General features: G+C 52.6%; 49 protein-coding genes and 1 tRNA gene (1 of these 50 only partly in view). 21 read left to right on the forward strand and 29 right to left on the reverse strand.

Annotation, left to right across the window (positions count from 1 at the left end):
• The 7 genes from OGY33_RS11725 to yejF form a co-directional block, all read left to right on the forward strand.
• On the forward strand, positions 1-149 hold the 3' portion of the coding sequence (locus OGY33_RS11725) for a phosphatase PAP2 family protein (protein ID WP_032944023.1). 565 nt of this gene lie to the left of the window's left edge; 149 of the gene's 714 nt are visible here — the last part of the coding sequence; the start codon falls outside the window, past its left edge; the stop codon is at positions 147-149.
• Positions 150-562: 413 nt separating this feature from the next.
• The gene (gene mepS / locus OGY33_RS11730) at positions 563-1132 is read left to right on the forward strand and encodes a bifunctional murein DD-endopeptidase/murein LD-carboxypeptidase (protein ID WP_003834567.1); all 570 of its coding nucleotides are present in this window, start codon (positions 563-565) and stop codon (positions 1130-1132) included.
• Positions 1133-1299: 167 nt separating this feature from the next.
• Positions 1300-2859 carry a cyclic di-GMP phosphodiesterase gene (locus tag OGY33_RS11735; protein ID WP_008785287.1) on the forward strand — a complete coding sequence of 520 codons (1560 nt, stop codon included), beginning with the start codon at positions 1300-1302 and terminating at the stop codon, positions 2857-2859.
• A gap of 100 nt (positions 2860-2959) precedes the next feature.
• Positions 2960-4774 (forward strand): extracellular solute-binding protein, encoded by a 1815-nt coding sequence (locus OGY33_RS11740; RefSeq protein ID WP_191238284.1) that lies wholly within the window; start codon positions 2960-2962, stop codon positions 4772-4774.
• On the forward strand, positions 4775-5869 hold the full coding sequence (locus OGY33_RS11745; RefSeq protein ID WP_191238283.1) for a microcin C ABC transporter permease YejB: 1095 nt from the start codon (positions 4775-4777) through the stop codon (positions 5867-5869).
• Positions 5869-6894 (forward strand): ABC transporter permease, encoded by a 1026-nt coding sequence (locus tag OGY33_RS11750; protein WP_003834577.1) that lies wholly within the window; start codon positions 5869-5871, stop codon positions 6892-6894. The genes OGY33_RS11745 and OGY33_RS11750 overlap by 1 nt, the downstream gene beginning before the upstream one ends.
• Position 6895: 1 nt before the next feature.
• A complete protein-coding gene (gene yejF, locus OGY33_RS11755) occupies positions 6896-8485 on the forward strand; it encodes a microcin C ABC transporter ATP-binding protein YejF (protein ID WP_191238282.1) in 1590 nt (529 codons plus the stop codon).
• A 3-nt stretch (positions 8486-8488) separates the two neighbouring features.
• Here the strand turns inward: yejF and OGY33_RS11760 are convergent, their stop codons facing one another.
• From OGY33_RS11760 to rsuA, 3 genes are all read right to left on the reverse strand, one after another.
• Positions 8489-8833: a YejG family protein gene (locus tag OGY33_RS11760; RefSeq protein ID WP_085951589.1), complete on the reverse strand. Its 345-nt coding sequence runs from the start codon at positions 8831-8833 to the stop codon at positions 8489-8491.
• 333 nt (positions 8834-9166) lie between these two features.
• Positions 9167-10357: a Bcr/CflA family multidrug efflux MFS transporter gene (locus tag OGY33_RS11765; RefSeq protein ID WP_003834584.1), complete on the reverse strand. Its 1191-nt coding sequence runs from the start codon at positions 10355-10357 to the stop codon at positions 9167-9169.
• A gap of 15 nt (positions 10358-10372) precedes the next feature.
• Positions 10373-11080 carry a 16S rRNA pseudouridine(516) synthase RsuA gene (gene rsuA, locus OGY33_RS11770; RefSeq protein WP_008785291.1) on the reverse strand — a complete coding sequence of 236 codons (708 nt, stop codon included), beginning with the start codon at positions 11078-11080 and terminating at the stop codon, positions 10373-10375.
• 151 nt (positions 11081-11231) lie between these two features.
• Between rsuA and radD the strand changes: the two genes are divergently transcribed.
• Together radD and rplY are read left to right on the forward strand one after the other, a co-directional pair.
• Complete coding sequence (gene radD / locus OGY33_RS11775) at positions 11232-12992, forward strand: DNA repair helicase RadD (protein WP_191238281.1); 1761 nt, start codon at positions 11232-11234, stop codon at positions 12990-12992.
• Between the two features lie 124 nt (positions 12993-13116).
• On the forward strand, positions 13117-13401 hold the full coding sequence (gene rplY / locus OGY33_RS11780) for a 50S ribosomal protein L25 (RefSeq protein WP_003027502.1): 285 nt from the start codon (positions 13117-13119) through the stop codon (positions 13399-13401).
• Positions 13402-13521: 120 nt separating this feature from the next.
• Here rplY and yejK read toward each other — a convergent pair whose 3' ends face one another.
• A complete protein-coding gene (gene yejK, locus OGY33_RS11785; RefSeq protein ID WP_048234884.1) occupies positions 13522-14529 on the reverse strand; it encodes a nucleoid-associated protein YejK in 1008 nt (335 codons plus the stop codon).
• 134 nt (positions 14530-14663) lie between these two features.
• On the opposite strand from yejK, the gene OGY33_RS11790 reads away from it, so the two are divergent.
• The 4 genes from OGY33_RS11790 to narP all read left to right on the forward strand — a co-directional run bounded on the left by OGY33_RS11790 (position 14664) and on the right by narP (position 17690).
• Entirely contained in the window at positions 14664-14891 is a 228-nt protein-coding gene (locus OGY33_RS11790; RefSeq protein ID WP_003027506.1) for a YejL family protein, read from the forward strand.
• A 31-nt stretch (positions 14892-14922) separates the two neighbouring features.
• Positions 14923-16683 carry an LPS biosynthesis-modulating metalloenzyme YejM gene (gene yejM / locus OGY33_RS11795; protein ID WP_191238280.1) on the forward strand — a complete coding sequence of 587 codons (1761 nt, stop codon included), beginning with the start codon at positions 14923-14925 and terminating at the stop codon, positions 16681-16683.
• A 74-nt stretch (positions 16684-16757) separates the two neighbouring features.
• Positions 16758-16834 (forward strand) — tRNA-Pro (locus OGY33_RS11800).
• Positions 16835-17042: 208 nt separating this feature from the next.
• Positions 17043-17690, forward strand: coding sequence for a nitrate/nitrite response regulator protein NarP (narP, locus tag OGY33_RS11805; protein ID WP_003834605.1), 648 nt, complete (start codon positions 17043-17045; stop codon positions 17688-17690).
• A gap of 96 nt (positions 17691-17786) precedes the next feature.
• On the opposite strand, the gene OGY33_RS11810 is transcribed toward narP, so the two are convergent.
• From OGY33_RS11810 to napF, 15 genes are all read right to left on the reverse strand, one after another.
• Complete coding sequence (locus OGY33_RS11810; protein WP_048215894.1) at positions 17787-18836, reverse strand: cytochrome c-type biogenesis protein CcmH; 1050 nt, start codon at positions 18834-18836, stop codon at positions 17787-17789.
• Entirely contained in the window at positions 18833-19390 is a 558-nt protein-coding gene (gene dsbE, locus OGY33_RS11815; RefSeq protein WP_003834613.1) for a thiol:disulfide interchange protein DsbE, read from the reverse strand. The genes OGY33_RS11810 and dsbE overlap by 4 nt, the downstream gene beginning before the upstream one ends.
• Positions 19387-21342 carry a heme lyase CcmF/NrfE family subunit gene (locus tag OGY33_RS11820; protein WP_103014193.1) on the reverse strand — a complete coding sequence of 652 codons (1956 nt, stop codon included), beginning with the start codon at positions 21340-21342 and terminating at the stop codon, positions 19387-19389. Before OGY33_RS11820 ends, dsbE begins: the two co-directional genes overlap by 4 nt.
• Entirely contained in the window at positions 21339-21818 is a 480-nt protein-coding gene (ccmE, locus tag OGY33_RS11825) for a cytochrome c maturation protein CcmE (RefSeq protein WP_016150677.1), read from the reverse strand. Before ccmE ends, OGY33_RS11820 begins: the two co-directional genes overlap by 4 nt.
• Complete coding sequence (ccmD, locus tag OGY33_RS11830; RefSeq protein ID WP_048215892.1) at positions 21815-22027, reverse strand: heme exporter protein CcmD; 213 nt, start codon at positions 22025-22027, stop codon at positions 21815-21817. Before ccmD ends, ccmE begins: the two co-directional genes overlap by 4 nt.
• Positions 22024-22761 carry a heme ABC transporter permease gene (locus OGY33_RS11835; RefSeq protein WP_003027538.1) on the reverse strand — a complete coding sequence of 246 codons (738 nt, stop codon included), beginning with the start codon at positions 22759-22761 and terminating at the stop codon, positions 22024-22026. Before OGY33_RS11835 ends, ccmD begins: the two co-directional genes overlap by 4 nt.
• Positions 22762-22837: 76 nt before the next feature.
• Entirely contained in the window at positions 22838-23497 is a 660-nt protein-coding gene (gene ccmB, locus OGY33_RS11840; RefSeq protein WP_048215891.1) for a heme exporter protein CcmB, read from the reverse strand.
• Complete coding sequence (ccmA, locus tag OGY33_RS11845; protein WP_191238279.1) at positions 23494-24114, reverse strand: cytochrome c biogenesis heme-transporting ATPase CcmA; 621 nt, start codon at positions 24112-24114, stop codon at positions 23494-23496. The genes ccmB and ccmA overlap by 4 nt, the downstream gene beginning before the upstream one ends.
• 20 nt (positions 24115-24134) lie before the next feature.
• Positions 24135-24737 (reverse strand): cytochrome c-type protein NapC, encoded by a 603-nt coding sequence (gene napC / locus OGY33_RS11850; protein ID WP_003027548.1) that lies wholly within the window; start codon positions 24735-24737, stop codon positions 24135-24137.
• 9 nt (positions 24738-24746) lie between these two features.
• A complete protein-coding gene (napB, locus tag OGY33_RS11855) occupies positions 24747-25196 on the reverse strand; it encodes a nitrate reductase cytochrome c-type subunit (RefSeq protein WP_048215889.1) in 450 nt (149 codons plus the stop codon).
• A complete protein-coding gene (gene napH, locus OGY33_RS11860; protein ID WP_003027552.1) occupies positions 25193-26056 on the reverse strand; it encodes a quinol dehydrogenase ferredoxin subunit NapH in 864 nt (287 codons plus the stop codon). Before napH ends, napB begins: the two co-directional genes overlap by 4 nt.
• Positions 26043-26738 carry a ferredoxin-type protein NapG gene (gene napG / locus OGY33_RS11865; RefSeq protein WP_003834629.1) on the reverse strand — a complete coding sequence of 232 codons (696 nt, stop codon included), beginning with the start codon at positions 26736-26738 and terminating at the stop codon, positions 26043-26045. Before napG ends, napH begins: the two co-directional genes overlap by 14 nt.
• A gap of 6 nt (positions 26739-26744) precedes the next feature.
• Positions 26745-29231, reverse strand: a complete 2487-nt coding sequence (napA, locus tag OGY33_RS11870) for a nitrate reductase catalytic subunit NapA (protein ID WP_008785300.1) — start codon at positions 29229-29231, stop codon at positions 26745-26747.
• The gene (gene napD, locus OGY33_RS11875) at positions 29228-29491 is read right to left on the reverse strand and encodes a chaperone NapD (protein ID WP_003027560.1); all 264 of its coding nucleotides are present in this window, start codon (positions 29489-29491) and stop codon (positions 29228-29230) included. The genes napA and napD overlap by 4 nt, the downstream gene beginning before the upstream one ends.
• Positions 29481-29972 carry a ferredoxin-type protein NapF gene (napF, locus tag OGY33_RS11880; protein WP_191238278.1) on the reverse strand — a complete coding sequence of 164 codons (492 nt, stop codon included), beginning with the start codon at positions 29970-29972 and terminating at the stop codon, positions 29481-29483. The genes napD and napF overlap by 11 nt, the downstream gene beginning before the upstream one ends.
• A 413-nt stretch (positions 29973-30385) precedes the next feature.
• Between napF and eco the strand changes: the two genes are divergently transcribed.
• Entirely contained in the window at positions 30386-30883 is a 498-nt protein-coding gene (gene eco, locus OGY33_RS11885) for a serine protease inhibitor ecotin (RefSeq protein WP_048216405.1), read from the forward strand.
• Positions 30884-30979: 96 nt separating this feature from the next.
• Here the strand turns inward: eco and mqo are convergent, their stop codons facing one another.
• Positions 30980-32641 (reverse strand): malate dehydrogenase (quinone), encoded by a 1662-nt coding sequence (gene mqo, locus OGY33_RS11890; protein WP_003834639.1) that lies wholly within the window; start codon positions 32639-32641, stop codon positions 30980-30982.
• Positions 32642-32919: 278 nt separating this feature from the next.
• Between mqo and OGY33_RS11895 the strand changes: the two genes are divergently transcribed.
• Positions 32920-34167 (forward strand): SulP family inorganic anion transporter, encoded by a 1248-nt coding sequence (locus OGY33_RS11895; protein WP_191238277.1) that lies wholly within the window; start codon positions 32920-32922, stop codon positions 34165-34167.
• On the opposite strand, the gene mgtE is transcribed toward OGY33_RS11895, so the two are convergent.
• The 6 genes from mgtE to OGY33_RS11925 all read right to left on the reverse strand — a co-directional run bounded on the left by mgtE (position 34130) and on the right by OGY33_RS11925 (position 41467).
• Positions 34130-35566: a magnesium transporter gene (gene mgtE / locus OGY33_RS11900; RefSeq protein ID WP_008785304.1), complete on the reverse strand. Its 1437-nt coding sequence runs from the start codon at positions 35564-35566 to the stop codon at positions 34130-34132. The two genes, OGY33_RS11895 and mgtE, sit on opposite strands and share 38 nt — an antisense overlap.
• A gap of 105 nt (positions 35567-35671) precedes the next feature.
• A complete protein-coding gene (locus OGY33_RS11905; RefSeq protein WP_191238276.1) occupies positions 35672-37315 on the reverse strand; it encodes a multidrug ABC transporter permease/ATP-binding protein in 1644 nt (547 codons plus the stop codon).
• 75 nt (positions 37316-37390) lie between these two features.
• Complete coding sequence (gene alkB, locus OGY33_RS11910) at positions 37391-38041, reverse strand: DNA oxidative demethylase AlkB (protein WP_048224665.1); 651 nt, start codon at positions 38039-38041, stop codon at positions 37391-37393.
• Positions 38041-39105, reverse strand: a complete 1065-nt coding sequence (gene ada / locus OGY33_RS11915; protein ID WP_103014191.1) for a bifunctional DNA-binding transcriptional regulator/O6-methylguanine-DNA methyltransferase Ada — start codon at positions 39103-39105, stop codon at positions 38041-38043. Before ada ends, alkB begins: the two co-directional genes overlap by 1 nt.
• A gap of 79 nt (positions 39106-39184) precedes the next feature.
• Positions 39185-40237, reverse strand: a complete 1053-nt coding sequence (gene apbE, locus OGY33_RS11920; protein ID WP_048224669.1) for an FAD:protein FMN transferase ApbE — start codon at positions 40235-40237, stop codon at positions 39185-39187.
• 114 nt (positions 40238-40351) lie between these two features.
• Positions 40352-41467 (reverse strand): porin OmpC, encoded by a 1116-nt coding sequence (locus OGY33_RS11925; protein ID WP_048215883.1) that lies wholly within the window; start codon positions 41465-41467, stop codon positions 40352-40354.
• A gap of 739 nt (positions 41468-42206) precedes the next feature.
• Here OGY33_RS11925 and rcsD point away from each other — a divergent pair.
• A complete protein-coding gene (gene rcsD / locus OGY33_RS11930) occupies positions 42207-44876 on the forward strand; it encodes a phosphotransferase RcsD (protein WP_048215882.1) in 2670 nt (889 codons plus the stop codon).
• 16 nt (positions 44877-44892) lie between these two features.
• Positions 44893-45543, forward strand: coding sequence for a response regulator transcription factor RcsB (gene rcsB, locus OGY33_RS11935; protein WP_003027592.1), 651 nt, complete (start codon positions 44893-44895; stop codon positions 45541-45543).
• A 118-nt stretch (positions 45544-45661) separates the two neighbouring features.
• On the opposite strand, the gene rcsC is transcribed toward rcsB, so the two are convergent.
• Together rcsC and gyrA are read right to left on the reverse strand one after the other, a co-directional pair.
• Positions 45662-48508: a two-component system sensor histidine kinase RcsC gene (rcsC, locus tag OGY33_RS11940; RefSeq protein WP_008785313.1), complete on the reverse strand. Its 2847-nt coding sequence runs from the start codon at positions 48506-48508 to the stop codon at positions 45662-45664.
• Between the two features lie 121 nt (positions 48509-48629).
• Positions 48630-51266, reverse strand: coding sequence for a DNA topoisomerase (ATP-hydrolyzing) subunit A (gene gyrA, locus OGY33_RS11945; protein ID WP_195994857.1), 2637 nt, complete (start codon positions 51264-51266; stop codon positions 48630-48632).
• 158 nt (positions 51267-51424) lie between these two features.
• Between gyrA and ubiG the strand changes: the two genes are divergently transcribed.
• The 4 genes from ubiG (at position 51425) to yfaE (ending at position 56353) form a co-directional block, all read left to right on the forward strand.
• Complete coding sequence (gene ubiG / locus OGY33_RS11950) at positions 51425-52153, forward strand: bifunctional 2-polyprenyl-6-hydroxyphenol methylase/3-demethylubiquinol 3-O-methyltransferase UbiG (protein WP_008785314.1); 729 nt, start codon at positions 51425-51427, stop codon at positions 52151-52153.
• A 419-nt stretch (positions 52154-52572) separates the two neighbouring features.
• Positions 52573-54858 (forward strand): class 1a ribonucleoside-diphosphate reductase subunit alpha, encoded by a 2286-nt coding sequence (gene nrdA, locus OGY33_RS11955; protein ID WP_048215880.1) that lies wholly within the window; start codon positions 52573-52575, stop codon positions 54856-54858.
• Between the two features lie 110 nt (positions 54859-54968).
• Positions 54969-56099: a class Ia ribonucleoside-diphosphate reductase subunit beta gene (nrdB, locus tag OGY33_RS11960; RefSeq protein WP_003834668.1), complete on the forward strand. Its 1131-nt coding sequence runs from the start codon at positions 54969-54971 to the stop codon at positions 56097-56099.
• A complete protein-coding gene (yfaE, locus tag OGY33_RS11965) occupies positions 56099-56353 on the forward strand; it encodes a ferredoxin-like diferric-tyrosyl radical cofactor maintenance protein YfaE (RefSeq protein ID WP_003027609.1) in 255 nt (84 codons plus the stop codon). The genes nrdB and yfaE overlap by 1 nt, the downstream gene beginning before the upstream one ends.
• A gap of 3 nt (positions 56354-56356) precedes the next feature.
• On the opposite strand, the gene OGY33_RS11970 is transcribed toward yfaE, so the two are convergent.
• Positions 56357-57547 (reverse strand): MFS transporter, encoded by a 1191-nt coding sequence (locus OGY33_RS11970; protein ID WP_032944048.1) that lies wholly within the window; start codon positions 57545-57547, stop codon positions 56357-56359.
• Positions 57548-57671 lie beyond the last annotated feature (124 nt).

Raw genomic sequence — 57671 nt, forward strand, 5'->3', positions numbered from 1 at the left:
CCCACTGGCTCACCGATATCGTGGTTGGTTCCATGACGGTGGTCTTGATTGGCCTTCCCTGGTGGCTAATGACGCCATTAAGCGACCGATTAGTCACTCTGTTCGTGAATTATCTACCCGGCAAAAACAAACAATTTTTAAACAAATAACGCAGAGTAATTAACATCATCAGGGATACTTCTGATTCCCTGATGATGCCGGGCAATATTTCATCATTCTGATTGTCATTCTCCTGTCATCTTATTCATGTTTAAAATGAGTAGGTTGCGTATTTTTTGCCCTGACTGTTCTTAATTTAGACAATGCCGTTTATTCACTTTCTGTATCAATTTTTCTTATAAGAAATCACGTAAAATCACTCGCATTGACCGGAACGATCGGGTAATCTCGAACTCGTTTTGCCTCGCGGGATAATTATTCCCTTTCAGAATAAATTTGTGCGTTCTGCCACAGATTTGACCTTAAGGAATTGTCTCATCGTGCGATGGTAATTAGTCTCGTCACGTTTGGCATTTTTTATAACGATATTTATCGTTAAGGACTTCAAGGGAAAACAAACAAAATGGTCAAATCTCAACCGATTTTGAGATATATCTTGCGGGGCATACCCGCGATAGCAGTTGCGGTTCTGCTTTCTGCATGTAGCACAACGAACACCGCCAAGAATATGCATTCTGAGACGCATGCTGTGGGCAATGGAGATAACTCTTCACTGCAAGCCTCTCAGGATGAATTTGAAAATATGGTACGTAATATCGATGTTAAATCACGTATTATGGACCAATATGCTGACTGGAAAGGCGTGCGTTACCGCCTTGGCGGCAGCACCAAAAAAGGTATTGATTGCTCAAGCTTCGTGCAGCGTACATTCCGCGAGCAATTTGGTTTAGAGCTTCCGCGCTCAACCTATGAACAACAGGAAACGGGAAAATCCGTTTCGCGCACTAATCTGCGCACAGGCGATCTGGTTCTGTTCCGTGCTGGTTCTACTGGCCGTCACGTCGGTATTTATATCGGTAACAACCAGTTTGTACATGCCTCGACCAGCAGTGGCGTTATCATTTCCAGCATGAACGAGCCTTACTGGAAAAAACGCTACAACGAAGCTCGCCGGGTTCTGAGCCGCAGTTAGTTTCGTTTGGCAGCTATCCCTTGGCTATCCTGATGAGACATTCCAAAAGCACTGCTTCGGCGGTGCTTTTTTGTTTCCCCCTGCGACTAAGAAAAATCTCACAACATGAGTCATTTCAGGTTATATTCATACAGAGTAAGCGGTTAAATCAGGTAAAATAAGGATCTATGTTCAGACGCTCTTCTTCATCCGGTCGGAAAATCCTGCTTTCCTGTATGTTAACGGGGCTTATCGTCGCAATACTCGTGAGTACCCTGCAGTTTTTCGTCACCTGGCATAAACGAGAAGTTAAGTACGACACGCTCCTTGCCGATATCCAGAATTACGTCAGCAGCTACTTTACCGACCTCAAAACCACCACCGATGCCCTTCAGCCGCTGGTTGCCAACAGTTGCCAACAAGTTGGCGCTAAACTGACCTCCAGTGCAGCCTTTAGCCTGAACGTTCGCGCTTTCTTACTGGTAAAAGACGGTATCGCTTTCTGCTCTTCCGCAACAGGTTCCATGTTCACTCCGATTTTAGATTTGATCCCGAACCTCGATATCAGCAGAAATATTGATGTGGAATTACTTCCCGGTACGCCCATGATGCCGGACAAACCAGCGATCATGATTTGGCACCGAAACGCGTCGTTCAACGATAGCGGCGTATTTACCTCACTGAATATCAATCTGGCACCTTATCTGCTCTATACCGCCCGGCAGGATGATTTTGACGGTATTGCAATTATCGTCGGTAATACCGCAATTTCGACATTCTCATCGCGAATCATCGATGTCTCCGCTCTTCCTCATACCTCCTGGCGGCAGGCCACTCTTGAAGGGATCCCGCTTAAAATTCGCTTATACGCACAAGAGTGGAGCTATACCGACGTCTGGTATTCTATTTTGTTGGGATGTATGGCCGGGATTATTGCCGCCCTTCTCCTCTGGTACTACATCTACAGCATCCGTTTACGCCCAGGCAAAGATATCCTCAACGCCATCAAGCATAACCAGTTTTATGTGGTGTACCAGCCCGTCGTAGAGATGCAAACGCTGGAAGTGAAAGGCGTCGAGGTCCTGTTACGTTGGAATCACCCAACAACGGGCGAGATCCCACCGGATGCCTTTATTCATTACGCTGAATCACAGAAAATGATTGTCCCGCTGACTCAGCATCTCTTTAAGTTGATCGCCCAGGATGCCCCGGCGCTGCAAAAAGTGTTACCCGCTGGCGCAAAATTGGGGATCAATATCGCGCCATCGCATCTGCATGGCGAGACATTTAAAGACGACATCCGGCACCTGCACGCTTCACTTCCCGCAAACTATTTTCAGATAGTGCTGGAAATCACTGAACGAGATATGCTCAATCAGCACGAGGCCACAAAGCTATTTGAATGGCTGCATTCCGCAGGTTTTGAAATTGCGATTGATGATTTTGGCACCGGCCATAGCGCGCTTATTTATCTGGAACGCTTTACCGTTGACTACCTGAAAATCGATCGCGGATTTATTAACGCCATCGGGACGGAAACCCTGACCTCTCCGGTTCTGGACGCCGTGTTGACACTTTCTAAACGTCTTAATATGCTGACGGTTGCGGAAGGGGTAGAAACTCCTGAGCAAGCCCGTTGGCTGCGCGATCGTGGGGTGCATTTTTTCCAGGGATACTGGATTAGCCGACCATTAAAGCTTGCTGATTTTGTGCGTTGGATGGCACAGCCCAATAAGCCGACGTGGTGATCGCAGTATGCGATTCATATACTCTCACTCGCCGCTACATCCCTTATCTTTCAGGCATGATGCCCGTCGGGTTGTGGCAGGAAAAGGAAATCGCTTTTATATGATCCCTCGCGTACTGCTTCTGTTTATTACCCTCATCGGGTTTAGCGCCCAGGCGCAATCCATCAAAGAAAGCTATGCTTTTGCCGTACTGGGTGAACCGAAGTACGCATTTAACTTTAATCACTTCGATTATGTGAATCCCGCAGCCCCTAAAGGGGGTCAAATCACACTGTCCTCCATTGGCACATTTGACAACTTTAACCGCTACGCGATGCGCGGTAACCCCGGCGCACGTACCGAAACGCTTTACGATACGTTGTTTACGACCTCTGACGATGAACCTGGTAGCTATTACCCGCTCATTGCCGACAGCGCGCGCTACGCTGACGACTATTCCTGGGTAGAAATTGCCATTAATCCACGAGCGCGTTTTCACGATGGCTCACCCATTACCGCCCGCGACGTCGCATTCACCTTCCACAAATTTATGACTGAAGGCGTGCCGCAGTTTCGTCTGGTCTACAAGGGAACAACGGTAAAAGCCATCGCGCCATTAACCGTACGCATTGAATTAGCCAAACCGGGTAAAGAGGACATGCTCAGCCTGTTTTCGTTACCCGTGATGCCAGAGAAGTACTGGAAAGATCATAAGCTCAGCGATCCCTTATCATCGCCACCGCTCGCCAGCGGCCCTTATCGCATTACGAAATGGAAGATGGGTCAGTATATTGTCTATTCGCGCGTCAAAGATTATTGGGCCGCTAATCTGCCCGTCAATCGTGGACGCTGGAACTTTGATACCATCCGCTACGACTACTATCTGGATGATAACGTCGCCTTTGAAGCGTTTAAGGCCGGTGCGTTTGATCTGCGTCTTGAAAATGATGCCAAAAACTGGGCGACGCGCTATACCGGGAAAAATTTCGCGAATCACTACATCATCAAAGATGAACAAAAGAACGAATCCGCGCAGGATACCCGCTGGTTGGCATTTAATATTCAGCGTCCGGTATTCAGCGACCGACGGGTACGGGAAGCCATCACGCTGGCCTTTGATTTTGAATGGATGAATAAAGCGCTGTTCTATAATGCCTGGAGCCGGACCAACAGCTATTTTCAGAATACCGAATATGCCGCGACAAAATACCCCGACGCAGATGAGCTGGTGATACTCGCGCCCTTGAAAAAAGATCTCCCCTCTGAGGTCTTTAGCCAAATCTATCAGCCGCCAAAATCAAAAGGCGATGGCTACGATCGCGACAACCTGTTGAAAGCCGATACCTTACTGGAGCAGGCCGGGTGGGTACTAAAGGGTCAGCAGCGGGTAAATAGCGCCAGCGGTAAACCTCTGAGCTTTGAACTGTTGCTCCCGGCGGGCAGCAACAGTCAATGGGTGCTGCCGTTCCAGCATAACCTGCAGCGCTTAGGTATTACCATGAATATCCGCCAGGTGGATAACTCACAAATCACGAACCGCCTGCGCAGTCGCGACTATGACATGATGCCGAGGTTGTATCGCGCGATGCCGTGGCCGAGTTCGGACCTGCAAATTCTGTGGGCCTCTCAATATATTGATTCCAGCTACAACGCCCCCGGCGTACAAAGCCCGGTGATTGATAAACTGATCGACCAAATCATCGCGGCACAAGGTGATAAAGCCAAATTGATCCCACTAGGCCGGGCACTGGACAGGGTATTAACCTGGAACTACTACATGTTGCCGATGTGGTTTATGGCAGAGGATCGCATCGCCTGGTGGGATAAATTTTCACATCCTGCTATTCGCCCAATTTACACCATTGGCCTCGACAACTGGTGGTATGACGTCAACAAAGCGGCGAAACTGCCCGCAGCCAGACGACAGGGAGAATAAATGGGCGCGTATCTGATTCGACGTCTACTGCTGGTGATCCCAACGCTTTGGGCCATCATCACCATCAACTTTTTTATCGTGCAAATAGCCCCAGGCGGACCGGTTGAACAGGCCGTCGCCGCCATTGAGTTCGGGCAAAGCGGGGCATTACCCGGCGCGGGTAGCGAAGGCGTTCGTGCCAGCCACGCGCAAACCGGCGTTGGTAACATCAGCGACAGTAATTATCGAGGCGGCCGGGGTCTGGACCCGGAAGTGATCGCCGAAATCACTCGCCGCTATGGGTTCGATAAGCCCATTCATGAGCGTTACTTCAAAATGCTCTGGGATTACATTCGTTTCGATTTCGGTGACAGCCTGTTTCGTAGCGCCTCGGTGCTGACGCTTATCAAAGACAGCCTGCCTGTTTCCATCACGCTGGGGCTGTGGAGTACGCTCATCATCTACCTGGTGTCGATACCGCTTGGGATCCGCAAAGCGGTGCATAACGGCAGCCGGTTTGATGTCTGGAGCAGCGCATTTATTATTGTCGGATATGCCATACCGGCCTTTCTGTTTGCTATTTTGCTGATCGTCTTTTTTGCCGGGGGAAGCTACTACGACCTGTTCCCGCTTCGCGGGCTGGTTTCGGCCAATTTTGACTCCCTGCCCTGGTATCAGAAAGTAACCGACTACCTTTGGCATATTACCCTGCCGGTGCTGGCGACGGTGGTTGGTGGGTTTGCCGCACTGACTATGCTGACCAAGAACTCATTTCTGGATGAGGTGCGCAAACAATATGTCGTCACCGCACGCGCTAAAGGGGTCAGCGAGAAAAATATTCTGTGGAAACATGTGTTTCGCAATGCCATGTTGCTGGTGATCGCCGGCTTCCCGGCAACGTTTATCAGCATGTTTTTTACCGGCTCACTGCTGATTGAAGTGATGTTCTCACTTAACGGCCTGGGATTGCTGGGTTATGAATCCACCGTATCACGCGACTACCCGGTAATGTTTGGCACGCTTTATATCTTCACCCTGATCGGTCTGCTGCTGAATATCCTCAGCGACATCAGCTATACGCTGGTCGATCCTCGTATTGATTTTGAGGGACGCTAATGTCGCGATTAAGCCCCGTCAATCAGGCCCGCTGGGCGCGCTTTCGCCACAATCGTCGCGGCTACTGGTCGCTGTGGATTTTTCTGGTGCTGTTCGGTCTTAGCCTGTGTTCAGAACTGATTGCCAATGATAAGCCGCTACTGGTGCGCTACGACAATAGCTGGTATTTCCCCCTGTTCAAAAACTACAGTGAAAGCGACTTCGGCGGACCGCTGGCGACTCAGGCTGATTATCAGGACCCGTGGCTACAACAGCGCCTGGAAAACCAGGGCTGGATCCTGTGGGCACCAATACGCTTTGGGGCCACCAGCATTAACTTTGCCACCGATAAGCCCTTCCCTTCCCCGCCTTCCGCACAAAACTGGCTGGGAACAGACGCCAACGGCGGTGATGTACTGGCGCGCATCCTCTACGGCACACGTATTTCTGTCTTGTTTGGTCTAATGCTCACCCTCTGTTCGAGCGTGATGGGCATTATGGCTGGCGCAATTCAGGGCTATTATGGCGGCAAGGTGGACCTGTGGGGGCAACGATTCATTGAAGTTTGGTCAGGAATGCCAACGCTGTTTCTCATCATCCTATTGTCGAGCGTGGTCCAGCCTAACTTCTGGTGGCTGCTGGGCATTACCGTACTGTTTGGCTGGATGAGTCTGGTTGGCGTGGTGCGCGCGGAATTTTTACGTACCCGAAACTTTGATTACATTCGAGCCGCTCAAGCGCTAGGCGTAAGCGATCGCAGTATTATTCTGCGTCATATGCTGCCCAACGCGATGGTCGCGGCCCTGACTTTTTTACCGTTTATTTTATGCGCCTCGATAACCACCCTGACCTCACTGGATTTTCTTGGGTTCGGTTTACCGCTTGGCTCGCCATCACTGGGAGAACTCCTGTTGCAGGGTAAAAACAACCTGCAGGCACCGTGGCTTGGCATCACCGCGTTCATCTCCGTTGCCCTGCTACTATCGCTACTGATCTTTATTGGTGAAGCGGTACGCGATGCGTTTGATCCCAACAAGGCGATTTAAAATGACACAACCTCTGTTAGCCATTGAAAATTTATCGGTAGGTTTTCGTCAACAAGAGACCGTGCGCACCGTAGTCAATGCCCTCTCACTACGGGTTGATGCCGGACAAACGCTAGCGCTGGTGGGCGAGTCTGGCTCGGGGAAAAGCGTGACCGCGCTTTCTATCCTACGGTTGTTACCGTCCCCTCCGGTAGTTTACCCTTCCGGGGACATCCGTTTTCATGGTGAATCATTACTTCACGCCAACGAGCAGACGCTTCGTGGTGTACGGGGGAATAAAATCGCCATGATTTTCCAGGAGCCGATGGTGTCACTGAACCCGCTCCACAATCTGGAAAAACAGCTTTATGAAGTGCTGTCGCTGCATAGGGGAATGCGTCGGGAGGCGGCGCGGGCAGAAATCCTGACCTGCCTGGATCGCGTAGGCATCCGTCAGGCAGCCAAACGTCTCGCAGATTACCCGCACCAACTGTCCGGCGGTGAACGCCAGCGCGTGATGATCGCCATGGCACTGCTGACACGACCTGAGCTGCTTATTGCCGATGAACCGACTACCGCGCTGGACGTTTCCGTCCAGGCACAGATCCTGCAACTGCTGAGGGAACTACAGCGCGAACTGAACATGGGATTACTGTTCATCACCCACAACCTGAGCATTGTGAAAAAACTGGCCGATACCGTGGCGGTCATGCAAAACGGCCAGTGCGTTGAGCAAAATAGAGCAGCACAGTTGCTCACTGCGCCAACGCATCCCTACACGAAGAAATTGTTAAACAGCGAACCTTCCGGCGACCCGGTACTTTTGCCTGTCGGGCAAGCTCCGTTGCTGGAAGTGGAAAAACTCCGCGTCGCCTTTCCTATCCGCAAAGGTATCCTGAAACGCGTGGTGGACCACAACGTCGTCGTTAACGACGTCAGTTTTTCCCTCCGGCCCGGTGAAACGCTGGGGCTGGTGGGAGAGTCAGGCTCAGGAAAAAGCACCACCGGGCTGGCGCTTCTGCGGTTAATCACCTCGCAGGGAAGCATTGTGTTCGATGGGCTGGCACTGCATACCTTAAATCGACGCCAGCTGTTGCCGGTCCGTCACCGTATTCAGGTGGTATTTCAGGATCCCAACTCCTCGCTAAACCCACGCCTGAGCGTGCTACAGATTATCGAGGAGGGGTTGCGCGTTCATCAGCCTACCCTGTCAGCCGAACAACGCGAGGCACAGGTGAAAGCGGTAATGGCGGAAGTGGGATTGGATAGCGAAACGCGACATCGTTATCCTGCGGAGTTTTCTGGCGGACAACGCCAACGCATTGCTATTGCCAGAGCATTGATTCTCAAACCTTCCCTGATCATTCTGGATGAACCAACATCGTCGCTCGACAGGACCGTACAGGCGCAAATCCTGACGTTGTTAAAATCCTTACAGGAAAAGCATCGGCTGGCTTATATTTTTATCAGCCATGATTTGCACGTAGTACGCGCATTATGCCATCAGGTTATTGTGCTACGTCAGGGAGAGGTCGTGGAGCAAGGGCAATGCGAGCACGTCTTTAACGCACCACAGCAGGCCTATACGCGTCAGCTGCTCGCGCTAAGCTGACGCTCAAAAAGGATTGTTGTTTGAAAACGGTTCTGCGATAGCCACGCCGAAGTTTTTCAGTCTGCAGGTCGCGGCAAATTCGTCCTGACGATTCACAAACAGGCACGGCTCTCCTTCACATTCCAGTACGGAACAAGGAACCTCGATATCACTGAGGGCCTGGCTGAGCTTATGCATGACTGACCACGCGCTGTCACCATCAGGACTGAGCAATTTGAGTGCCACCAGGCTGTTCTCATTACTCTGACCGTTTTGCGGAATCGGTTCAACTTTCGAACCTGCGAAACCCACCGACCAACGATAGCTCTGCGGCAGACGATGAACGATTGAGAGTTGTAATGTCATCACTTTCTTTCCCTGGAAGCACAATCACTTCACAATTATTTTACATCAATATTAACACATCATTGACAATACGTCTTTAGACAGTTGGTAAACGTTTACATCCAGTACTTATGCTGCTTACAGAACCCAGTAATTAAATTTATTCAACGGTTCTGGCATATTTCCGGGCTATATGTACTCGTTTCTGCGATCTAACTCAACCTTTTTAACTACAATGATGTGACTTTTTACATAAATTGATTTTACATAAAATAAACATAAGCGGGGGAAATGATAGATTTGCGGTTGATGTACATCAACTCTGGAGACCTTATGGCCCCCAGGTTGTGTAATAGATCACCGTTTTTGAGCGCGACTGGCGTAAAGATAGAAGAGAATTGAGCAGGTAGCGCAAAATGCGATCGACCATATCATTGGCCAGGCCGAGTTAAAGGTCGCCAGAGACAACAGGGCCCCGACAATGGCGCCAATGCCAAAGCGGAATGTCCCAGCCAGCGATGACGCCGTTCCCGCCATATGCGGAAATTCATCCAGAATAACCGCCATGGCGTTTGATGACACCATCGATACACAGCCAACAAACGCCGCAACGCCCACGACCAGAGCCCAGAACCCCAGCCCAAACAGTGCGCTAAAGACCATCCATCCCGCCATCACGAACTGGATCCACAGACCGGTACGGAACATATTCAATGCCCCAACCCGACGCACAAAGCGGCTGTTGATGATAGTCATCACGAACAGGAATACGATGTTCAATGCGAAGTAATAACCGAAATGCTGCGGTGAAACGTGGTTGATCTCAATGTAAACAAAGGGTCCGGCGCTCAGAAACGAGAACATCCCGGCAAAGCTGAACCCACTGGCCAGCATATAGCTCAGCACTCGTTTATGACGAAACAGCGAGGCAAAGTTGCCAATAGTGGTACGCAGGCGAAACGGCTGGCGACGCTCTACAGGCAGGGTCTCTTTGATCAGCGTAAAGATCATCACCGACGCCAGAACAGCCGCCATGGCGAGGATCCAAAAGATATAGTGCCAGCTCAGCCATACCAGCACCCAACCACCCACGATAGGTGCCAGTAATGGCGCTATCGTGGTGACCAACATGACGAATGACATCATGCGCGAGAACTCTTCCTTTGGATAGATATCGCGCATCAGGGCGTTGATTACCACGCTCGCCGCCGCAGCAGCCAGACCGTGGAAGAAACGCATCACGATCAGTTGATCGATAGTTTGCGCCAGGGCGCAGGCCACTGCCGCCGCCGCAAACACCAGCGTTCCGCCCAGAATAACCGGCTTGCGCCCAATGCTGTCAGCCATTGGGCCATAGAGCAACTGCCCCACTGCAAACCCCAGAATATAGGTACTGAGGGTCATCTGCGCGCTACCCGCAGGCACACCAAACTGTTCTGAGATAACAGGTAGCGCCGGAAGATACATATCAATCGACAACGGCATCAGCATGGCTAACAAGCCAAGGATAAAGACTATGGCAATTGACGAGTTCTGCCGGGTGGTCACATTTAGCTCCTGAAATTAACGCGGGGTTAAGTTAACGCTGGCGATTTCTTCTTCGGTCAATGGACGGTATTCACCCGGCTCCAGATCGTCATCAAGCCTGATGTCACCAATTCGTTCACGGTGCAGTTCCACAACGTGGTTACCCACCGCGGCAAACATACGTTTTACTTGATGATAACGCCCTTCGCTGATGGTCAATCGCACCTGAGTTGGCGTAATGACCTCCAGAACAGCCGGTTTGGTCAGGTCTTTCTCATTATGCAACTGTACGCCATGGGCAAACTGCTCGGCGGTATCGTCTGCCACTGGCGACTCCAGCGTCACCAGATAGGTTTTCTCGCAATGGTGACGAGGAGAGGTGATACGATGCGACCACTGTCCGTCATCGGTCATCAGTACCAGTCCGGTGGTGTCGATATCCAGACGCCCTGCCGCATGCAATTTGTAGGCAACCGGTTCATCAAGGAAATAGAGCACCGTCGGATGATCCGGGTCATCCGTTGAGCAAACATAACCCTGAGGCTTATTCAGCATAAAATAGCGCGGGCCATTTTGTTGAACCAGAGAATTACCGTCATATTCGACGTCGTGTTCTGGTAGCAGCTTAAAGGCACTGTTTTTAACGATTTCACCGTCGACGGTAACGCGGTTAGCACGGATCTCACGCCCGGCAATAGCGCGGCTGACGCCGAGTTGCTGAGCGATAAATTTATCAAGTCGCATGAGTGTGATTTTTGCCTGTAAAAATACGAGAAGCGGGTTTACGCCCGAAAAGTGGGACTATTATCCGCCCAGTATAGCGGTGTTACACCATCCCTCAAGGGAAATGATTCATGGCATACTATACATTGTTGCTGTTTATCTTAATGAGCTCATGATTTTTACTCTTCGCCCGTACCAAAAAGAAGCCGTGGACGCCACGCTCAACCATTTTCGCCACCACCGCACCCCGGCGGTTATCGTCCTGCCAACCGGCGCGGGCAAAAGTCTGGTGATTGCTGAACTGGCCCGCGTGGCACGTGGTCGCGTACTGGTACTGGCGCACGTCAAAGAACTGGTCGCACAAAACCATGCCAAATATTGTGCGCTGGGGCTTGAAGCCGATATTTTTGCCGCAGGCCTGAAGCGTAAAGAGAGCCACGGGAAAGTAGTCTTTGGCAGCGTACAGTCGGTAGCGCGTAATCTGGAGGCCTTTCAGGGTGAATTCTCACTGCTGATCGTCGATGAATGCCACCGTATTGGCGATGATGAAGAGAGTCAGTATCAGCAAATCCTCACTCACCTGACTAAAGTAAATCCCCACTTACGTCTGCTCGGGCTTACCGCCACACCTTTTCGTTTGGGTAAGGGCTGGATTTATCATTTTCATTATCATGGTATGGTGCGCGGCGATGAAAAAGCGCTGTTTCGCGACTGCATTTATGAATTACCGCTGCGCTACATGATTAAACACGGCTACCTGACGCCGCCAGAACGCCTCGACATGCCGGTCGTGCAGTATGACTTTAGTCGCCTGCAGGCGCAGAGTAACGGCCTGTTTAGCGAAGCAGATCTGAATCAGGAGCTGAAAAAGCAGCAGCGAATAACGCCACATATCATCAGCCAGATTATCGAGTTTGCCCAAACCCGCAAAGGGGTGATGATTTTCGCCGCCACCGTTGAGCACGCCAAAGAAATTCAGGGCCTGCTGCCCGCTGACGATGCCGCGCTAATCACTGGAGATACGCCAGGCGCTGAGCGCGACGTGCTGATTGAAGAGTTCAAAGCCCAGCGTTTTCGCTATCTGGTGAATGTATCGGTCCTGACCACCGGCTTCGATGCACCGCACGTCGACCTTATCGCCATTCTGCGCCCAACAGAGTCAGTTAGCCTTTACCAACAAATTGTTGGTCGTGGGTTGCGCCTTGCACCGGGTAAAACCGACTGTCTGATCCTCGATTATGCCGGCAACCCGCACGATCTGTACGCACCGGAAGTGGGTGCTCCGAAAGGGAAAAGCGACAACGTTCCGGTACAGGTGTTCTGTCCTGCCTGCGGATTTGCAAACACCTTCTGGGGCAAAACCACGGCAGACGGCACGCTGATTGAACATTTGGGCCGTCGCTGCCAGGGATGGTTTGAAGATGATGACGGCCATCGCGAACAGTGCGATTTTCGTTTCCGTTTTAAAAACTGCCCACAGTGCAACGCGGAAAATGACATCGCCGCCCGCCGTTGTCGCGAGTGCGACACGGTGCTGGTTGACCCGGATGACATGCTGAAAGCCGCGCTCAGGCTCAAAGATGCGCTGGTCCTGCGCTGTAGCGGTATGGTGTTACAAAACGGGCAGGATGATAAAGGCGAATGGCTGAAAATCACCTATTACGATGAAGACGGCGCTGACGTCAGCGAACGCTTTCGCCTGCACACTCCCGCTCAGCGTACGGCCTTCGAACAACTGTTTATTCGCCCGCACACCCGAACACCCGGTATACCCTTACGCTGGATAACCGCCGCCGATATCCTCAATCAGCAGGCGTTGTTACGGCATCCTGATTTCGTGGTGGCGCGTATGAAAGGTCAGTACTGGCAGGTCCGTGAAAAGGTCTTCGATTATGAAGGTCGCTTTCGTCGGGCACATGAATTACGCGGTTAATCGTACTTTTGATTGATGTACCAGCCGTTTGAGTATAGAATCTCGCCCGCTTTTGCATACGCAAAGCAGATCACTTACCTGTTGCTGGGTCGCCTGTAGCAGGAATTATTAAAGAGAGATTTAAATGTTTACTATCAACGCTGAAGTACGTAAAGAGCAGGGTAAGGGTGCGAGCCGCCGCCTGCGTGCCGCTAACAAGTTCCCGGCAATCATCTACGGTGGCGCAGAAGCCCCGATTGCTATCGAACTGGATCACGATGCAGTTATGAACATGCAAGCTAAAGCTGAATTCTACAGCGAAGTTCTGACCATCGTTGTTGACGGTAAAGAAGTTAAAGTTAAAGCTCAGGCTGTACAGCGTCACCCGTTCAAGCCGAAGCTGTCCCACATCGACTTCGTTCGCGCGTAATCGCAAACAAGTTGAAGAAAAGCCCCGCCAAGGCGGGGTTTTTTTATGGGATTTTGTCATCGATACTGATGGTTCTCGTCGACCGGATAAGGCGTTAACGCTCTCACCCGGCACACGGTTTTATTTCCCGCCAGACGTGCGGCGCTGCAGCTGGTCGCGCAGGTTCGGCGGCGTACCTTTGATGGTCAAGGTGTCCGTCGCCGGATCCCAGAAAATACGTTCACCCAGTAACATAGCGTCGAAGTTAATGGTTAACCCACCGCCGCTGCCGGCAAATTTGGTTAACTGACGCAGCGTACTGCGATCCGCAGGGAAGCTCTCTTCCAGCTCGTAGCCTTTATCAGCGGTAAATTCGCTGAAGCTGACTTCACTGACGCCGGAAAGCTCTTTAGACAGCGACTCCAGTTCGATCTCTTCACCAGCCTGCAGCTGCTCGTTACAGTAGCTGTACACCTGCTGACGCACGTTCTGGCGTTCGGCTTTATCGAGTTGAGCCTCATTGGTAAAGTCATCGAGCGCCTGCAGCAGGCCACGGTTTTGTGCTTTGGCGTTCAGACCTTCGCTGGCACCGAGGAAATCCATAAAGAAATCGGCGACTTTGCGCCCTACCCGCCCTTTCAGGAACGTCAGATAGCGTGTGGACTCCGGATTGGTTTCCCACTCGGTTAAATCAATACGCGCCACGATGTCCGCATGATTGATATCCAGATAGTGCGTCGGATTGATATCCAGATTTTCATTGACGCGCATGCTGCTTAAATTGTTCAGCACGGCGACCAGCAGATACTCTACCGCCAGATAGCGGTAATGGCAGAACAGGACAATACCGCCGTCGGCAAAAGGATATTTCGCCAGCTCGTCCCGCAAGCGTCCGGTCGCGGCACGACTAAATGCCAGAAAATCCTCTTCGCCCTGACGCTGTAAACGCAGCGTTTGCGCCAGTTCACTCTCTTCGCTAAACAGGCCATAGGCTTTATTCTTGGCGCTATACACCCGATGCAACTCAGCCATCATATCGACAACCGTCGCTGTCGGTTCCAGTAATGAATCGCGCAAGACCAGCTCAAGGTTCTGCTCGTCACGTTTGATAAGCTGGTGCAGGGCAATCTGGTTGATATCCAGACTCATGATAAACTCTCCTTTTAGACCGGGCGGTATTCAACCACCTGCCGGGCAGTGACGCAATAGAAGATAAAAAAGCAGAAAAAAAACTGTCCGTACGGTAATATGTTGCCCTTTCATGAACAGACTGATTTCGATTTATGCCACAAATTTCCCGCTATAGTGACGAACACGTTGAACAACTGCTGAATGAGATGCTCAACGTACTGGAAAAACATAAGGCGCCGACCGACCTTTCCCTGATGGTTCTGGGAAACATGGTGACTAACCTTATCAATACAAGCATCGCACCGGCCCAGCGCCAGGCGATTGCCAACTCTTTTGCCCGCGCATTGCAGTCTTCGGTAAACGACGACCAAGCGCATTAAGAGCCTGCTCCGGGGAAACGAACAACAGTTTATGGTAACTCATCGTCAGCGCTACCGTGAGAAAGTCTCCCAGATGGTTAGCTGGGGGCACTGGTTTGCCTTGTTCAACATTCTGTTGGCCATGGTTCTCGGTAGCCGTTACCTGTTTGTCGCCGACTGGCCGACAACCCTTGCAGGTCGTGTATATTCCTACCTGAGCGTTGTCGGGCATTTTAGCTTTCTGGTGTTTGCCACCTATCTGCTAATCCTGTTTCCCCTGACGTTTATCGTCATGTCCCAGAGGCTGATGAGATTCTTATCAGCTATTCTGGCGACGGCTGGCATGACGCTGTTGTTAATCGACAGCGAAGTTTTCACCCGCTTCCACCTGCACCTCAACCCGATCGTCTGGGAACTGGTCATTAACCCTGACCAGAATGAAGCGGCGCGTGACTGGCAACTGTTGTTTATCAGCGTGCCGGTTATCCTGTTAATAGAAATGTTGTTTGCGACCTGGAGCTGGCAAAAGCTGCGCAGCCTGACGCGTCGTCGCCATTTCGCCAAACCGTTAGCGGCATTCTTCTTCGTTTCTTTTATCACCTCGCATGTGGTGTATATCTGGGCAGATGCCAATTTCTATCGCCCGATTACCATGCAGCGCGCAAACCTGCCACTCTCTTACCCGATGACGGCGCGTAAGTTTCTGGAAAAACATGGCCTGCTGGATGCGCAAGAGTATCAGCGTCGCCTGATCGAACAGGGCAATCCGGAAGCGGTTTCCGTGCAGTACCCGCTCAGCGAACTGCACTATCGCGATATGGGGACCGGCCAGAACGTTCTGCTGATCACCGTAGACGGCCTGAACTACTCACGCTTTGAAAAACAGATGCCTGCGCTGGCTGAGTTTGCCGGGCAGAATATCTCCTTTACGCGTCACATGAGCTCAGGCAACACCACGGATAACGGGATCTTTGGCCTGTTCTATGGTGTATCGCCAAGCTACATGGACGGTATTTTGTCGACCCGAACGCCTGCGGCGCTGATCTCTGCACTGAACCAGCAGGGTTATCAGTTAGGGCTATTCTCCTCGGATGGCTTTACCAGTCCGCTTTATCGTCAGGCGCTACTGTCAGATTTCTCCATGCCGAGCGTGCAAACGCAATCAGACGAACAAACCGCAAGCCAATGGATTAACTGGCTGGGACGCTACGCGCAGGAAGATAATCGCTGGTTCTCCTGGGTCTCCTTTAACGGGACAAACCTTGATGACAGTAACCAGAAGAACTTTGCCAAACGCTACGCCAGCGCCGCTCAGGATGTGGATGCCAATATTAACCGTGTTCTTAGCGCCCTGCGCGACTCGGGTAAACTGGACAACACGGTGGTGATTATTACCGCGGGTCGCGGTGTGCCGCTGACTCAGGAAGAGAACAACTTTGCCTGGTCGCGCGGTCATCTGCAGGTTCCTCTGGTGATTCACTGGCCGGGAACACCTGCCCAGCGTATCAATAGCCTGACCGATCATACAGACCTGATGACGACGCTGATGCAGCGCCTGCTGCATGTCAGCACGCCGGCTAACGAATACTCGCAGGGGCAGGATTTGTTCAATGCTACACGTCGCCATTACTGGGTGACCGCCGCCGACGGCAGCACGATGGCAGTGACTACGCCAGAGATGACGCTGGTGCTGAACAACAACGGAAATTATCAGACCTATGATTTACGTGGCGAGAAAATAAAAGATCAGAAACCGCAGCTCAGCCTGCTGCTACAGGTTCTGACGGATGAGAAACGATTTATTGCTAACTGATTAATTATAAATCAGTTAGTGAGGCATCCTCTTGCATTCGTAGCGGAAAGCAGTAGTATTAGCAGCCATAGCGTCGGCACGTAGCGCAGCCTGGTAGCGCACCGTCATGGGGTGTCGGGGGTCGGAGGTTCAAATCCTCTCGTGCCGACCAAAAATCCCCAAAAAAACCAACCCTTGCGGTTGGTTTTTTTATGTCTGCGATTCCGCATTCCTGAGTTTTACAGCAGCCTTCAGCACAGGTTTTACTACTTACCCATGCACAAATTGGGGTAAAATTCATCCTCTCATCAGCGCGATGAATCTGGACGATTGATGCGCTGAAAACAATAATGATACTAATAAAAGCTCAGGAGAATAGTATGCCTGAAGTAACGCCTTTTCGGGTGCTGATTGTCGACGACCACCCACTCATGCGGCGGGGAATTAGTCAATTATTGCAACTGGATCCCGCATTTGACGTAGTCGCTGAAGCAGGCGACGGCGCAAGTGCTATCGATCTGGCAAACCGTCTGGACCTTGATGTGATCCTGCTGGATCTCAATATGAAAGGTATGAGCGGGCTGGACACCCTGAATGCGCTGCGTCGGGACGGCGTCACCGCGCAAATTATTATTCTTACCGTATCGGATGCCGCCAGCGATGTGTACGCCTTAATTGATGCCGGCGCGGATGGTTATTTACTGAAAGATAGCGATCCCGAAGTCTTGCTGGAAGCCATTCGTAACGGCGCAAAAGGTGGTAAAGCGTTTAGCGCTCGTGTTAGCGAATATCTGCGCGAACGTGACCTGTTTGGTGCGCAGGAAGATCCATTCAGCATTCTCACCGAACGCGAGCTGGATGTGTTACACGAGCTGGCTCAGGGGCTGTCGAATAAACAGATTGCGTCGGTACTGAATATTTCCGAACAGACGGTGAAGGTGCATATTCGTAACCTGCTGCGCAAACTCAACGTGCGTTCTCGCGTTGCTGCCACCATCCTGTTTTTGCAAACACGCGGCATGCAGTAATCAATGAGATGCCGGATGGCGACGCAACAGCGTCTTATCCGGCCTACAAAGCTCGCACAGGCCCGAAAGCAGCATGCCTTCGGGCAATCTGGACTCTTACTTCTCCTGCGGCGTTAGCTGCTCCATCGCCTGCTTAATGCTGCGTTCTATCACCGCCCGACGGGTATCATTGGCCGGTAATAATTTCAGCATCATCTCCCATGCCGCAACCGCCTCACCAAAGCGCTGCTGTTCAAAAGCGTTAAACGCGTACATGCTGAGAACCCGCACGTTGGCATGCTCGCCGCGCACCAGCTGGCGTAACAGCTCCCCTCCCCTGCGATTATCGTCAGGATCGGATGAACGGGTCAGTGCTTCCGCATAACCCAGCGCCGCATCGCTGTTTTTAGGATCCAGTCGATAGGCATTGGCATAGGCTTCAGTGGCCGTACTGGCGTTACCGAGTACCATGCCAATACGCCCAAGCATGATCCAACCTTCAACGTTTGTAGGATCGGCTTGTAAACGCGTGCGCAGTCCCAGCGCCAGACGTGTCATATCTTCTTCATTGAGCGGGTCAGCTTTCGGATCCAACGCGCGTTCCAGCAGCGCCGGAGCCTGAGCGGTGGCCTGCTGCCAGACCTGAACCTGCTTATAGCTGCCGGTTTCATAATAGCTCACCGCGCCAACGATCAGCGCCACCACGATGCCGGGCACAAACAACCCAAATCCACCGCGCTTGCCATCCGGGATAACGTCGTCAGGAAACTCTTCAAGCTTCACCCGGACGCGTCGGCGAGAACGGGCAAAAATAATCCAGCCGCCCAGACCAATCGCTACCACCGGCATCACCCACAAAAGCACAGTAAGCGGCGTCAACGGCGGATCGTAAGTGACAAAGTTGCCGTAGCGCGCCACCATGTAGTCGACAATTTCTTTCTGGCTTTTCCCTTCCTGCATCAGTTCGTACACTTTCTGGCGCAGGTCGGTGGCAATCATCGAGTTAGAATCGGCGATACTGTTGTTCTGACATTTAGGACAGCGCAGCTGTTCGGTAAGCTGACGGAACTGCTGCTCCTGCGCTTCATCCTTAAACTGCATCACATCGATGGTCGCCAGCGCTGATCCCGAGATAACCAGCATCAGCAGGCCCAGTAAAAATCTCATTGCGCAGCCTCCTTACTGTACTTATCCCACAACGGTTTGATCTCGCTCTCCCACACCCTGGCATTCAAATCACCGGCATGGCGATAGCGAATAATACCTTTACCGTCGATCAGGAACGTTTCCGGCGCGCCGTACACGCCAAGATCCAGACCGAGCATACCGTCGCCGTCAAACAGGCTTAATGAGTAAGGATTGCCCAGCTCTTTCAGCCAGACAATGGCTTTCTGACGATCGTCTTTATAGTTCAGACCCACCACCCGCACGCCTTGTGCAGATAGCTGGTTCAGATACTGATGTTCAGCGCGACAGGTCGGGCACCAGGTCGCCCAGACGTTCAGCAGTACCGGTTTGCCCTGGGTCAGCACATCGGCCTGATAATGCTGACCCGGATTCTCCAGCGACTCCAGGCGGAATGTCGGAACGGGTTTGCCGATCAGCGCCGATTCCAGATTCGTGGGATCGTCTCCCTGAGCGTTACGCGCCAGCTGCCACAGCAGCGCCGCAGCAATGATCAGAAAAATAATAAACGGAATTAACAGTGCGTTGCGCTTCATACAGCCTCCGACGCATTTTTTTGCACCGCGGCGCGAGGACGCGCGCGCTGACGATAGCGTGGATCAAACAGGCAGAACAATCCGCCCAGCGCCATCAGCAATCCTCCGGCCCAAATCCAGCGAATAAACGGTTTGTAGTACAGACGCACAGCCCATGCGCCGTTATCCAGTTCTTCACCCAGCGCGGCGTACAGATCGCGCGTGAATCCGCCGTCAATTGCCGCTTCGGTCATCATCGAACTGGTGCTGTTATAGAAGCGTTTTTCCGCATGCAGCGTGGCTTCCGGTTTACCATCTCGGGTAACGCCAATAATGGCGACACCGCCCCGGTAGTTAGGTCCGGTAATATCTTTCACTTCGCGGAACGTGAACTGATAGCTATGGATACTGACGCTATCACCTGCTTTCATACGCACATCGCGTTCAACGCTGTAGTTCTGGCTAAAGGCAATACCGACAATAGTTATCGCCAGCCCAACGTGGCCCGACACCATGCCCCAATAGCTTGGTGTTAACTTCGTTCCGCGGGAAACACGCAGGAATGCTTCGGACATCGCCAGCACGAATATCCAGCATGCCATCGCCAGCCCAACCACCGTCATAGCGGCAATGCGATCCTCAAACAACCACGGCAGCAGCAGCGACAGAACAAGCGTGGTGACAAACGCGATAATCAGTAACGTTTTCAGTTTACGCGGTCGGTCACGGCCCCAGCGCACTAATGGCCCAATACCCAGCAACAGCGCGAACGGCGCCATCAGCCAGGTAAACATGGTGTTGAAGAACGGTTCGCCAATCGAAATACTGCCCAGACCCAGTTGTTTGTGCACCAGCGGCAGCAGCGTGCCCAAAAGCACCACCAGCATGGCGGCAATCAGCAGAACGTTGTTGCCCAACAGCAGAGATTCACGCGACCACAGCGCGTTGTTCACCCGTGAGCGGACCTTGTGACCGCGCACCGCAAACAGCAACAGGGAGCCGCCAATCACCAATACCATAAAGGCCAGAATAAACATCCCGCGCGACGGATCGGAGGCGAAGGCATGCACCGATACCAGCACGCCGGAGCGTACCAGGAAAGTACCCAATAGGCACAGCGAGAATGCGCAGATTGACAGCAGCAGCGTCCAGGCTTTAAAGCTGGCACGCTGTTCGGTTACCGACAGCGAGTGCATCAGCGCCGTTCCCACCAGCCATGGCATAAACGAGGCGTTCTCAACCGGATCCCAGAACCACCAACCGCCCCAGCCCAGCTCGTAATAGGCCCAGGCCGAACCGAGTACAATACCCAGCGTCAGGAACACCCATGCCGCCAGCGTCCACGGACGCGAAAAACGGGCGAAGGTACTGTCCAGTCGTCCGCTCATCAGCGCGGCAATCGCAAACGCGAAGGCCACGGAGAAGCCGACATACCCCATGTACAGCAACGGCGGATGGAAAATCAGTCCCGGATCCTGCAACAGCGGGTTCAGGTCGCGCCCTTCAATAGGGAAGTTGGGCAACGTACGGGCAAACGGGTTGGAGGTAAACAGAATAAACAGCAGAAAGCCAACGCTTACCATCCCCATCACCGCCAGCACGCGGGCAACGATGTCCAGCGGCATACGCTGGCTGAACGCCGCAACGGCGAACGTCCAGCCGCTCATCAGCAGCACCCATAGCAACAGCGAGCCTTCATGAGCCCCCCAGGTTGCCGCGACCCGATACCAGACCGGAAGTTGGGTATTGGAGTTGCTGGCAACGTAGGTGACAGTAAAGTCATTAACCACGAAGGCGTTGACCAGAATCAGGAACGCCCCCATCACGCAGATAAAAAGAACCCAGGCAAAAGGCCGCGCGGAGGCCATCATTCGCACGTCGCCGCGCGCTACGCCCCACAGCGGAAAGACTGACAGTAGTAACGCCACGCCGAGCGCAAGGCACAACAGCGCATTGCCAATTTCAGGCATCATGACGTTTTATCCTTATAAACACTTTCCGGGCGACGATGGTTTTCCTGCATCGCTTTTTCGACTTCCGGCGGGGTGTAATTCTCATCATGTTTGGCAAGAACCTCTTTGGCCTGCACATGATTTCCTTCGTTCAGTTCGCCCTGAACAACAACACCCTGCCCTTCGCGGAACAGATCCGGCAGAATGCCTTCGTAGGTGACATCCACCACACCTTCGGCGTCATAGATACTGAAATTCACCTTCAACGACTGCGGATCGCGCTTTACGCTACCGGGCATCACCATTCCGCCCACGCGCAGGCGCTGACCGACTTCGGGCATCTGCTGCGTTTCGCGCTTACCGTAGAGTATCTCTCCCGGCGTATAGAACAGGTCAATATTAGAACGCAGCGCATAAAGCACCAGCGTAATGGTCAACGCCAGACCCGCCAGTACCGCACAGGCTATCCATAACCGATTTTTACGTCGAATATTCACGCCGCCTCCCGTTGCACTTGCGCCGCACGCATACGCGCTTCTCTCGCCCGCTGCTGCGCTACACCGCGTAAAATTGCGCGATGTTGTAACGTGGAATGCAGTACCAGCACCACCAGCGGGATAACGCTCATCGCTACGGCAAGCCAGACATACAAGGCGTAGCCGCCCATCGCGAAAAAATCACTCCATGATGCAAATGCAGGGGTCATTGGCGGCCTCTTTTTAAGATCAGTTCGCTCACCCACGGGCGGCGTTTTTCCATCATCAAAATCAGGTTACGCATGCGCATCAGCGCCAGCGTGACAAACAGTAACAGATAGCCGACGATTGCCAGACGCAGCGGCGTACGCATCGCCGGATCGATGCTTTGCTGCATGCGGGTAGAACCCTGATGCAGCGTATTCCACCACTCAACCGAGTAGTGGATAATCGGTAAGTTGACCACGCCAATCAGCACCAGAATACCGGCGGCACGACCTGCCAGACGGCGGTCGTCAAAGGCATGCCACAGCGCAATGGCACCCACGTAGAGAAACAACAGTACCAGTTCAGAGGTGAGTCGAGCATCCCAGACCCACCAGGTTCCCCACATCGGTTTGCCCCATGCGGAGCCGGTCACCAGCGCAATAAAGGTAAACACTGCACCAATCGGCGCCATCGCAGCCAGCGCCAAATTGGCCATTTTCATCTGCCAGACCAGGCCGATAAACGCGGCAACAGCCATCGAGGCATAAATGCCCATCGACCAGATTGCCGCCGGAACGTGCAGATAAATAATGCGATAGCTCTGCCCCTGCTGATAATCCGCAGGCGCAAAACCAAAGCCCCAGACCCATCCCGTTATCAGTACCACCGCGCTGGCAATCGCCAGCCACGGGATAAACCAGCCACAGATCTGATAGAGCCGAGGGGGCATCGCCAATTGATGAAGTGTTTTCCACATAGTTCAGTCACCAGACTCCATAAATTAAAATCCGTTGTGCCAGAGCGCCTTGCCCGGCCTACACATCTAATTCTCGTTACTGCACGCTTATCCGTAACGCCGCGGCTGTGGCAAACGGGCTTAACGTGGCGCTGCCGACCAGCAACGCGCCCAGAATTGCCATGTACCCTTCAACCGGTAAGTGCATAGAAGCCGCATCCATCGCGGCGGTTGCAAAAATCAGTAAGGGTATGGTGAGCGGGAGCACCAGCACGCTTAACAACACGCCGCCGCGCTTTAAGCCCACCGTCAGCCCCACACCCGGCGCACCGAGGAAGCCCAGCGTCGGCGTTCCGAGTAACAACGTCAGCGCCATAATTTTCCAGCTGTACATATCCATGCCCAGCAGCAGCGCCACTAGCGGCGAGAGGATCAACAGCGGCAGGCCGGTCACGACCCAGTGCGCCATCACTTTCGCCAGCACCACGGCCGGTAGCGGTAACGGCAGCAGCATCAGTTGCTCAAGGCTGCCGTCCTGCAGATCATCACGAAACAGGCGTTCCAGCGCCAGCAATGACGCCAGCAGCGCCGCAACCCAAATGATGCCCGGCGCAATGCGCGCCAGAAGCTGCGGCTCCGGCCCAATGCTCAGGGGGAACAGCGTAATAACAATCAGGAAGAACCATAAAGGATTGGCGATTTCCGCACTATGACGAAACGCAACTCGCAGTTCTAAACGGAAGATTCGCCACATCATTGCGTTGCCCTCCCGCTGGTCAGCGCAATACGTCGCACTTTATCGGTTTCGACATTAAGCGGCTGGTGGGTGGTGAGAATAACAATACCGCCCTGCTCCGTATGCTGCGCCATACGCTGAGTCAGTCGCTCAACGCCGTTCACATCAATGGCGGTAAAGGGTTCATCGAGGATCCATAGCCGGGCGCGGGTCAGCCACAAACGGGCCAGCGCTACGCGCCGCTGTTGTCCGGCGGAGAGCTGGTTCACCGGAATATCTTCATATCCGGCAAGTCCCGCCTGCGCCAGCGCAGCCAGACACTGTGCAATGTCGCCGTCATGATGGAAGAAACGCAGGTTCTCCAACGCCGAAAGCCGGGTTTTTATCCCCGGCTGATGTCCGATCCACAGCAGTTGCTGATGGTAGCTGTCCCGCACGTGATGCAGCGGCTGCTCTTGCCAGCAAACCTCCCCTGCATCGGGACGCGCCAGCCCGGTAAGCAACCGCAGCAGAGTGGTTTTCCCTGCGCCGTTGCTGCCGGTAATTTGTACCCATTCCCCTGCGTTGACGCGAAATGACAGATTGCTGAACAGAATTCTGTCATCTCTCTCGCAAAGTAATTCTCTGGCTTCAAGCATACCTGGTTATCTACATCCTGTTAAAAGCCCGGTTTGACTTCGCGCATATCAGGCAGTTTGTGCGCTATCCCTTTATGACAGTCAATACAGGTTTGCCCGTCTTTCACGGCCTGGTCGTGCATTTTGGCCGCAACGCCTTTCTGGGCGGTTAAATCCATAAACTCGAAGTTGTGACAGTTTCGGCACTCTTGCGAATTATTATCTTTCATACGCCGCCACTCATTTTGCGCCATCGTTAGACGATGGTCTTCAAATTTCTGCGGTGTATCTATCAGCCCCAGTGCTTTCGCGTACAGCTCTTTACTGGCCTTGATCTTACGGATCATTTTCGGGCCCCACTCATGGGGGACGTGGCAATCAGGGCAAGTCGCTCGCACACCACTGCGGTTGTTGTAGTGTACGGTTTCCATGTATTCCTGGTATACCGTATTGCGCATTTCGTGACAGCTAATGCAGAACTCTTCTGTATTGGCCTTTTCCATACCGGTATTAAAGCCGCCCCAGAAAATAATGCCGCCCACAAAGCCGATTAACAACAGCGTGCCGAGCGCCAGACGGCTGGGGCGACGCCACCATTGCCAGACGCGCTTAATCCAGCCTGGTTTACGGTTAGAATTTTCCATAATGACCTCTTATTTCCCGTAACCTTTCGAGGGGGTGAAGGTATTTTCAACAATCGGCGCGGCGTCAGCCTGCGGAACGTGACATTGCAGGCAGAAATAACGACGCGGCGCAACTTCAGCCAATACCTTGCCGTCGCTGTCCATAAAGTGCGTCGGACTGATGCGCGGCGCACCGGTGGTGCGATAGCTTTCCACACCGTGGCATTGCAGGCAGCGGTTAGTGTTGGTCGTCACCTGATACCCTTCAACGCTATGCGGAATCATCGGCGGCTGATTCACATAGTTCAGCGGCATGCGCTCTTGCTCTTTCGGCATGCGAATCGCCCCTTCTTGTGTTCCTGAGACTTCCGGTGACTGGCTCAGATCCACTCCATTTGCAGCCCAAACGGCCCCACTGACGACCAGGGCAAGCAGGGCCGTCCATTGACACAGCGTCTTAATCAGGTCATGGCTTTTCATGATTTCGCTCCCGAACTCCATCGTGTTGTTATTGTAAAAACATCCTCAGAACAGACATCCACGCAGCGACCGCAGGCCATGCAATCGCGGCTGGTTACCTGCACCGGACTTTGCTCATCCAGCACCGGCGCACGTAGCACATGCGGTTCCGGGCAAACATGAAAACAATCCATACAGCGGTTACATCTGTTACGTTCTTTTGCCGAAACGGTTAATGCCCCTTTGCTTCCCACCACGCTATACAGCGCACCCAGTGGGCAAAGATGCCCGCACCAGCCATGCTCAACGACCAGTAAATCAAATAAAAACAGCGCGAGGATCAGCAACGCTCCGCTACCGAATCCCATTACCAGGCTCCGTCCAAGCAGAGAGACTGGATTTATCCACTCCCACAACAGCGTACCGGTCAAGGCGGAACCGACCAGGATAACCACCAGCAGGACGTACCGTATATGGCGCGGCAGAGTTGCGGACTGATTCAGGTCAAACCTTCTGCGCAACCAACTGGCTAAATCGGTAACCGGGTTCATGGGACAAACCCAGCTACAAAACAGCCGCTTACCGGCCAGGGCATACAGCACCGTGATGATAGCTGCTCCCGTTAACGCCACCGTCGCCGGCAGATGCCCGCTGGCCAGGCTTTGCAGAGTAATCAGCGGATCGGTGAACGGGATAGCGTCCAGCAACAGGCTGCTACTGTAGTTGCCATGCAGGATCCACACGCCAAGCCACGGGCCGCTGAGGAACATCGCCAGTATCAGAAACTGACTCAAACGACGCAGCAGCAGCCAGCGATGACTCTTCCACCATCCTTTTTTTGCCTGCGCTTCACGCCCGGCATCACGTTTACGATTTGCCATTGTTCCCCTCCAGCCAACCGAAGCGGTAATGGTGTCCTAACTCCCCTTTCGCCAGCGACAGCGGCAGCACTTTTATTGCTGGCTGTTCCAGTACGCAGACTTTTTCGCATTTCCCACAGCCGGTACAGGCATCGCTGTGCACGGTCGGAATAAACCGCGCATGCTTGCCGGTACGCATATTGCGGTCCAGCTCCAGGGTGATCGCCTCATCAATTTTCGGGCACTCGCGATAGCAAACGTCGCAGCGTAATCCCTGATAGTTGAGGCAGTTTTCGTGATCCAGCAGTACCGCCAGCCCCATACGCGAATCGTCAATGGATTCAATTTCCCTGTCCAACGCGCCGCTCGGGCAGACTTTGGCACACGGAATGTCCTCACACATTTCGCAGGGAATATCACGGGCGACAAAATATGGCGTACCGGCCGCCAGCCCGGAGGCCAGCGTTGCCAGCTTCAGCGTGTCATAGGGACATGCCTGAACGCACTGACCACAACGTACGCAGGCGCTGGCGAATGCCTCCTCGCTCAGTGCACCTGGCGGGCGCAACCGCACGCCGGTTGCGCGTGCGGTTTGTTGTTGCAACCCCAGCGCCACGCCAACGACGGCCAGCCCGCCCGCTGCGCGAACCATATCGCGCAGAAAGCGGCGGCGGCCATTTTGGGGTTTTGCTGACCGGGACATAACGCGTTACACCTTCGCCAGTTTCACGGCGCACTTCTTGAAATCCGTCTCTTTGGAGAGCGGATCCGTCGCATCCAGCGTCAGGTTGTTCACCAACTGTGCGGCATCGAAGAACGGCATGTACACCAGCCCCTGCGGCGGACGGTTACGACCGCGTGTTTCAACAATCGAAATCACTTCGCCACGACGGGAAATCACTTTGACCTTATCGCCACGGCGCAGATCGCGTGCTTTTGCATCCAGCGGGTGGATAAACAGCACGGCTTCCGGGAAAGCACGGTGCAGTTCAGGCACACGACGCGTCATACTGCCGGTATGCCAGTGTTCCAGCACACGTCCGGTAGACAGCCACAGGTCATATTCTTTATCCGGCGCTTCAGCAGCAGGCTCAAATGGCAGCGCGAAGATAACCGCTTTACCGTCCGGTTTACCGTAGAACTTGTAGCTTTCACCTGCTTTCACGTAAGGGTCGTTGCCTTCGCTGTAGCGCCACTGGGTCTCTTTACCCTCAACGACCGGCCAGCGTAAACCGCGCGCTTTGTGGTAATCGTCAAATGGCGCAAGATCGTGCCCGTGACCGCGGCCAAACCAGGCGTACTCTTCGAACAAGCCTTTTTGCAGATAGAAGCCCAGCTCGCGGGATTCATCGTTCAGTTGATCTTCAGCCAGTTCAGTCACTGGGAATTTCGTTACTGCTGGCGTAGCAAACAGCACGTCATACAGCGTTTTACCGCGCAGTTCCGGTTTTTGTGCCAGCAGCTCTTCCGGCCATACTTCTTCTGTTTTGAAGCGACGAGAGAATTGCACCAGTTGCCACAGATCCGATTTCGATTCGCCCGGCGCTTTAATTTGCTGACGCCAGAACTGTGTACGGCGTTCCGCGTTCCCGTAGGCGCCTTCTTTCTCTACCCACATCGCGGTCGGCAGGATCAGGTCAGCCGACAGGGCGCTGATCGTCGGGTACGGATCGGAGACGATGATGAAGTTACGCGGATCGCGCCAGCCCGGCATACGCTCTTCGTTGATGTTCGGACCGGCCTGCATGTTGTTAGTACACATCGCCCAGTAGACATTGAGCTTGCCATCTTTCAGCGCGCGGTCTTGCGCCACGGCGTGCAGACCAACTTTTGCCGGAATGGTCCCTGACGGAATATTCCAGTGCTTCTCACAGATATCGCGGTGTTTTTCGTTCGTTACCACCATGTCCGCAGGCAGACGGTGGGAGAACGTACCGACTTCACGCGCGGTGCCGCACGCTGAAGGCTGGCCGGTCAGAGAGAACGGGCCGCAGCCTGGCTGGGAGATTTTGCCAGTCAGCAAGTGCAGGTTATAGACCAGGTTGTTGGCCCACACGCCGCGGGTGTGCTGGTTAAAGCCCATCGTCCAGTAGGAGATGACTTTTTTCTTCGGATCGGCATACAGCTGCGCCAGCTGTTCCAGCTGATCTTTCGGCACACCGGTCATTTCGGCGGTTTTATCCAGCGTGTACTCAGCAACGAAGGCTTTGTAATCCTCAAAGCTCATCGGTTCAGAAGCATCGGATCCCGGGTTTTTCGCCGCTTTTTCCAGCGGATGGGTTGGACGCAGACCGTAGCCGATGTCCGTCACGCCTTTACGCAGGTTAACGTGCTTGCTAAAGAAATCCTGGTTAATCGCATTGTTTTGAATAATGTAGTTCGCGATGTAGTTGAGGATCACCAGATCGGTTTGCGGCGTGAAGACCATACCGTTATCCGCCAGCTCAAAGCTGCGGTGCTGGAAGGTGGAAAGAACCGCGACGTTAACATTAGGATCGGACAGACGACGGTTGGTGATGCGCGACCACAGGATCGGGTGCATCTCTGCCATATTCGCGCCCCACAGGACGAAGGCATCCGCATGTTCGATATCGTCATAGCAGCCCATCGGTTCATCCATACCGAAGGTACGCATAAAACCGACTACCGCTGAGGCCATGCAGTGACGTGCGTTCGGGTCGATGTTATTGGAACGGAAACCCGCTTTAAACAATTTGGCAGCGGCATAACCTTCCCAAATCGTCCACTGGCCAGAGCCGAACATACCGATAGACTCCGGGCCTTTCTCTTTCATCGACGTTTTGAATTTCTCTTCCATCACGTCAAATGCCTGGTCCCAGCTAATCGGGGTGAACTCGCCTTCTTTGTGATACTTGCCGTCTTTCATGCGCAGCATCGGCTGCGTTAAACGGTCTTTTCCGTACATGATTTTCGGCAGGAAGTAACCTTTGATGCAGTTAAGCCCACGGTTAACCGGCGCATCCGGATCGCCCTGGCATGCCACAACACGCCCTTGCTGCGTTCCGACCAATACGCCACAGCCTGTCCCGCAAAAACGGCACGGGGCTTTGTCCCATTTGATGGCTTCTTGCTGACCGACTACCGCGCGGGCAACGCCCGGCACGCTTAACCCGGCAGCCGCCGCAGCGGCCGCAACGGCGTTAGCTTTCATAAAGCTACGACGACTGAGTTTCATGGTGTTTCCTCACCTTGCTCATCCTGCTGGTGGTAAACCAGCGACACCGCCAGTACGCCCGCAACGTTGCGTACTGACTCAATTGTTTTCATTAGCGTTTCACTTTGCTCAGCTTCCACCACCACAATCAACTGACCACTTTCCACATCGCTGAGTGCAACTTCGCAACCGGGAAAAGAACGCAACTGCGTGGCGATATCGTTGATATGCTGGCTTTTGGCCTGAACGACCAGGCTGCAGACCTGCCAGTTATTGTCCATGGTTGTACTCCGCGTTAATGGCTGATACCGGGCAGATAGCGACACAGGCGCCACATCCGTTACAGTCCTGATTGTCGAGCTGCGGCTGATAAATGCCGGAAAGCGTGGGGCGAAAGGTTATTGCCATGGGCTCACAGCTATCCTGACAGCGGTGACATTCAACGGACTGATGTGCGAGACAGTTTTCCCCAATCGTAAAATTCAGATCCCATGCCCTGGTGTGGCGCGGAAGAAAAAGTGATTCGGGACAGGCTTCTGCGCAGGCATAGCAAAAGCTGCACTCGCCGTGTTTGAAATTTACGCTCGGGTAACCACCCTGGCCTCGCTGCAGGATGTCGGTTTCGCACGCCAGGATGCAGGCGTCACAACGGAGGCAATGGGCCAGAAAGTGAGAGTCTTCCTTGCTCCACGGCGGACGAATCCCTGCGCTGGCGTTTCGCCAACTGCCTGTCAACATGCCTCGACGGGATAAATCAACCATGACATTGTCCTTCCATAATGACGCCCTCCCTCGGCGGGTTGAACGACATAAAAAACTGCACTATTTATGAGTAGTTATTTTTAGCCGTAAGATATTTCAGGATGTGTTAGAGGTGCATACCCCAATTGGGGTAAATGCTGTTGCCGGATCAAAGGAGTGTTGAGTTGGCGGGAAAAAATGCGCTTTTGCTCACATTTCAATGAGTTATATAACAATGTATATAACGACTTACTCAAAAAGACAAAGATCTCAATATTAGGATAATTCCTAGGATATATCGCTATCATGGCAACGAAACCATACCTAATACACTTTAAATATAAGTAAATCCAGATTAATAGATTATCCAAATATGTTAACCTGCTACAGACTCGTTCATAAGACAGAAGAAAGGAAACACTGTGAACAATAAGATGAAGACAATTGTCCCTGCCGTACTTTTCGCCGCCTTTGCCAGCACCTCTGCATGGGCTGCCAGTAACGATACCGCCGCTCAGCCGCTGGAAAAAGTCGCCCCTTATCCCAAGGCGGAAAAGGGTATGAAGCGCCAGGTTATCCAGCTTACCCCTGAGAAAGATGAATCTACTCTGAAAGTAGAACTGCTGATCGGACAAACGCTGGAAGTTGACTGTAACCAACACCGCCTGGGCGGAGAACTGGACAGCAAAACGCTGGAGGGTTGGGGATATGACTACTATGTCTTTGACAAAGTTACGTCTCCGGTTTCAACCATGATGGCCTGCCCGGACGGTAAGAAAGAGAAGAAATTCATTACTGCGCATCTGGGTGATGACGGCATGCTGCGTTACAACAGCAAGTTGCCGATTGTGGTCTATACCCCGGAAAACGTGGACGTTAAATACCGTATCTGGAAAGCGGAAGACAAAATTCAGGACGCAGTCGCGCGCTAAGTGAGAATGTGCCGGATGGCAGCGTACCGCCTTATCCGGCCTACAGACGCATAAACAATGCCGGATAAGCGCAGCAGCGCCATCCGGCATTTTATTTTACAGCGCGATATCCGCGACGGCTTTCTGTTCAGGCTGCGGTTGTGCCTGAGGTTTCAGCTGTGGTTTCGGCGCTTCATCAGCAACCTGCGGCTTGTCATATTTCAGACCCAGAACCTCACTGGTGTACTGCAGCTCTTGTTCCGTAGCCTCAACGTTACCGTTCAGCTTAGTACCATAAGACGGAATAATGGTTTTCAGCTTCGCCTGCCACTCGGGGCTGGCTACTTTATCTTTAAACACTTTTTCCATCAGATGCAGCATGATCGGTGCCGCGGTTGATGCGCCCGGAGAAGCTCCCAGCAGCGCTGCAATCGTGCCTTCTTTATCGCTGACGACTTCAGTGCCCAGACGCAGCACGCCGCCCTTCTCCGCATCGCTTTTGATGATCTGCACACGCTGGCCAGCCTGCCATAAACGCCAGTCTTCTTTTTTCGCCTGCGGATAGTACTCTTGCAGCGCAGCAAAACGGTCGTCGTCGCTGAGCATCACCTGGCTCACCAGATATTTCACCAGATCGAAGTTATCCAGACCCACGTTGACCATCGGCATAAAGTTTGAGGTGGTGGTCGAGCTGAGCAGATCCCACAATGAACCATTCTTCAGGAACTTGGTGGAGAATGTCGCGAATGGCCCAAACAGCACAACGCGCTTGCCATCAAGGATACGGGTGTCGATATGCGGTACAGACATCGGCGGCGCGCCAACGGAGGCCTGACCGTACACTTTCGCCAGGTGGCGATTGACCACATCCGGGTTTTCCGCAACCAGGAACTGCCCGCCCACCGGGAATCCGGCATAGCCTTTCGCTTCCGGAATGTCGGTTTCCTGCAACAGCTTCAGCGCAGCGCCACCGGCACCGATAAAGACAAATTTCGCCTTGATATCGTGTTCCGCTTCGTTATTTTTCAGATCGGCGACTGTGACAGTCCAGCTATTATCGGCATTACGCTTAAAGCCACGCACTTCGGTGCTCAACTGCAGCGCAAAGTTGGGCTTTTTCTGCAATGAGGTAATCAGTTGGCGGGTGATTTCGCCGTAATTCACGTCAGTACCAATCTCGGTACGCGTTGCCGCGACTTTCTGCTGCGGATCGCGACCTTCCATGACCAGCGGCGCCCACTCTTTGATCTGCGCGTGGTCTTCTGAATAGCGCATACCACGGAACAGCGTGCTCTGCTGCAGTGCGGTGTAACGGGCACGCAGGAAGTTCACGTTCTCGTCACCCCAGACAAAACTCATGTGCGGAACGGTGGTGATAAAAGAGCGTGGTTCATGCATTACGCCATTATTGACCTGATAGGCCCAAAACTGGCGGGAAATCTGGAAGGCTTCGTTAATTTCGACTGCCTTTTCAATGCTGATGCTACCGTCGGCCTTTTTAGGCGTGTAGTTCAGCTCCATCAGTGCGGAGTGGCCGGTTCCGGCGTTATTCCAGCCGTTTGAGCTTTCCTGCGCTACACCATCCAGTCGCTCAACCATGGTCATTGACCATTGCGGCTCCAGCTCCTGTAAATAGGTTCCCAGCGTGGCGCTCATGATGCCGCCGCCAATCAACAGTACATCCGTTTCCTGCTCTTCCGCCGCTTTCGCTTTTGCCGCCATCGAGACAACATTCAGCCCAACGGCCATGGTGAAGAGCATGGCAGTCACTTTTTTCATAATGTTAATGCCTTACTTTTAGTATCGCTTTTTTGCTTTTAATGCAGGTGAAAATCGAGCGGCACCAACGGTAACACTTAAGTAAAAATAATTAAATAAAGTTTATAAATTATATTTAATTTTTAAAAATGTTATTAATACGTTGATAGCTTATGCGGTTATTGACAATCATTTCTGGAAACCGGTCCATCTGACGGGTACTATGCTGCGCTTTGCTATTCACCGCACGGATGCCTGTCGGTCTGCTGTATCAGGCCATTTTTGACCTGAGTGTAACTATGTCTGCAACTCAACATTCCTCTGCCACAGTCTCGGAACACACGACCCGCGCCGTGCTCCGCCAACCCCGTCTGCTGGTGCGCGAAACGCTGGCCGGTGTGGTAACCGCCTTGGCGCTGATCCCGGAAGTAATCTCGTTTTCCGTGATCGCAGGCGTTGATCCTAAAGTCAGTCTGATCGCCTCCGTCGTACTGTGCCTGGCGATGTCTTTTTTAGGCGGTCGTCCCGCAATGGTTACCGCCGCTGCAGGATCGGTCGCGCTGGTGATTGGTCCGATGGTGCATCAACACGGCGTGCAATATATCCTGCCTGCAGTGGTGCTGGCCGGGATGATTCAGATCCTGTTTGGTGTATTGGGAATGGCACGTCTGATGCGATTCATCCCTACGGCCGTGATGACCGGCTTTGTTAACGCGCTGGGGATATTGATTTTCTTTGCCCAGGTCCCGCATTTCTGGGGCAAAAGCCCGCTCATCTGGGGGCTGTTTGTCCTGACGCTGCTGATTGTGCTGTGGGTTCCGCGGTTTATTAAAGCAATCCCCGCACCGCTTATCGCCATCGTGCTGCTAACCGTGTTCACTGTCACCAGCGGGCAACTGTTACCGACCGTCGGTGATGAAGGTTCAATGAGCGGCGGACTGCCGGTTTTCACCCAGTTGTTGGTTCCGCTCAACCTGCAAACGCTGGCGATTATCTGGCCCTGCGCGCTGAGCATCGCTTTTGTTGGTTTGATGGAGTCGCTGTTAACCGCCCGTCTGGTGGATGACCTGACGGTGACGCCGTCGAATAAGAATCGCGAAAGCACCGGACTGGGGATTGCCAATATTTTGGCCGGATTTTATGGCGGTATTGCCGGGTGCGCAATGATTGGTCAAACCATCGTTAACGTCGAGATGGGTAAAGGACGCAGCCGCGTCTCGACGTTTGCCGCCGGACTGGTGCTGTTGCTGCTGGTCACCGCGTTAAGCGAAGTGATGGCGAAAATACCCATGTCGGTGCTGGCGGGGATTATGGTGATTGTGGCGGTGAAAACCTTCAGTTGGCACAGCATCCAGCCCGCCACGCTGACGAAACTGCCCGTCACTGAAACGCTGGTGATGCTGGTGACCGTCGCTGCCACGGTTTCTACCGGCAACCTGGCGATTGGCGTGGTTGCCGGGGTGATAACGATGCTCATTCTGCCGCGTATCGTCAGACGCAAACGGGCGACTACATCAGAAACAGCGTTGCCAGACCGAGAAAAATAAAGAAACCACCAGTATCAGTGATAGCGGTTATCATGACGCTCGAGCCGACCGCCGGGTCGCGCCCGAGCTTCACCATCGTCATCGGAATGATAACCCCCATCAACGCCGCCATCAGCAGATTGAGCATCATCGCCAGAGTCATCACACCACCGAGCGCCATATCATCGTACAGCCACCAGGTAATGCCGCCCATAATCCCACCCCACACGAGGCCATTGATTAGCGCCACGCCCATCTCGCGCAGGATGAGAAACGTCAGGTTCCCCGGCTGAATATTTTGCAGCGCCAGCGCGCGGACGATCATAGTGATAGTTTGATTCCCGGTATTGCCGCCGATACCCGCCACAATCGGCATCAACGAGGCCAGCGCCACCAGTTGCGAAATCGTATGTTCAAAACCGTCGATCACCCGCGAGGCGATAAAGGCGGTACAGAGGTTAACGGCCAACCACGCCCAGCGGGTTTTTACCGCTTTGGTAACAGGCGCAAACACGTCCTCTTCGGCGCTTAAGCCCCCCATTCGACGCAGATCGGTGTCGGTTTCTTCATAGACAACGTCGACGATCTCATCGATGGTTAAACGGCCCATCAGTTTACCGGAAGGGTCAACCACCGCGGCGCTGACCAGGTTGTCGCGTTCGAAGGTACGCGCAGCGTTTTCGGCGATATCTTCAGGAGAAAAGGTGAGCGGGTCATCTTCCATCACCTCGCTGACTTTTCGCTGCACATCATTGAGTAAAATGCAGGTTAGCGTCAGTTCGCCAACCAGCACTTTATTGCGATCGGTCACGAAAAGTTTATCGGTGTTCTCCGGCATTTTCCCCAACCGCCGCAGGTAGCGTTGCACCACTTCCAGCGTCACGTCCGGACGCACGGTGATGACTTCGAACTCCATGATCGCGCCGACGCTATTCTTCTCGTAGTGCAGCACCTGGCGGACGCGCGTCCGCTCCTCTGCCGGTAACGTCGCCAGCAGACGACCGGTAAGGTTACGAGGCAAATGCTGCACCAGGTAAATCTGTTCATCGATATCGAGATATTGCAGCGCATCCAGCAGCTCGCGGTCGCTCATCTCATCGATCAGGTCGTCCCAGACGTTTTCAGACGCCTCAAGCAAGACGTTACCGCGCTTTTCATTTTCGACCAGTCGCCACAGGGCGTGGCGCTCTTCAGAGGGCAAAGCTTCGAGGGTATCGGCGAGGTCAGGCGGTGGCAGGTGGGCCACCAGCGCCCCTACCTCAGCAATATCGTCGGCTAACGTACCGACGTCATATTGCTCAGCCAGGGTAAGCTTGCCCAACAGCGTTGATATAATGGCTTTATCAGTGGTCAGCAGCCAGATGAGGCGCGCACGCTCTTCATCACGCAGTCTGGCGCTGTTTTTGTTTATTACAGACATTAATCATAAATCCATGATATGAAATATCATTAATCATGATGCCGATTTATGTAAATAACAATAAACAGTGCCGCCGGGTGGCTAAAAAACCGGCGGCACGAAGGATCAGGCTGTGCGAGCCACCGCGTCGCGCGAGGCGGCGTCACGTTCATCGCCCAACAGTTCACTCAACTGTCCGTTACGCATTTCCAGTAGACGATCAGCGTGAATAAAATAGTGATCGTCGTGGCTGATGGCGAAAATGGTTTTCCCCATTTCCTGCATCAAAGGCAATAGCACCTGATAGAACTCCCGGCGGAAATGGGGATCCTGATCGGCAGCCCATTCATCCAGCAGAATGATGTCGCGCTCCTCCGCCAGGGCCAGCAGCAGCGCCACGCGTTTCTTCTGCCCTTTCGACAGCTTCAGATTGAGGATACGACCATCGCTCAGCTCCAGCTTATGACCCATCTTCAGATGTTCCAGCCACTTCGCGACCAGTTGCGGATTAGCCTCTTTACCTTCCGGCCCCAGCAGTTTGTCGAACAGCCAGACATCGGTAAACACGGCGGAGAATAGCTTGCGGTAGTCTTCTGGTTTTTCAACGGCAACGGCCTTACCATCAAGCAATATTTCGCCTGACTGCGGCTGGTATAGACCGGTCAGTAACATCGCCAGCGTAGATTTTCCGCTACCGTTACCGCCAATCAGAAAGATCAGTTCACCGCGATGAATCGTCAGATTCACCGGCCCTACGGAAAACGCATTATCCTGATAGTGGAAAACCACGTTGCGCAGCTCCAGCGTTTGCCAGTTGGGAAACGCGGTTGGGCGTGGGAATTCGGCCTTAAAAGGTGCCAGTGCGAATTTATTCAGCTTGTTGAACGCCACCTGCGCGGTAAGCAGCGTCGGCAGCGCGCCAACGGCAGAGAGCAACGGTGTTCGCAGGAATAACAGCGTCAGAGAATAGGTCGCTGCCACGGCGGTATCAGCCCATCCCAGACTGTTAGCCATCCAGAACACCAGGCCAATGGCACCCAGCATCATAATGTTCGACCAGTTAACCGCGCTCAGGTGGAAGGTATCGGCACGGATAATATGGTGGCGATACTCTTTGGCATCCGGGACGTACATCTGATTAAAGATATGCTCGGCGCGCTCGCGGTTAAGCGTCAGCTCTTTGCGCCCTTCCAGCACCGTCTGATAATCGTTGTACAACTTGTCTTCAGTTTCGCGCAAGGTGGCCATGTGTTTATACACCCGCGCCACCAGCACAAATCCGCCCCAGATGGTGATTGCCATCCAGATTGCCGTTACCAGTAGCATTTTGGTCGACAGCATCGCCAGATACACCGCCGATCCTATGGTCAGGATAATCCCCTGCACCAGCTCAGGCAGACGAACAAAGGCGATGGTGATGTTGCGGATATCACTGGTTAAACCGGCCAGCAACGAGGCGCTGCCAAGCTGTTCAATACGCTCGACGTGAGTATCCAGAATTCGTTTGATAAATTCGCTACGCAGGCGGTAGACAAAGTGGTGACCCAGCGTGGTCAACGCCAGCTGAGAACCGAGGGTGACAACCATCAACAACAGCAGCAGGCCAAGAAACTCCGGTAGCACCATCAGCGTGGTGTCGACCGTTTCGATCAAGCGCTGGTTGATAAACGCAATCAGCCCAATCCCCAACGCGGCGCTGGCGAGGCTGAGCGCCATCACGCTGATAAATGGCCAGCGATACTGCCGCCAGACAAGAAGTAAAAGTTCCATGCACACAACCCGGACAAGTAATAACAGCCCGCAGTTTAAACATCTCTTCGCTGACAGCAATAATAATTCTTATTTTTATTCTTTTTTACCTGCCTGGCGAAAAGTCAGATTGTAACGACAGTCTCCGGTCAACGGATGATAGCCCGTCTTAAGCGGCTGGATCCCATGATAAAACAGCCGCGAATTACCGCCCCACACCACGACATCGCCGTGTTCCAGCAGTAAACGCTTTAAAGGGTCATTACGGCGCAAGCCGCCAAATTGAAAGATGGCTGGTAGCCCCAGCGATACAGAGACAATTGGCGCCCGCAGGTCGGGCTCGTCTTTATCCTGATGTAAGGACAGTTTTGCCCCTGGCGTGTAGCGGTTAATCAGGCAGGCATCGGGTTGAAAATCAGCATAGCCCGCCGCCGTCGCCGCCTGTTGGCACAGATCAGCGAACGCATCCGGCAGCGGCGGCCAGTGCGTGCCGGTGAGTGGATCAAACGGAGAATAAAGATAGCCATGCTGATCCGTCGTCCAGCCCAGATGGCCGCAGTTGGTCATCGCCACCGACATCGTATAGCCGCCGGGCGTCACCATCTGGCGAAACGGCGACTGTCTGGCGACAGCCGCTATCGCCTGCAGTAAAGAGGGCGCAGAGTCAAAAGCGAAACGTCGCAGAATAACCGCACCTGACGCCAGCGGCTCCTGCCAGGGTTTCGCATCCGCAAAGAGATCGAGCATTATGTTTCCTCGCCAGTAGCTTCCCGTTGCAGTAGCTGCGCCTTGCGCGCAATACCCCATCGGTAGCCCGAAAGTGCGCCATCGCCACGGATCACCCGGTGACACGGGATAACAATCGCCAGTTTGTTGGCCCCACAGGCACTGGCCACCGCGCGCACCGCCTTCGGTTTGCCGATGGCGCTGGCCAGCTGTTGGTAGCTCACTGTTTCGCCGCACGGAATTGTGCGCAGCGCCTGCCACACTTGCTGCTGAAATGCGGTGCCCCGGATATCCAGGGGTAGCGATAGCGACGCGTCACGCGAATTAATCGCTACGATCACTTCGCGCACGCGCTGCTGAAAATTGGCATCTGCAGGAACATCCTGCGCGGCGGGAAACAGCGCATGAAGATCCGCAACCAACGTAGCGTCATCATCGCCAAGCAAGATCGCGCAGATACCCCGCTCGCTTTCCGCCACCAGACAGCGACCCAGAGCGCAATCTGCGAGGGTATAGCGTACAGAAACGTTGTCGCCACCTTTACGAAATTGCTTTGCCGTCATGCCTAATGCTTGATCGGCTTTGCGATAGTAGCTGCTGCTGTCGGGGAATCCGGCGTTGAGAATCGCCTGTGTAACCGGAACACCTTTCGCCAGGGCATCGCGCAGACGGCGAGCACGCCATGATTGTTGCCACACTTTCGGGGTCATGCCCGTCGTGGCTTTGAACAGACGATGCAAGTGATACGGGCTCATTGCCACCTGCTGTGCCAGCTCGTCCAGCGTAAGAGGTGACTCTTGCTCCAACAACTGACAGGCGCGGGCAATTTTGTCCAGCCGATGCTGTTGCGCGCTGTCTTTATCCGGCTGGCAGCGCTTACAGGGGCGAAACCCGGCATCCTGTGCCTGCTGGGCATCGGCGAAAAAACGGACATTTTTGCGCAGCGCATGTTTTGCCCGACAGGACGGACGGCAGAAAATACCGGTGGTCTGGACGGCAAAAACAAACTGACCGTCGGCGTTAACGTCGCGATCCACAACGGACTGCCAACGGTCATCGTCAGTGATGCGTAAACGATTTTTCATTTCGGACTCCTTTGTTAAGCATAGCGCTTAGCCTCAGTGTGTCCCCATCGTCGGGCATAAAAACCCGCAATCTTGCTTTTTAATTTTTTTCGCTGACCAGAAAGCTATTAAACTGCGGCGACATCCAGGTTTTAAACCCCTCGCCCTCTTTCACAATCATATAGACCGCCAACCCTTCACGACGCACGACTTCTTTGGCCTTTTCCGGGCCGAGCACCATCAATCCGGTATCCCAGCCATCGGCCTCCAGCGCCGTTGGCGCAATCACCGTTACGGACACCAAATTATGTTCGATCGGGCGACCGGTTTGCGGGTCGATAACATGGGAAAGGCGCTTACCGTCCAGCTCATAATAGTTCCGGTAGCTGCCGGAGGTGCTAATGCCGTGCCCGTTAATGTCGACAATCGCCTGCACCGCGTTTTCACGATCTGTGGGTTTCTGGATCGCCACTCGCCACGGATGCCCTTCAGCATTCATTCCTCTGCTGTTCAGTGCACCACCAACGGAAACCAGATAACGGGCGATCCCTTCTTGCTCCATCAATCGAGCCAGATGATCGGCGGCGTACCCTTCACCAACGGTAGAGAGATCCACATACAGATCCGGCAAGTCTTTTTGCAGGTAGTTCTGATGCGCTTCATTCACGACTTTCAGATGAGAAAGCCCGGTTTGCGCTTTTGCAGCGTCAATTTGCCCTTGGGTGGGAATATGCAACGGTTGCTGATCCGGGCCAAAGCCCCACAGGTTGACTAACGGCCCCACGGTGATATCCATGGCCCCATCGGTTTTTGCACCAATGCGTAGCGCCGAAGTCACGATATCCGCCATGGCGTCGTTAACCGGCCACGGCGACAGACTTTTCGACAGGTTAAAGCGCATTAACGCAGAATCGTTTTTATAGGTGGAGAGCAGTTGATCATCGGCATCAAGCTGAGTCTGGATCTTGGCCTGCAGTTCCCTGGCGCGTTTGGCATCTACGCCTACCGCACTGACCCGCCAGAAAGTGCCCATCGTTTTACCTTCCAGAACGATGGCAGGTGTTGTGGTCTGAGCAGGTTTCGGGGCCTCATCGCACCCGACAAAAAAGATCGTCACAGCCAGCAGTGCTGCGCGATAAAAATTCATTTCCATACGTAATTATCCTCATGCGAACGGGCGCAAGAGTACACCAAAAATCGTTGTTTGTACGGCGAAAAAACGGTATTAAAAAAGGCCCCGCAGGGCCTTTGATAGACATAATGTAGATTAGAACTGGTAAACCAGGCCCAGTGCTACGATGTCATCGGTGCTGATGCCAGCATCACGAGTGAACTGGTTGTCATCCAGCAGGTTGATTTTGTAATCAACATAGGTGGACATGTTTTTGTTGAAGTAGTAGGTCGCGCCAACATCAACATATTTCAGGATATCTTCGTCGCCATAGCCGCGGCCCAGGTCTTTACCTTTGGACTGCAGGTAAGCCACGGACGGACGCAGACCGAAGTCGAACTGGTACTGAGCAACGGCTTCGAAGTTCTGTGCTTTGTTAGCCCAGCCCAGGGAGCCTGCACGCGTTGCGTTGTAGGTCTGGGTGTACTGTGCTGCCAGGTACACGTTGTTCGCGTCGTATTTCAGACCACCAGTGTAGGTTTCAGCACGGTCGCCAGTACCGAAGTTCAAACGGTTCTGCTCGTCAGTACGTTTGGAGCTGGTGACAGCAGTACCCAGTGCGAAGCCTTCACCGATATCATAAGTGATAGATCCGCCAACGCCGTCGCCGTTTTGACGCAGCGCGTCACGACCGTTGTTGGTCACGCCAGTGAACGTTCTGCCGTTCTCGTCTTCGCCGCTTACGCTACCGTTTTTACCCTGATACTGAATGGCAAAGTTCAGGCCATCAACCAAACCGAAGAAGTCGGTGTTACGGTAGGTCGCGAAGCCGTTACCACGCTGCTGCATGAAGTTGTCAGCACCGTAAGTATCGCCGCCGAATTCCGGCAGAACGTCGGTCCAGGACGTTACGTCGTAAACTACGCCGTAGTTACGACCGTAGTCGAAAGAACCTACGTCAGCGAATTTCAGACCCGCAAACGCTACACGGGTCCAGGCGTTGTTTTCACTTTCAGCCGCATTACCCTGAATCTGGTATTCCCACTGGCCGTAACCGGTCAGTTGGTCGTTAACCTGAGTTTCGCCTTTGAAGCCGATACGCATGTAAGTCTTGTCACCATCATCACCTTTGTTGTCGGAGAAATAGTGCAGACCATCGACTTTACCGTACAGATCTAATTTGTTGCCGTCTTTGTTATAAATTTCAGCCGCATTCGCTGCGCCTGCTACCAGCAGTGCTGGTACCAGGAGGGACAGTACTTTAACTTTCATGTTATTAACCCTCTGTTATATGCCTTTATTGCTTTTTTATGCCACTGCATACTGATTAAGGTCATTAACCAGTCGGCAACTTCATTCTCCGCAAAAACACAGAATAATCCAACACGAATATGATACTAAAACTTTTAAGGTGTTTCATTTATCGGCATAGATGTTTCCAAATGTTAATGCGAGGGAACTTTTTTAAAATCAAAAAACAGTCGGAATAAGCACAAATAATCAAGAATCATTTCAATACTCTTTAAAATCAATGCATTACACAAAAAAAATCTTATAGCACTGAATGACAAAACAAAATCTTCACTCGCAACTAAAATAGACTCGCTATCATCATTAACTTTATTTATTACCGTCATTCATTTATGAATGTCTGTTTACCCCTATTTCAGCCGAATGCTCAGCGTTCGGTTTTTTTTTACCCTTCTTTACACAAAACTTACCTTTCTGTGCTACCGATGCAAAACTATAACGACTATTAACTATCTCGTAGCGTTGTGATCAGATATAAATTTGATAAATAATTTCTTGTTATTTAATGCTAAATGTATACTTTCCGTACAAATATTTGTACCCGCCTTTATCCACTGTACACCTTTGCACCGTCATGGCTGCAACAAAATGAGGCGTAAAAAATGCAAGCTATGCCGCGCGGTGTAAGTGTGGTAATTCATACATTACCCTTTATACTGCCCCTTCATCTTTCGCGTCGTTTAACAGGTCATAAACACGAATGAGTCAGTCTGACACAACGGTTTCCACCCGATTCTCCCTGTTACCAGGAAGTATTACCCGTTTCTTCTTATTACTGATCGTTGTGCTGTTGGTGATGATGGGTGTTATGGTCCAGAGCGCCGTCAACACCTGGCTAAAGGATAAGAGTTATCAGATTGTCGATATTACCCATGCCATTCATAAAAGGGTCGATACCTGGCGATACGTGACCTGGCAAATCTATGACAATATTGCCGCTACAACCAGTTCACCAGGCGCAGATGGGCTACAGGAAACGCGTCTGAAACAAGATATCTATTATCTTGAGAAACCCCGCAGAAAGACTGAAGCGCTGATTTTCGGCTCGCATGACAGTTCTACACTGGAAATGACCCAGCGTATTTCAACGTATCTGGACACGTTGTGGGGCGCGGAGAATGTCCCATGGTCAATGTATTACCTGAATGGTCAGGACAACAGCCTGATCCTAATCTCGACGTTACCGCTGAAAGATCTGACCTCTGGTTTTAAAGAATCGACGATTGGGAATATTGTGGATTCCCGGCGCGCTGAGATGCTGCAACAGGCTAATGCGCTGGATGAACGTGAAAGCTTCTCTTCACTGCGCCGTCTGGCCTGGCAAAACGGGCATTACTTCACGCTACGCACGACCTTTAATCAGCCAGGACATCTGGCAACGGTTGTCGCCTTTGACCTGCCGATTAATGACTTGATCCCTCCCGGGATGCCGTTGGACAGTTTCCATCTGGAACCTGATGCCACCTCAACGACCGAGCACCTGAATGAAAAAGAGTCGCCTGACAGCGTCAGCATTAATTTCAACAACAGTAAAATTGAGATCTCTTCGGCGCTAAACTCAACGGATATGCGGCTGGTGTGGCAGGTTCCGTTTGGCTCATTGCTGCTCGACACATTGCAAAGCATTCTGCTACCGCTTTTGCTGAACATTGCGTTACTGGCTCTGGCGCTGTTTGGCTATACCACCTTTCGCCACCTCCCTGCCCGTTCGACTGAAGTGGCGCCAAACCTTGCGGCAAATAACGAACTGCGTGTTCTGCGCGCAATCAATGAAGAGATTGTTTCCCTTCTGCCGCTGGGATTACTGGTACACGATCAGGAAGCAAACCGCACGGTTATCAGCAATAAAATTGCCGACCACCTGCTGCCGCATTTAAATCTGCAAAACATTACCAATATGGCAGAGCAGCATCAGGGAGTGATTCAGGCCACCATCAATAATGAACTGTATGAGATCAGACTGTTTCGCAGCCAGATCTCCCCGAGAACGCAGATCTTTATCATTCGTGACCAGGACCGCGAGGTGCTGGTCAATAAGAAACTGAAACAAGCACAGCGGCTGTATGAGAAAAACCAGCAGGCCCGCGCGGCCTTTATGCAGAATATTGGCAGCGCGCTGAAAGACCCCGCGAAAACGCTGGCTGCTAATGCCGCCGCGCTCAATACACCAGACAGCCAGAAACTGGCCAATCAGGCCGACGTTCTGGTGCGCATGGTGGACGAAATCCAGCTAGCCAACCTGCTGGAGAACGATGCCTGGAAAGGTGAATCCACACTGTTTTCCGTGCAGGCATTAATTGACGACGTGGTTCCGGAGGTTCTGCCGGCCATTAAGCGTAAAGGGCTGCAGCTGCTGATTAAAAATCACTTAAGCGCCCATGACGAACGCCGTGGCGATCGCGATGCCTTGCGCCGTATTTTGCTGCTGTTGATCCAATATGCGGTAACCACCACGCAGATTGGTAAAATCACGCTGGAAGTCGACCAGGATGAGTCAGAGGCCGAACGCCTGACCTTCCGCATTCTGGATACCGGGGAAGGCGTCACATTAAATGAAGTTGATAATCTCCATTTCCCATTCATTAATGACACGCAGGGCGATCGGTATGGCAAAGCCAACCCGCTGACGTTCTGGCTGTGCGATCAGTTAGCCCGCAAACTTGGCGGACACCTGAATATTAAAGCACGGGAAGAACTTGGAACACGTTACATCGTCCATGTTAAAATGCCGCTGCACGATCAACATGCTGATAGTGAAGAGCGCCTGTTGGATGACGTCTGCGTAATGGTTGATGTCACCTCAAATGACGTACGTAGCATTGTATTACGTCAGCTGGAAAACTGGGGGGCAACCTGCATCACGCCCGATGAACGGTTGAATAGTCAAGAATATGATCTCTTTTTAACGGATAATCCGTCTAATCTTACTGCCTCAGGCCTACTTTTAAGCGATGATGAGTCTGGCGTACGGAAAATTGGCCCAGGCCAACTGCGCGTCAACTTTAATATGAGCAATGCTATGCAGGAAGCTGTCCTTGAGCTGATTGAAGAGCAGCTGGCACAAGAAGAGTTCCAGGAACTCCCCCTCGGCGGAGATGAAAACGCCGAACTTCATGCCAGTGGTTACTACGCACTCTTTGTAGACACAGTACCGGATGATGTTAAGAGGTTGTATACTGAGGCGGCTATCAGCGATTTCGCTGCATTAGCCCAAACGGCCCATCGCCTGAAAGGCGTGTTTGCCATGCTTAATCTGGTACCCGGCAAGCAGTTATGTGAAGCGCTGGAACATCTTATTCAAGAGAAAGATGCTCCAGGTATAGAAAAATACATCAGCGACATTGACGTTTACGTCAAGAGCTTGCTGTAGCAAGGTAGCCCAATACATGAACACTATGAACGTAATTATTGCCGATGACCACCCGATTGTACTGTTCGGTATTCGTAAATCACTTGAGCAAATCGAGTGGGTAAATGTTGTCGGCGAATTTGAAGACTCCACTGCACTGATCAACAATTTGCCTAAGTTGGATGCGCATGTGTTGATTACCGACCTCTCCATGCCGGGAGATAAATACGGTGATGGGATCACGTTAATTAAATATATCAAGCGTCATTTCCCGAGCCTGTCGATTATCGTTCTGACCATGAACAACAATCCGGCTATCCTGAGCGCGGTACTGGATCTCGATATCGAAGGGATCGTACTGAAGCAAGGCGCGCCAACCGACCTGCCAAAAGCGCTGGCCGCGCTGCAGAAAGGTAAGAAATTTACCCCGGAAAGCGTGTCTCGTCTGCTGGAGAAAATCAGCGCCAGCGGCTATGGCGACAAACGTCTGTCACCGAAAGAGAGTGAAGTTCTGCGCTTGTTTGCCGAAGGTTTCCTGGTTACTGAGATCGCCAAAAAGCTCAACCGCAGCATTAAAACCATCAGCAGCCAGAAAAAATCGGCAATGATGAAGCTCGGTGTGGAAAACGATATCGCACTGTTGAATTACCTTTCCTCTGTGACGCTGAGTCCGTCAGACAAAGAGTAACTCTTTATCACGTCAAAATGCCTGATGGCGCTGCGTTTATCAGGCCTACGAATAAACAGCATCGTGCACGTTTCGTAGGCCGGATAAGACTAACGCCGCCATCCGGCTCTTTTATCCCCTATCCCCGCGTTTTTCTCACTCTTTCCGCATAGACCGCCAGCGTTTGCTTCAATACGTCTAAGGTCACCGGCTTGGACAGACAGCTATCCATACCTGATTCCAGACAACGCTGCTTCTCTTCGGCCAGCGCGTTTGCCGTTACCCCCACAACAGGCAGCGTTAACCCTAGCTGGCGGATACGCTGCGTCAGGCGATAACCATCCATATTTGGCATGTTGACGTCACTCAGCACGATATCGATATGGTTTTTGCTGAGTACATTGAGCGCATCCACACCGTCATTCGCCGTTTTACACTGATATCCCAACGATCCCAGCTGATCGGCCAGTAAGCGCCGGTTGATAGGGTGATCGTCAACAACCAGGATCATCATGTCATCGTTCGTCGCACCGGCTTTATCCGGGGCTGGCAGCGCCGTGGAGAGATCTTCACTCCCCAGCTCTACACTGTAGATATGCGCCAACAGCGCAGGCAGTTCGTGCGGTGACGCCACGCTGTGTACCCATTCTCCAGGCTCTCTTTCCAGCGGAATGCCAATATGGCGGCGGCAGAAAATTACCGCTGCTCGTCCCTGCCAGGCCTGTTCCAGCACATCGTCAGCCACCAGCAGGTCATCCGCATCGGGCTGTTGTCCCTCATATCGCAGCACCGTCATCCCGTTACGCGTCAGGCTGGATTCGAGAAATTGGTACAGTGACGCATTACGTACTGCCAGCCAGCAACGCGTGCCTGCCAATCCTTCAACACCCTTTTTCAGCGGATACTGTGCGCCATAAAGCGGAATACGCAGCGTAAACTGACTCCCCATTCCCGGCTCGGAATCGACGGAAATATCCCCATCCATCATGCTGATCAGTTTTTCACAAATCGCCAAACCGAGTCCCGTTCCCTGGAAATTACGCTGTACGCCAGTCCCCACCTGGAAGAAAGGATCGAACAACCGAACCACCTCTTTGGCAGGGATCCCTACACCGGTATCACGCACTCGAATGCTCAGGTAGTCGCCGCTGCACTGCACGTGCAGCACAATACAACCGGTATCGGTAAACTTGATTGCGTTACTCAGCAGATTAGAAATCACCTGTTGTAAACGCATCGGATCGCCATTCAACGCCACGGGCACATCCGGGTCGATAAAGCAGTACAACCCCAACTGCTTGCGGACCACCAGCGGCAAATAGTTAGCCGTAATATGGTTCATGACTTCACGCGGTGAAAACTCTCGCGGCTCAATCTTCAGCTGTTCAGATTCAATTTTTGAGAAGTCGAGAATATCGCTGATAATTTTCAGCAGCAGGCTGGAAGAGTTATTCATCGCCGTTACCAGACGATCCACCCCACTCGGTAACTCTTTGGTTTGCAACAAATCAAGGTTCCCGATAATGCCATACAACGGTGTACGTAGCTCATGGCTCACCGTCGCAAGGAACATCGATTTGGACTGGCTGGCCTGTTCCGCCGCCTGCGCCATCTCCTGCAACGACTCTTCCATTTTAACGCGCGCACTGACATCAACCAGGACACAAATTGCCACGTTTTCATTGCGATAGCGCGAGTGCACAAAGCTGATTTGCAGATTGGTATTGTTGCTGGTTAGCACATCAACAAAATTGACCTGTTGGCCGCAAATAATTTGCGTTAGCCGCTGACGGTCTTCATGCGTCAACATGTTCAGATAGGTGTGCGCCAGTTCATTACTCAGGATGTTAATGCCATCCATCGTGCGCAGAATACAAATACCCACCGGCGCAGAAGCCACGATTTTACGGTTAAACTGCTCATGTTCTTCCAGCCGCTGAGCATCACTTTCCGCCGGAATAAAAATGCGCCGTTCATACATGCGCGTGAGCATAAACAATGCCGCGCCAACCAGCACGTTCAACAAGATAGCGTTCAGGATCATCATGCGGATCCGTTCCAGCACCAGATCGACCGGAACGGAGTACACGATGCTCAGGGAGGACGGAGGCAGATTCTTCTTCAATACCAGCTCGCGGAAACCCGGCGTGTAGCCAAACCAGGAGCGCTCCTGCATCCAGTGGGGCTCAGCCTTAATATTCCCTTCAGGGCCAGTGAGAGAAATTAGCGCATGGCCATTTTCGTCGAGGATGGTCACACCCATCGGTAAACTGCCCGGAGTGAAGAAATTCTCCATGCGAATAGGCTGCTCTACGCCCAACAGCGCCTGGAGGCGATTGGCGAGGTAAACCGGCGTCAGCGCATAGAAATACCCTACTCCCGGACGTGGCCCCTGGCTGATCCAGAACAAGTTGTTACCGTTTTCGTCTTGCGTAGCATTGCGATACTTAATAATGCGCTCATGCAGCGCCTTCAGGGCCTCGTCACGTTCGACGGGCATATCACGCAAGCCGAAATTGGCCATACAGAGGTTGTCGCTGCCGATCAGGAACACTCGATTTAAATCATAGGCGGCGGAAAAGTTGTCGCGCCAGTAGCGCATAAACCATGCCAGTGATTCCAGAGAACCTCGCCAGGCGTTGCCCATGACAGAACAGTCTGAGTCGGCAAACAACGGCTCAAAATTAGGCACGACGGTTTTATCATCTCGCGCCCGCAGCGACATCACACCGTTTTCCGCCGTTAAGCGATTCTCGGCAATATATTTAAGCTCTTTAATGACATCAGATGTGCGCTGAATGTAGCGCTGGGCCTGATCGGAGCTGAGATTAAGCTCCTGATGGATCTCAGACTCTCGCTGGTGCAGCGCATTCACAATGTAGAACACGGAGGCGAACGCAATCAGACACCAGATGACGAGCGCCAACGCTCTGAACAGGTAGCGTGAAACTTTTAGGGTTGAATGAACGGAAGCAAGGTATTTCAAAGGGGCGAAGCTCCGCCTCAGGGCATTAATAGAGTGTGGTTAAGGTAGCGGTAAATGTCTTTTGTCGCAATGCCATTAAAAAAAGGGCCGGATTTCTCCGGCCCTTTTCATAACATCTCAATTACTCGTCAGCGTCATCCGCTGCATCATCATCAGTTTCTGCTTCAGGCGCGATATCATCGTCGCCCTCAGCGGCACTTCCGTCGATGGAGTCGAGTTCTTCATCATCAACCGGCTCAGCAACGCGTTGCAGACCCACGACGTTTTCATCTTCCGCAGTACGGATGAGGATCACGCCCTGGGTATTACGCCCTACTACGCTGATTTCCGACACGCGAGTACGCACCAGCGTACCTGCATCGGTGATCATCATGATCTGGTCGGTATCTTCAACCTGCACCGCGCCAACAACAGAGCCGTTGCGCTCGGTCACTTTGATGGAGATAACGCCCTGAGTCGCACGAGACTTGGTCGGATACTCTTCCGCCGCCGTACGTTTACCGTAACCGTTCTGAGTAACGGTCAGGATAGCGCCTTCACCGCGCGGAACGATCAGCGATACCACGCTATCTTTTTCCGCCAGCTTGATACCGCGTACACCGGTCGCGGTACGACCCATTGCACGGACAGCATCTTCTTTAAAGCGCACCACTTTACCAGCCGCAGAGAACAACATGACTTCGTCACTGCCGGACGTCAGATCTACACCAATCAGTTCGTCGCCTTCGTTCAGGTTAACCGCAATAATACCGGCAGAACGCGGACGGCTGAACTCGGTCAGCGCCGTTTTCTTCACGGTACCGCTGGCGGTTGCCATGAAGACGTTCACGCCCTCTTCGTACTCACGTACTGGTAGAATTGCGGTAATACGTTCGTTAGCTTCCAGCGGCAGCAGGTTGACGATTGGACGTCCACGTGCGCCACGGCTTGCTTCCGGCAACTGATAGACCTTCATCCAGTACAAACGACCACGGCTGGAGAAGCAGAGGATCGTGTCATGGGTGTTGGCCACCAGCAGGCGGTCAATAAAGTCTTCTTCTTTAATGCGTGCTGCTGATTTACCTTTACCGCCACGTCGCTGCGCTTCGTAATCGGTTAACGGCTGATATTTCACGTAGCCCTGATGAGACAAGGTTACGACAACATCTTCCTGGCTAATCAGATCTTCGATGTTGATGTCAGCGCTGTTCGCGGTGATTTCGGTACGACGAGCGTCACCGAACTGTTCACGAATCAGCTCCATCTCTTCACGGATAACTTCCATCAGACGATCGGCGCTGCCCAGAATGTGCAGCAGTTCAGCGATCTGTTCCAGCAGCTCTTTGTATTCGTCGAGCAGTTTTTCGTGCTCAAGGCCGGTCAGTTTCTGCAAACGCAGATCCAGAATAGCCTGGGCCTGCTGTTCAGTCAGATAGTACTGACCGTCACGCACGCCAAATTCCGGCTCCAGCCATTCAGGACGCGCGGCGTCATCACCGGCACGTTCCAGCATGGCGGAAACGTTGCCCAGTTCCCACGAACGCGCAACCAGCGCAGCTTTCGCTTCAGCCGGGGTCGGCGCGCGGCGGATCAGTTCGATGATCGGATCGATGTTCGCCAGCGCAATCGCCAGCGCTTCAAGGATGTGCGCACGGTCGCGGGCTTTACGCAGTTCAAAGATAGTACGACGGGTTACGACTTCACGGCGGTGACGTACGAACGCGGCAATAATATCTTTCAGGTTCATGATCTTCGGCTGGCCATGGTGCAATGCAACCATGTTGATACCGAAGGAAACCTGCAGTTGGGTCTGGGAATAGAGATTGTTCAGAACCACTTCCCCGACCGCATCGCGTTTCACTTCAATCACGATGCGCATACCGTCTTTGTCAGACTCGTCACGCAGCGCGCTGATGCCTTCAACGCGTTTGTCTTTTACCAGCTCGGCGATTTTCTCAATCAGGCGCGCTTTGTTTACCTGATACGGAATTTCGTGAACGATGATGGTTTCACGACCCGTTTTGGCATCCGCTTCGACTTCCGCGCGTGCGCGAATGTACACTTTGCCACGGCCGGTACGGTAGGCTTCTTCGATACCACGACGACCGTTGATGATCGCGGCAGTCGGGAAGTCCGGACCCGGAATATGTTCCATCAGCCCTTCAATGCTGATGTCTTCATCGTCAATATATGCCAGACAGCCGTTGATCACTTCGGTCAGGTTGTGCGGCGGAATGTTGGTCGCCATACCTACCGCGATACCGGACGAACCGTTCACCAGCAGGTTAGGAATTTTGGTCGGCATGACGTCAGGAATTTGTTCGGTGCCGTCATAGTTGTCGACGAAATCAACCGTTTCTTTTTCCAGGTCAGCCATCAGCTCATGGGCGATTTTCGACATACGGATTTCCGTATAACGCATCGCCGCTGCGGAGTCGCCATCGACAGAACCAAAGTTACCCTGACCATCTACCAGCATGTAGCGCAAGGAGAATGGCTGCGCCATACGAACAATGGTGTCGTAAACGGCGGTATCACCATGAGGGTGGTATTTACCGATTACGTCACCAACGACACGGGCAGATTTTTTATAGGCTTTATTCCAGTCGTTGCCCAATACGTTCATGGCGTAAAGTACGCGACGGTGAACCGGTTTCAGGCCATCTCGGACGTCCGGCAGCGCACGGCCAACAATGACCGACATCGCATAATCCAGATAGGAGCTCTTCAGCTCTTCCTCAATGTTGACCGGTGTAATTTCTCTCGCAAGGTCGCTCATCTAACCGCTATCCCTCTACTGTATCCCGGATTCAAAGGTCGCAAATTATAACACATCCGTGCAGATTCAGGTAAATGGATTCCCCCTGACAGAGGCTTTATTCATCCCGTCAGGCTGATATACTCATTTGCATCGCAAATTTAGGAGTAGAAGCCCCAATGAATGCCGAAAAACCTCCGGTAGCTCACAACGTTGACCATGAAGAAATTGCCAAGTTTGAAGCAGTCGCGTCACGCTGGTGGGATCTTGAGGGTGAATTTAAGCCGCTGCACCGCATTAACCCACTGCGTCTGGGCTATATTACTGAGCGCTCAGGCGGCCTGTTTGGTAAAAAGGTACTCGACGTCGGATGCGGCGGCGGTATTCTGGCGGAGAGTATGGCGCGCGAAGGTGCCACCGTCACCGGACTGGACATGGGTTTTGAACCGCTGCAGGTAGCAAAACTGCATGCACTGGAAAGCGGTATCCAGGTAGAGTACGTACAAGAAACCGTCGAAGAGCATGCGGAAAAGCATGCACATCAGTATGACGTTGTCACCTGCATGGAAATGCTGGAGCACGTGCCAGACCCACAGTCAGTGGTCAGAGCTTGCGCCAGGCTGGTCAAACCGGGTGGCGAAGTATTTTTCTCCACGCTTAACCGCAACGGCAAATCCTGGCTGATGGCGGTGGTCGGAGCGGAATATATTCTGCGCATGGTGCCGAAAGGCACGCACGATGTGAAAAAATTTATTAAGCCTGCTGAATTATTAGAGTGGGTTGACCAGACCGTACTGAAAGAGCGCCATATGACCGGCCTGCATTACAACCCCATCACCAACACCTTCAAACTTGGCCCGGGCGTTGATGTGAACTATATGGTACATACCACCGCCAAGGTTGATTAACCGCTCCTGTAGGCCGGATAAAGCGTGCAACGCCGCCATCCGGCATGCTTACTGGAACCATGCCTGATGACGTTTCACTTATCAGGCCTACAAATCCTGTGCCAGATCATAAGAACTTTCCTTGCCTTAGATGAAGAAATCAGCACTCGATCAAATTTTCTATTTTTTTTCTCAATTATTGACATCCCCGCCAGGCCTTATAAGACGCGCACTTAGCGATTATCACCCTTTTGCAACCTCAATTTAACCTCAAAATCAACTCTTGTGCTGAAAAGAATCCCTACTAGAATACTCACCATATAGCGTCTATTTTATCAAACAACCCCTACATATAGTATTTATCCACAGACTTAGTCACAACATGACTCTGTGGATAATATGGGGGATATTTTTTCTTTCACGGACAGGTAAAAAACCACATGAATCAGAGTCTGCTGGTGACAAAGCGTGATGGTAGTACAGAGCGCATCAATCTCGACAAAATCCACCGAGTTCTGGATTGGGCGGCAGAAGGACTGAATAACGTATCGATTTCTCAGGTCGAGCTGCGCTCCCACATTCAGTTTTATGACGGAATCAAGACCTCCGACATCCATGAAACAATCATCAAAGCAGCCGCCGACCTGATCTCCCGCGAAGCGCCGGATTATCAGTATCTGGCTGCCCGTCTGGCGATTTTCCACCTGCGTAAAAAAGCGTACGGTGAGTTTGAACCGCCAAAGCTGTTCGACCATGTCGTGAAAATGGTTGAAATGGGCAAATACGACAATCATCTGCTGGAAGACTACACGGAAGAAGAGTTCAAGCAGATGGACTCGTTCATCGTACACGACCGTGATATGACCTTCTCCTACGCTGCGGTGAAGCAGTTGGAAGGTAAATATCTGGTGCAAAACCGTGTTACCGGTGAGATCTATGAAAGCGCACAGTTCCTCTACATTCTGGTAGCGGCTTGCCTGTTCTCTAACTATCCGCGTGAAACACGTCTGCAATATGTAAAACGTTTCTACGACGCCGTTTCTACTTTCAAAATCTCGCTGCCGACGCCAATTATGTCCGGCGTGCGTACCCCAACGCGTCAGTTCAGCTCCTGCGTACTAATCGAGTGCGGCGACAGCCTGGACTCCATCAACGCAACCTCCAGCGCAATTGTGAAATACGTTTCTCAGCGTGCCGGTATCGGCATTAACGCTGGTCGCATCCGTGCGCTGGGTAGCCCGATTCGCGGCGGTGAAGCGTTCCACACCGGCTGTATTCCGTTCTACAAGCATTTCCAGACCGCAGTGAAATCCTGCTCTCAGGGTGGCGTACGCGGTGGTGCAGCCACGCTGTTCTACCCAATGTGGCACCTGGAAGTTGAAAGCCTGCTGGTCCTGAAAAACAACCGTGGCGTAGAAGGCAACCGCGTACGTCACATGGACTACGGCGTGCAGATCAACAAACTGATGTACACCCGTCTGCTGAAAGGCGGCGACATCACCCTGTTCAGCCCGTCCGACGTCCCGGGTCTGTATGACGCGTTCTTCGCCGATCAGGATGAGTTCGAGCGTCTGTACACCCAATATGAAAACGACGACAGCATCCGCAAACAGCGCGTGAAAGCAGTTGAGCTGTTCTCACTGATGATGCAGGAACGTGCCTCGACCGGTCGTATCTACATTCAGAACGTTGACCACTGCAACACCCACAGCCCGTTTGATCCGGTTGTCGCGCCGGTACGCCAGTCCAACCTGTGCCTGGAAATCGCCCTGCCGACCAAACCGCTGACCGACGTTAACGATGAAAACGGCGAAATTGCGCTGTGTACGCTGTCCGCATTTAACCTGGGCGCTATCGAAAGTCTGGACGAACTGGAAGAGCTGGCCGTACTGGCGGTACGTGCGTTGGATGCGCTGCTCGATTACCAGGATTATCCGATTCCGGCCGCCAAACGCGGTGCGATGGGTCGTCGTACGCTGGGCATTGGCGTGATCAACTACGCTTACTGGCTGGCGAAAAACGGTAAACGCTACTCTGACGGCAGCGCCAATAACCTGACTCACAAAACCTTTGAAGCGATTCAATATTACCTGCTGAAGGCTTCTAACGAGCTGGCAAAAGAGCAAGGCGCATGCCCGTGGTTTAACGAAACTACCTATGCGAAAGGCATTCTGCCGATTGATACCTATAAAAAAGACCTGGATGCTATCGTCAGCGAGTCCCTGCATTACGACTGGGAAAGCCTGCGCGAATCAATTAAAACTCACGGTCTGCGTAACTCCACGCTGTCAGCCCTGATGCCGTCCGAGACCTCTTCGCAGATCTCCAACGCCACCAACGGCATTGAACCGCCACGCGGTTACGTGAGCATCAAAGCATCGAAAGATGGAATTCTGCGTCAGGTCGTGCCGGACTACGAACACCTGCACGACGCATACGAACTGCTGTGGGAAATGCCAAACAACGACGGCTATCTGCAACTGGTAGGCATCATGCAGAAATTTATCGATCAATCGATTTCCGCCAACACCAACTACGATCCGTCGCGCTTCCCGTCCGGAAAAGTACCGATGCAGCAGTTGCTGAAAGACCTGCTCACCGCCTACAAATTTGGTGTCAAAACGCTGTATTATCAGAACACCCGTGACGGTGCGGAAGACTCTCAGGACGATCTGGTACCGTCCATTCAGGACGATGGCTGCGAAAGCGGCGCATGTAAGATTTAATCTTTTGCCGGGTGGCGTAGCGCTTACCCGGCCTACAAATTAATTCGCGGTATTGTAGGCCGGATAAGCAAAGCACATCCGGCAGTACATTCCAGACAGGATTCACATCAATGGCATACACCACTTTTTCACAGACGAAAAATGATCAGCTTCTGGAACCGATGTTCTTCGGCCAGCCGGTGAACGTCGCCCGCTACGATCAGCAAAAATATGACATCTTTGAAAAACTGATCGAAAAGCAGCTCTCTTTCTTCTGGCGTCCGGAAGAAGTCGATGTTTCTCGCGATCGTATCGACTTCCAGGCATTGCCGGAACATGAAAAACATATCTTCATCAGCAACCTGAAGTATCAGACGCTGCTGGACTCCATTCAGGGACGTAGTCCTAACGTCGCGCTGCTGCCGTTAATCTCGATCCCTGAACTGGAAACCTGGGTGGAAACGTGGGCGTTTTCTGAAACGATCCACTCCCGCTCTTATACCCACATCATCCGTAATATCGTTAACGATCCGGCGGTGGTGTTTGACGATATCGTCACCAACGAGCAAATCCAGAAACGCGCAGAAGGCATCTCCAGCTACTACGACGAATTGATCGAGATGACCAGCTACTGGCATTTGCTCGGTGAAGGTACGCATACCGTTAATGGTAAAACGGTTGTCGTAAACCTGCGTGAGCTGAAGAAGAAGCTGTATCTGTGCCTGATGAGCGTGAACGCGCTGGAAGCGATCCGCTTTTATGTCAGCTTCGCCTGCTCTTTCGCCTTCGCCGAACGTGAACTGATGGAAGGCAACGCGAAAATTATTCGTCTGATCGCCCGCGACGAAGCCCTGCACCTGACCGGTACTCAGCATATGCTGAACCTGCTGCGCAGCGGCGTGGACGATCCGGAGATGGCGGAAATTGCCGAGGAGTGCAAACAAGAATGCTACGACCTGTTCGTACAGGCCGCGCTGCAGGAAAAAGAGTGGGCAGATTATCTGTTCCGTGATGGCTCAATGATTGGCCTGAACAAAGACATTCTGTGCCAGTACGTTGAGTACATCACCAACATCCGTATGCAGGCTGTTGGGCTCGATCTGCCATTCCAGACACGTTCTAACCCGATCCCGTGGATCAACACCTGGCTGGTGTCCGATAACGTCCAGGTTGCGCCGCAGGAAGTGGAAGTCAGCTCTTATCTGGTCGGCCAGATCGATGCCGAAGTCGATACTGACGATCTGAGTAACTTCCAGCTCTGATGGGCCGCGTGACTCTGCGCATCTCTGGCACGCAGTTGCTGTGCCAGGATGAACACCCTTCCCTGCTTGCCGCGCTCGAGTCGCACGATGTTGAAGTCGAATATCAGTGTCGTGAAGGATACTGCGGCTCCTGCCGTACCCGCCTGGTGGCGGGACAGGTTGACTGGATTGCAGAACCGCTGGCCTTCATTCAGCCCGGTGAAATATTGCCGTGCTGTTGCCGGGCAAAAGGCGATATTGAAATAGAGTTATAGTGTTTAGTGAACTTCATGCGCGGAGACCAGTACCACGTCTCCGCGTTTTTTCATCTGCATGATATACAGCGCCCCGGCCAGTACCACCAGCAGCGCACCCACCAGATAAATCGCCCGATATCCCACACCCTCAACCATCATCCCCATGATAAACGCGCCGATTGCCATTCCTGCATCCATCGCATTGAAAAACAGCGAATTGGCGATACCAATTTTATGGGGTTCCACCGAACTAATAATTTGTGTCTGAAATACGGGTGTGACCGAACCATAACCGATGCCAATTAATCCACCGGAAATAATCATCATAATGCTGCCGTTAGTATAGCCAAGCGCCACCAGCCCGACGGTGAAGGCCAACAAACACGGATAGACCACGTATTTCGGCCCTTTTTTATCACAAATATTGCCGGTAAAGGTTCGACAGATCATCAGGCAAATGGCGTAGCACAGCAGGAAATTACTGGCGGCGGCCATTAGATCGAGCTCGCGCGCATACAGTGCGAGAAAAGCGGAAACGCCCGCGTACGAAAAGGTCATGAAAAACGTCACCATCGCGAAAGGCAGTGCGGCGCGATCAAACATTGCAGCAAATCCCAGCTTCGGTTTTGAGCCGTCAGCATGACGGATAACCGGCGGTACGGCGACAATCAATGACAGGATAATACCCAGTACGGCAACCGCGCTACACAGCCAGAATGCAGTGGTAAAAGCTTCCCAGCGTGCCATGTTCAGCCCTACCCACGGCCCCACAACCATTGCCAGTCCCATGGCTAACGAGAAAAAACTGATGCCCTCCCCACGTCGGGAGGCCGGTATCAACCGCGCGGAAATCGTTCCTTTTACCGTGGTAATAACGCCAAACGTTACACCATGAAGCACCCGAATCAACAGCAGTGATTCAATTGAGTGGCAAACAGGATACAGCGCAGTGACCACCAAAAAGGCCAGAGAAGAGAGCACCAGAATTGTTTTATTCGAATATTTTCCTACCCATTGTCCCGCAAACGGGCGCACAACAATTGCGGCCCCCAAAAAGAAGGTGACTAATAATCCGGCCTTATCTGGAGTGGCATGCAGGCGATCCGAAATATAGATCGGTAACAGCGTGAGCAGGACATAAAAAACAAAAAATATAATAAAGCTGATTATCGTTATTGCCCAAAAATCTTTCGTCCACAGTTTTTCTTTCATATTCGACAACCTGTCCAGACGGCGCACGCAGGCAACGCTCAGCTCAACTGAACTACGGACAGGTGCGTCGAAGTGTGATTTTACGGTAGACCGCAAGTATAAACAGGTCCATTATATTAGAGAA

Origin of the sequence: Citrobacter sp. Cpo032, assembly GCF_030332975.1 — a bacterium.
Classification (GTDB): Bacteria; Pseudomonadota; Gammaproteobacteria; order Enterobacterales; family Enterobacteriaceae; genus Citrobacter; species Citrobacter portucalensis.

Excerpts from the sequence above, each read along its gene's own strand:
- OGY33_RS11895 (WP_191238277.1), top strand. The coding sequence starts at position 32,920 with ATGTCTGCAACTCAACATTCCTCTGCCACAGTCTCGGAACACACGACC.
- napC (WP_003027548.1), bottom strand. The coding sequence starts at position 24,737 with ATGGAAAATTCTAACCGTAAACCAGGCTGGATTAAGCGCGTCTGGCAA.
- OGY33_RS11925 (WP_048215883.1), bottom strand. The coding sequence starts at position 41,467 with ATGAAAGTTAAAGTACTGTCCCTCCTGGTACCAGCACTGCTGGTAGCA.
- mgtE (WP_008785304.1), bottom strand. The coding sequence starts at position 35,566 with ATGTCTGTAATAAACAAAAACAGCGCCAGACTGCGTGATGAAGAGCGT.
- napF (WP_191238278.1), bottom strand. The coding sequence starts at position 29,972 with ATGGTTGATTTATCCCGTCGAGGCATGTTGACAGGCAGTTGGCGAAAC.
- rsuA (WP_008785291.1), bottom strand. The coding sequence starts at position 11,080 with ATGCGACTTGATAAATTTATCGCTCAGCAACTCGGCGTCAGCCGCGCT.
- napH (WP_003027552.1), bottom strand. The coding sequence starts at position 26,056 with ATGGCAAATCGTAAACGTGATGCCGGGCGTGAAGCGCAGGCAAAAAAA.
- OGY33_RS11835 (WP_003027538.1), bottom strand. The coding sequence starts at position 22,761 with ATGTGGAAAACACTTCATCAATTGGCGATGCCCCCTCGGCTCTATCAG.
- OGY33_RS11750 (WP_003834577.1), top strand. The coding sequence starts at position 5,869 with ATGTCGCGATTAAGCCCCGTCAATCAGGCCCGCTGGGCGCGCTTTCGC.
- radD (WP_191238281.1), top strand. The coding sequence starts at position 11,232 with ATGATTTTTACTCTTCGCCCGTACCAAAAAGAAGCCGTGGACGCCACG.
- rcsB (WP_003027592.1), top strand. The coding sequence starts at position 44,893 with ATGAACACTATGAACGTAATTATTGCCGATGACCACCCGATTGTACTG.
- apbE (WP_048224669.1), bottom strand. The coding sequence starts at position 40,237 with ATGGAAATGAATTTTTATCGCGCAGCACTGCTGGCTGTGACGATCTTT.
- napB (WP_048215889.1), bottom strand. The coding sequence starts at position 25,196 with ATGAAAAGCCATGACCTGATTAAGACGCTGTGTCAATGGACGGCCCTG.
- rplY (WP_003027502.1), top strand. The coding sequence starts at position 13,117 with ATGTTTACTATCAACGCTGAAGTACGTAAAGAGCAGGGTAAGGGTGCG.
- mqo (WP_003834639.1), bottom strand. The coding sequence starts at position 32,641 with ATGAAAAAAGTGACTGCCATGCTCTTCACCATGGCCGTTGGGCTGAAT.
- dsbE (WP_003834613.1), bottom strand. The coding sequence starts at position 19,390 with ATGAAGCGCAACGCACTGTTAATTCCGTTTATTATTTTTCTGATCATT.
- yfaE (WP_003027609.1), top strand. The coding sequence starts at position 56,099 with ATGGGCCGCGTGACTCTGCGCATCTCTGGCACGCAGTTGCTGTGCCAG.
- OGY33_RS11745 (WP_191238283.1), top strand. The coding sequence starts at position 4,775 with ATGGGCGCGTATCTGATTCGACGTCTACTGCTGGTGATCCCAACGCTT.
- narP (WP_003834605.1), top strand. The coding sequence starts at position 17,043 with ATGCCTGAAGTAACGCCTTTTCGGGTGCTGATTGTCGACGACCACCCA.
- OGY33_RS11735 (WP_008785287.1), top strand. The coding sequence starts at position 1,300 with ATGTTCAGACGCTCTTCTTCATCCGGTCGGAAAATCCTGCTTTCCTGT.
- alkB (WP_048224665.1), bottom strand. The coding sequence starts at position 38,041 with ATGCTCGATCTCTTTGCGGATGCGAAACCCTGGCAGGAGCCGCTGGCG.
- napG (WP_003834629.1), bottom strand. The coding sequence starts at position 26,738 with ATGTCCCGGTCAGCAAAACCCCAAAATGGCCGCCGCCGCTTTCTGCGC.
- ada (WP_103014191.1), bottom strand. The coding sequence starts at position 39,105 with ATGAAAAATCGTTTACGCATCACTGACGATGACCGTTGGCAGTCCGTT.
- nrdB (WP_003834668.1), top strand. The coding sequence starts at position 54,969 with ATGGCATACACCACTTTTTCACAGACGAAAAATGATCAGCTTCTGGAA.
- OGY33_RS11740 (WP_191238284.1), top strand. The coding sequence starts at position 2,960 with ATGATCCCTCGCGTACTGCTTCTGTTTATTACCCTCATCGGGTTTAGC.
- eco (WP_048216405.1), top strand. The coding sequence starts at position 30,386 with ATGAAGACAATTGTCCCTGCCGTACTTTTCGCCGCCTTTGCCAGCACC.
- ccmD (WP_048215892.1), bottom strand. The coding sequence starts at position 22,027 with ATGACCCCTGCATTTGCATCATGGAGTGATTTTTTCGCGATGGGCGGC.
- OGY33_RS11970 (WP_032944048.1), bottom strand. The coding sequence starts at position 57,547 with ATGAAAGAAAAACTGTGGACGAAAGATTTTTGGGCAATAACGATAATC.
- OGY33_RS11810 (WP_048215894.1), bottom strand. The coding sequence starts at position 18,836 with ATGAGATTTTTACTGGGCCTGCTGATGCTGGTTATCTCGGGATCAGCG.
- rcsD (WP_048215882.1), top strand. The coding sequence starts at position 42,207 with ATGAGTCAGTCTGACACAACGGTTTCCACCCGATTCTCCCTGTTACCA.
- yejM (WP_191238280.1), top strand. The coding sequence starts at position 14,923 with ATGGTAACTCATCGTCAGCGCTACCGTGAGAAAGTCTCCCAGATGGTT.
- napA (WP_008785300.1), bottom strand. The coding sequence starts at position 29,231 with ATGAAACTCAGTCGTCGTAGCTTTATGAAAGCTAACGCCGTTGCGGCC.
- ubiG (WP_008785314.1), top strand. The coding sequence starts at position 51,425 with ATGAATGCCGAAAAACCTCCGGTAGCTCACAACGTTGACCATGAAGAA.
- yejF (WP_191238282.1), top strand. The coding sequence starts at position 6,896 with ATGACACAACCTCTGTTAGCCATTGAAAATTTATCGGTAGGTTTTCGT.
- gyrA (WP_195994857.1), bottom strand. The coding sequence starts at position 51,266 with ATGAGCGACCTTGCGAGAGAAATTACACCGGTCAACATTGAGGAAGAG.
- OGY33_RS11790 (WP_003027506.1), top strand. The coding sequence starts at position 14,664 with ATGCCACAAATTTCCCGCTATAGTGACGAACACGTTGAACAACTGCTG.
- ccmB (WP_048215891.1), bottom strand. The coding sequence starts at position 23,497 with ATGATGTGGCGAATCTTCCGTTTAGAACTGCGAGTTGCGTTTCGTCAT.
- nrdA (WP_048215880.1), top strand. The coding sequence starts at position 52,573 with ATGAATCAGAGTCTGCTGGTGACAAAGCGTGATGGTAGTACAGAGCGC.
- OGY33_RS11820 (WP_103014193.1), bottom strand. The coding sequence starts at position 21,342 with ATGATGCCTGAAATTGGCAATGCGCTGTTGTGCCTTGCGCTCGGCGTG.
- ccmA (WP_191238279.1), bottom strand. The coding sequence starts at position 24,114 with ATGCTTGAAGCCAGAGAATTACTTTGCGAGAGAGATGACAGAATTCTG.
- yejK (WP_048234884.1), bottom strand. The coding sequence starts at position 14,529 with ATGAGTCTGGATATCAACCAGATTGCCCTGCACCAGCTTATCAAACGT.
- mepS (WP_003834567.1), top strand. The coding sequence starts at position 563 with ATGGTCAAATCTCAACCGATTTTGAGATATATCTTGCGGGGCATACCC.
- napD (WP_003027560.1), bottom strand. The coding sequence starts at position 29,491 with ATGGACAATAACTGGCAGGTCTGCAGCCTGGTCGTTCAGGCCAAAAGC.
- OGY33_RS11905 (WP_191238276.1), bottom strand. The coding sequence starts at position 37,315 with ATGGAACTTTTACTTCTTGTCTGGCGGCAGTATCGCTGGCCATTTATC.